Annotated in this window: 37 protein-coding genes and 2 pseudogenes; 15 read left to right on the forward strand and 24 right to left on the reverse strand. The window is 58.2% G+C overall.

Translation table 11 applies throughout. From position 1 onward, the window contains the following. Nucleotides 1–25 precede the first annotated feature (25 nt). On the reverse strand, nt 26–607 hold the full coding sequence (locus tag ACOYNV_RS08790; RefSeq protein WP_422899390.1) for a LysR family transcriptional regulator: 582 nt from the start codon (nt 605–607) through the stop codon (nt 26–28). 243 nt (nt 608–850) lie between these two features. Here ACOYNV_RS08790 and aceB point away from each other — a divergent pair, with 243 nt between their 5' ends. Beyond that, nucleotides 851–2,449, forward strand: a complete 1,599-nt coding sequence (gene aceB, locus ACOYNV_RS08795) for a malate synthase A (RefSeq protein WP_422899391.1) — start codon at nt 851–853, stop codon at nt 2,447–2,449. A 49-nt stretch (nt 2,450–2,498) separates the two neighbouring features. Here aceB and ACOYNV_RS08800 read toward each other — a convergent pair whose 3' ends face one another. From ACOYNV_RS08800 to ACOYNV_RS08820, 5 genes are all read right to left on the reverse strand, one after another. Further along, a complete protein-coding gene (locus tag ACOYNV_RS08800) occupies nt 2,499–4,382 on the reverse strand; it encodes a potassium transporter Kup (RefSeq protein ID WP_422899392.1) in 1,884 nt (627 codons plus the stop codon). A 164-nt stretch (nt 4,383–4,546) separates the two neighbouring features. After that, on the reverse strand, nt 4,547–6,517 hold the full coding sequence (locus ACOYNV_RS08805) for a pyruvate carboxylase subunit B (RefSeq protein ID WP_422899393.1): 1,971 nt from the start codon (nt 6,515–6,517) through the stop codon (nt 4,547–4,549). Nucleotides 6,518–6,559: 42 nt separating this feature from the next. Continuing rightward, complete coding sequence (locus ACOYNV_RS08810; protein ID WP_422899394.1) at nt 6,560–6,772, reverse strand: hypothetical protein; 213 nt, start codon at nt 6,770–6,772, stop codon at nt 6,560–6,562. 148 nt (nt 6,773–6,920) lie between these two features. After that, complete coding sequence (locus ACOYNV_RS08815) at nt 6,921–8,471, reverse strand: acyl-CoA carboxylase subunit beta (protein ID WP_422899395.1); 1,551 nt, start codon at nt 8,469–8,471, stop codon at nt 6,921–6,923. Between the two features lie 237 nt (nt 8,472–8,708). Continuing rightward, nucleotides 8,709–10,418, reverse strand: a complete 1,710-nt coding sequence (locus ACOYNV_RS08820; protein WP_422899396.1) for an ATP-binding protein — start codon at nt 10,416–10,418, stop codon at nt 8,709–8,711. Between the two features lie 414 nt (nt 10,419–10,832). Here ACOYNV_RS08820 and ACOYNV_RS08825 point away from each other — a divergent pair, with 414 nt between their 5' ends. The 3 genes from ACOYNV_RS08825 to ACOYNV_RS08835 all read left to right on the forward strand — a co-directional run bounded on the left by ACOYNV_RS08825 (nt 10,833) and on the right by ACOYNV_RS08835 (nt 13,724). After that, on the forward strand, nt 10,833–11,291 hold the full coding sequence (locus tag ACOYNV_RS08825) for a hypothetical protein (RefSeq protein WP_422899397.1): 459 nt from the start codon (nt 10,833–10,835) through the stop codon (nt 11,289–11,291). Further along, nucleotides 11,288–12,271 carry a CapA family protein gene (locus ACOYNV_RS08830; RefSeq protein WP_422899398.1) on the forward strand — a complete coding sequence of 328 codons (984 nt, stop codon included), beginning with the start codon at nt 11,288–11,290 and terminating at the stop codon, nt 12,269–12,271. The genes ACOYNV_RS08825 and ACOYNV_RS08830 overlap by 4 nt, the downstream gene beginning before the upstream one ends. A gap of 307 nt (nt 12,272–12,578) precedes the next feature. Then, nucleotides 12,579–13,724 (forward strand): glycerate kinase, encoded by a 1,146-nt coding sequence (locus ACOYNV_RS08835; RefSeq protein ID WP_422899399.1) that lies wholly within the window; start codon nt 12,579–12,581, stop codon nt 13,722–13,724. A gap of 171 nt (nt 13,725–13,895) precedes the next feature. Here the strand turns inward: ACOYNV_RS08835 and ACOYNV_RS08840 are convergent, their stop codons facing one another. The 5 genes from ACOYNV_RS08840 to ACOYNV_RS08860 all read right to left on the reverse strand — a co-directional run bounded on the left by ACOYNV_RS08840 (nt 13,896) and on the right by ACOYNV_RS08860 (nt 21,022). Beyond that, nucleotides 13,896–16,688: an Hsp70 family protein gene (locus tag ACOYNV_RS08840; protein ID WP_422899400.1), complete on the reverse strand. Its 2,793-nt coding sequence runs from the start codon at nt 16,686–16,688 to the stop codon at nt 13,896–13,898. Nucleotides 16,689–16,846: 158 nt separating this feature from the next. Further along, nucleotides 16,847–18,724, reverse strand: coding sequence for an Hsp70 family protein (locus ACOYNV_RS08845; RefSeq protein ID WP_422899401.1), 1,878 nt, complete (start codon nt 18,722–18,724; stop codon nt 16,847–16,849). Further along, a complete protein-coding gene (locus ACOYNV_RS08850) occupies nt 18,721–19,302 on the reverse strand; it encodes a DUF2760 domain-containing protein (protein ID WP_422899402.1) in 582 nt (193 codons plus the stop codon). Before ACOYNV_RS08850 ends, ACOYNV_RS08845 begins: the two co-directional genes overlap by 4 nt. A 1,062-nt stretch (nt 19,303–20,364) precedes the next feature. Next, the gene (locus tag ACOYNV_RS08855) at nt 20,365–20,739 is read right to left on the reverse strand and encodes a winged helix DNA-binding protein (RefSeq protein ID WP_422899403.1); all 375 of its coding nucleotides are present in this window, start codon (nt 20,737–20,739) and stop codon (nt 20,365–20,367) included. After that, entirely contained in the window at nt 20,729–21,022 is a 294-nt protein-coding gene (locus tag ACOYNV_RS08860; RefSeq protein WP_422899404.1) for a toxin-antitoxin system TumE family protein, read from the reverse strand. Before ACOYNV_RS08860 ends, ACOYNV_RS08855 begins: the two co-directional genes overlap by 11 nt. A gap of 672 nt (nt 21,023–21,694) precedes the next feature. Between ACOYNV_RS08860 and ACOYNV_RS08865 the strand changes: the two genes are divergently transcribed. From ACOYNV_RS08865 to ACOYNV_RS08885, 5 genes are all read left to right on the forward strand, one after another. Next, complete coding sequence (locus tag ACOYNV_RS08865) at nt 21,695–23,077, forward strand: circularly permuted type 2 ATP-grasp protein (protein WP_422899425.1); 1,383 nt, start codon at nt 21,695–21,697, stop codon at nt 23,075–23,077. Further along, complete coding sequence (locus ACOYNV_RS08870; protein ID WP_422899405.1) at nt 23,071–24,213, forward strand: alpha-E domain-containing protein; 1,143 nt, start codon at nt 23,071–23,073, stop codon at nt 24,211–24,213. Before ACOYNV_RS08865 ends, ACOYNV_RS08870 begins: the two co-directional genes overlap by 7 nt. A gap of 320 nt (nt 24,214–24,533) precedes the next feature. Further along, nucleotides 24,534–27,878 (forward strand): DUF2126 domain-containing protein, encoded by a 3,345-nt coding sequence (locus tag ACOYNV_RS08875; RefSeq protein ID WP_422899406.1) that lies wholly within the window; start codon nt 24,534–24,536, stop codon nt 27,876–27,878. A 406-nt stretch (nt 27,879–28,284) separates the two neighbouring features. Beyond that, nucleotides 28,285–29,172, forward strand: a complete 888-nt coding sequence (locus ACOYNV_RS08880; RefSeq protein ID WP_422899407.1) for a transglutaminase-like domain-containing protein — start codon at nt 28,285–28,287, stop codon at nt 29,170–29,172. Nucleotides 29,173–29,363: 191 nt separating this feature from the next. Further along, on the forward strand, nt 29,364–30,287 hold the full coding sequence (locus ACOYNV_RS08885) for an SHOCT domain-containing protein (protein WP_422899408.1): 924 nt from the start codon (nt 29,364–29,366) through the stop codon (nt 30,285–30,287). Between the two features lie 342 nt (nt 30,288–30,629). On the opposite strand, the gene ACOYNV_RS08890 is transcribed toward ACOYNV_RS08885, so the two are convergent. From ACOYNV_RS08890 to ACOYNV_RS08900, 3 genes are read right to left on the reverse strand one after another with little or no spacing between them, the layout of a single operon-like run. Continuing rightward, nucleotides 30,630–31,706 (reverse strand): lipocalin-like domain-containing protein, encoded by a 1,077-nt coding sequence (locus tag ACOYNV_RS08890; RefSeq protein ID WP_422899409.1) that lies wholly within the window; start codon nt 31,704–31,706, stop codon nt 30,630–30,632. Continuing rightward, nucleotides 31,706–34,204: an FtsX-like permease family protein gene (locus ACOYNV_RS08895; protein ID WP_422899410.1), complete on the reverse strand. Its 2,499-nt coding sequence runs from the start codon at nt 34,202–34,204 to the stop codon at nt 31,706–31,708. Before ACOYNV_RS08895 ends, ACOYNV_RS08890 begins: the two co-directional genes overlap by 1 nt. Further along, complete coding sequence (locus ACOYNV_RS08900) at nt 34,201–34,854, reverse strand: ABC transporter ATP-binding protein (RefSeq protein WP_422899426.1); 654 nt, start codon at nt 34,852–34,854, stop codon at nt 34,201–34,203. The genes ACOYNV_RS08895 and ACOYNV_RS08900 overlap by 4 nt, the downstream gene beginning before the upstream one ends. 91 nt (nt 34,855–34,945) lie before the next feature. On the opposite strand from ACOYNV_RS08900, the gene ACOYNV_RS08905 reads away from it, so the two are divergent. From ACOYNV_RS08905 to ACOYNV_RS08915, 3 genes are all read left to right on the forward strand, one after another. Further along, nucleotides 34,946–36,208, forward strand: a complete 1,263-nt coding sequence (locus ACOYNV_RS08905) for an HD-GYP domain-containing protein (protein WP_422899411.1) — start codon at nt 34,946–34,948, stop codon at nt 36,206–36,208. Between the two features lie 231 nt (nt 36,209–36,439). Continuing rightward, nucleotides 36,440–37,600, forward strand: a complete 1,161-nt coding sequence (locus ACOYNV_RS08910) for a UbiH/UbiF family hydroxylase (RefSeq protein WP_422899412.1) — start codon at nt 36,440–36,442, stop codon at nt 37,598–37,600. A gap of 18 nt (nt 37,601–37,618) precedes the next feature. Then, nucleotides 37,619–38,326 carry a DsbC family protein gene (locus ACOYNV_RS08915; protein WP_422899413.1) on the forward strand — a complete coding sequence of 236 codons (708 nt, stop codon included), beginning with the start codon at nt 37,619–37,621 and terminating at the stop codon, nt 38,324–38,326. 333 nt (nt 38,327–38,659) lie between these two features. On the opposite strand, the gene ACOYNV_RS08920 is transcribed toward ACOYNV_RS08915, so the two are convergent. Further along, nucleotides 38,660–38,944, reverse strand: coding sequence for a peptidylprolyl isomerase (locus ACOYNV_RS08920; RefSeq protein ID WP_422899414.1), 285 nt, complete (start codon nt 38,942–38,944; stop codon nt 38,660–38,662). Here ACOYNV_RS08920 and ACOYNV_RS08925 point away from each other — a divergent pair. Next, nucleotides 38,918–39,349, forward strand: coding sequence for a hypothetical protein (locus ACOYNV_RS08925; RefSeq protein ID WP_422899415.1), 432 nt, complete (start codon nt 38,918–38,920; stop codon nt 39,347–39,349). The two genes, ACOYNV_RS08920 and ACOYNV_RS08925, sit on opposite strands and share 27 nt — an antisense overlap. A 197-nt stretch (nt 39,350–39,546) precedes the next feature. Here the strand turns inward: ACOYNV_RS08925 and ACOYNV_RS08930 are convergent, their stop codons facing one another. The 7 genes and pseudogenes from ACOYNV_RS08930 to ACOYNV_RS08960 all read right to left on the reverse strand — a co-directional run bounded on the left by ACOYNV_RS08930 (nt 39,547) and on the right by ACOYNV_RS08960 (nt 42,744). Further along, nucleotides 39,547–40,083 carry a flavin reductase family protein gene (locus tag ACOYNV_RS08930; RefSeq protein ID WP_422899416.1) on the reverse strand — a complete coding sequence of 179 codons (537 nt, stop codon included), beginning with the start codon at nt 40,081–40,083 and terminating at the stop codon, nt 39,547–39,549. 130 nt (nt 40,084–40,213) lie between these two features. Further along, on the reverse strand, nt 40,214–40,600 hold the full coding sequence (locus ACOYNV_RS08935; RefSeq protein WP_422899417.1) for a type II toxin-antitoxin system VapC family toxin: 387 nt from the start codon (nt 40,598–40,600) through the stop codon (nt 40,214–40,216). Continuing rightward, nucleotides 40,597–40,830 carry a type II toxin-antitoxin system Phd/YefM family antitoxin gene (locus tag ACOYNV_RS08940; protein WP_422899418.1) on the reverse strand — a complete coding sequence of 78 codons (234 nt, stop codon included), beginning with the start codon at nt 40,828–40,830 and terminating at the stop codon, nt 40,597–40,599. The genes ACOYNV_RS08935 and ACOYNV_RS08940 overlap by 4 nt, the downstream gene beginning before the upstream one ends. Before the next feature lie 369 nt (nt 40,831–41,199). After that, nucleotides 41,200–41,487, reverse strand: a complete 288-nt coding sequence (locus tag ACOYNV_RS08945) for a helix-turn-helix domain-containing protein (protein WP_422899419.1) — start codon at nt 41,485–41,487, stop codon at nt 41,200–41,202. After that, nucleotides 41,471–41,806, reverse strand: a complete 336-nt coding sequence (locus ACOYNV_RS08950; protein WP_422899420.1) for a type II toxin-antitoxin system RelE/ParE family toxin — start codon at nt 41,804–41,806, stop codon at nt 41,471–41,473. Before ACOYNV_RS08950 ends, ACOYNV_RS08945 begins: the two co-directional genes overlap by 17 nt. A 373-nt stretch (nt 41,807–42,179) precedes the next feature. Then, nucleotides 42,180–42,455: pseudogene (locus ACOYNV_RS08955) on the reverse strand (hypothetical protein); the annotation flags it as partial. Between the two features lie 64 nt (nt 42,456–42,519). Continuing rightward, nucleotides 42,520–42,744: a hypothetical protein gene (locus ACOYNV_RS08960; RefSeq protein ID WP_422899421.1), complete on the reverse strand. Its 225-nt coding sequence runs from the start codon at nt 42,742–42,744 to the stop codon at nt 42,520–42,522. Nucleotides 42,745–43,669: 925 nt separating this feature from the next. Here ACOYNV_RS08960 and ACOYNV_RS08965 point away from each other — a divergent pair. Both ACOYNV_RS08965 and ACOYNV_RS08970 read left to right on the forward strand, forming a co-directional pair. Next, nucleotides 43,670–44,176, forward strand: a complete 507-nt coding sequence (locus tag ACOYNV_RS08965) for a hypothetical protein (protein WP_422899422.1) — start codon at nt 43,670–43,672, stop codon at nt 44,174–44,176. A gap of 298 nt (nt 44,177–44,474) precedes the next feature. After that, nucleotides 44,475–44,786: pseudogene (locus tag ACOYNV_RS08970) on the forward strand (IS110 family transposase); the annotation flags it as partial. A gap of 31 nt (nt 44,787–44,817) precedes the next feature. Here ACOYNV_RS08970 and ACOYNV_RS08975 read toward each other — a convergent pair. Then, nucleotides 44,818–45,204 carry a type II toxin-antitoxin system VapC family toxin gene (locus ACOYNV_RS08975; RefSeq protein ID WP_422899423.1) on the reverse strand — a complete coding sequence of 129 codons (387 nt, stop codon included), beginning with the start codon at nt 45,202–45,204 and terminating at the stop codon, nt 44,818–44,820. Then, nucleotides 45,201–45,434, reverse strand: coding sequence for a type II toxin-antitoxin system Phd/YefM family antitoxin (locus ACOYNV_RS08980; RefSeq protein WP_422899424.1), 234 nt, complete (start codon nt 45,432–45,434; stop codon nt 45,201–45,203). Before ACOYNV_RS08980 ends, ACOYNV_RS08975 begins: the two co-directional genes overlap by 4 nt. Nucleotides 45,435–45,648 lie beyond the last annotated feature (214 nt).

Below are 45,648 nucleotides of genomic sequence, written 5' to 3' on the forward strand. Positions count from 1 at the left end.
CACTGGCACTTTCAAGTTGCCGAATTCATGGTAGTTTCACGGCGCCGCGCACAGCCAGATCAGCCGGCACCAGCGGAATACCGTGCGCCACCAGATATGCCGGCGCTGCGACCACCATGCGCCGCATTTCACCAAGGCGAACGCCAATCAGGCTCGAATCGCTGAGCTCACCAATGCGCACGGAAAAATCGATGCCTTCATTAAGGAGATCGACAAGCCGGTCGGAGAGATCGAGGTCGACGCTCACCTCGCGGTTGGCGGCCATGAAAACGCTGACCAGAGGAGCTACGTGCCTGCGCCCGAAGCCGGCCGGCGCTGACAACCTCAAATGCCCGCTGGCCTTTACCCCGCCCAGGCTGACCGACGCTTCAGCGTTGGCCAGTTCGTTGAGGATGCGCTGGCAGTCTTCAAGAAAGGCCTGGCCTTCAAAGGTCAACGACAACTTGCGCGTCGTACGCGTCACCAGTCGTACGCCCAAACGTTCTTCCAGGGCATCGAGACGACGCCCTATAATCGCCGGTGTCACGCCTTCCAGGCGGGCAGCGGCCGAGAGACTGCCGCGCATCGCCGCTGAGACAAAGGATTCGATCTGCTTAAAAGCATTCATATTTCAATATTATACTTTTAGTAAAAGATCATTTGTATTTTGTACGCCTTCCATTACGATCTTTGGTGTAATACACTTCAGTCTTCTATAAGACATGGTCTAACACCTCCTATGGAAACCGTTTCAATTGCCAGTAATGCTCTTCTTGCCAGCAGCACGATCTGCTGGTTAAAGTAGGCGCCAGCCTGACTCTCGTTCATTTCGTCGAAACTGATTTATTAACCATCATCACAAGGAGTTGCCATGAGTCTCAATCTGCCTTCCGGCGTGCAAATCAATGCGCCAATTCAGCCCGGTTTCGAAACCATCCTCACCGCCGACGCGCTGACGCTGGTTGCCAAGTTGCACCGTGCCTTCAATAGCCGCCGCCTGGAATTGCTGCAGGCTCGTGTTGCTCGCCAAGCCCGCATCGATGCCGGAGAAATGCCCGACTTTCTGCCCGAGACGGCGCACATCCGCGCCGGTGACTGGAAGATCGCACCGCTACCAAAGGCACTGGAGCGCCGCCGTACCGAAATCACCGGCCCGGTCGAAGCCAAGATGATCATCAACGCCTACAACTCCGGCGCTGATTCGTACATGAGCGACTTTGAGGATTCGAACAGCCCGAAGTGGGAAAACCAGATCCAGGGTCAGGTTAATCTTTACAAGGCCATCCGCCGCGAACTCTCGTTCAAGAACGAAGTCGGCAAGGAATACACGCTCAACGAGAAGATCGCCACCCTGCAGATTCGTCCGCGTGGCTGGCACCTCGACGAAAAACACGTGACTGTCGATGGTCAACGCGTTTCCGGCGGCATCTTCGATTTCGCCCTGGTCCTCTTTCATAACGCCAAGGAACAGGTTGCACGCGGCGCCGGACCTTTCTTCTACCTGCCGAAGATGGAATCGCACCTCGAAGCCCGCCTGTGGAATGACATTTTTGTCATGGCCCAGGATCATATCGGCCTGCCGCAAGGCACCATCAAGGCTACCGTGCTGGTTGAAACCATTCTCGCTACCTTCGAGATGGAAGAAATCCTGTACGAATTACGCGAGCATTCGTCCGGTCTCAATGCCGGGCGCTGGGACTACATTTTTTCCTGCATCAAGAAGTTCAAGAAGAACAAGGATTTCTGCCTGGCCAATCGCGGTGCGATCACCATGGAAGTGCCGTTCATGCGCTCCTACGCGCTGCATCTGGTCAAGATCTGCCACAAGCGCGGTGCGCCGGCAATGGGCGGCATGAGCGCGCTGATCCCGATCAAGAACGATCCGGAAGCCAACGAAAAGGCGCTGGCCGGGATTCGTCACGACAAGACGCGCGACGCCAACGATGGTTTTGACGGCGGCTGGGTCGCTCACCCAGGCCTGGTGTCGATCGCTGCGGAAGAGTTTCAGAAGGTGCTCGGTGAGCGTCCGAATCAGTGGGAAAAGCAGCGCACTGAAACCTTCACCGCCAAGGACTTCCTCAACTTCCAGCCCGAGCAGCCAATCACCGAAATCGGCGTTCGCAACAACATCAACGTCGGCATTCACTATCTGGGAAGCTGGCTGGCCGGCAATGGTTGCGTGCCGATCCACAATTTGATGGAAGATGCCGCCACCGCTGAAATCGCCCGCTCGCAGGTTTGGCAGTGGGTGGTTTCGCCGAAGGGCAAGCTCGATGACGGGCGCAAGGTTACGGCTGAAATGGTGCGGGCAATGATTGCCGAAGAACTGCCGAAGGTCAAAGCGACCGTTACCGCCCAGGGCGAAGACACCGCTACCTACGACCAGGCCGCAGTCATCTTCGACAAGATGAGCCTGTCGCCGGAATATCCCGAGTTCCTGACGCTGCCGCTGTACGAAGCTATGGAGTAAGTTTTACGCAAGAATTGGAGAGTGGGGAAAAGCCTGCTCTCCACTCACTCTAAAGCACCACCTGCGTCCCCAGTTCCACCACCCGATTACTCGGGATCTTGTAGAAGCTCGTTGCACTGCTTGAGTTGCGGTACATGAACACGAAGAGTTTCTCGCGCCATAAAGCCATTCCTGACCCCACCTTCGGGATCAGGGTCGCGCGGCCAAGGAAAAATGAAGTCTCCATCATGTCAATAGCCAGATCTTTGGCGGCACACAGCATTAGCGCTTGTGGAATGTCGGGCTCATCCTTGAAACCGTAATGCACCGTCACCCGGTAAAAATCACCCTTCAATTCGCTGATCTCGACGCGCTCAAGCTCCGGAATATAGGGCACATCAGACACCTGTACCGAGACAATCAGCACCCTTTCGTGCAATACCTTGTTGTGCATCAGATTGTGCAGCATGGCATTCGGAACATGGTCGTTGCTTGAGGTCATGAATACCGAGGTGCCGGGAACGCGCGCTGGCATGGCCACAAGAAGGGCATCGATAAAGCTCTCCAGCTTGATCGCCTCACCACTTGTCCGCTCGGTCAATAACTGCCCGCCACGCTTCCAGGTACTCATCAGCAAGAAGACCAGAGAACCGGCAGCCAGCGGGAACCAGCCACCATCGGGAATCTTCAGGACATTGGCAAACAGGAAGGTCAACTCGACCGCCAGGAAAGCCGAAAAAAGAGCAACCGAGCGCCCCCAGCCCCAGCCCCAGCTCTTGCAAGCAACAAAGGTCGCCAGAACCGAAGTGATGACCATGTCGCCGGTCACCGCGATACCGTAGGCGGCGGCAAGGTTGTTGGTAGATCTGAAGCCGAGCACAAGAATCACCACGGCGAGAAACAAACCCCAATTTACACCAGGCAGATAGACCTGCCCCTGCGCTTTCTCGGAAGTGAATTGCACCTCGATACGTGGCAGAAAACCAAGCTGCATGGCCTGCCGGGAAACCGAGAAAGCGCCCGAGATCACGGCCTGAGAAGCAATCACCGTGGCCAGCGTGGCCAGGCCGACCAGCGGGTAAAGCAGCCATTCCGGTGCCAGGTGATAGAAGGGATTGACCGCCGCCGATGGATCGACCAACAGCAGGGCGCCCTGCCCGAAATAGTTGAGGATCAGCGACGGAAGCACGAAGCAGAACCAGGCCTGACGGATCGGCTTGCTTCCGAAATGCCCCATATCTGCATACAGCGCCTCTGCTCCGGTAACCGAAAGCACCACAGCCCCCATCGCCACGACGGCAATGGCTCGGTTTTCAAACAGGAACCAGAGGCCGTAAGTGGGGTTGATCGCCCTCAACACACCAGGGCTTGCCGCAATATTGTATAGGCCAAGCACCGCCAGCGTCGCAAACCAGATCATCATCACCGGACCGAACAGGGCGCCAACCGAAGCCGTGCCCCGGCGCTGGAAAAAGAAAAGGACAAAGAGCACCACCAGCGTCGCCGGAATGATGAAGGCGTGGAAGGCGGGGGTCGCCACCTCGAGCCCTTCCAGTGCCGAGAGTACGGAAATGGCCGGAGTGACCATCCCATCGCCATAGAACATCCCGGCCCCCAGTAGCCCGGCCAGCATGATCGCTCGCTGGCGCCTGGGCTTGCCTTTGGCGTCTTGCAGCGCCAGAGCGATGAGCGCCATGATGCCACCCTCGCCCCGGTTGTCGGCACGCATGATGAACACTACATACTTGATCGAGACGATGATGATCAACGACCAGAGGATGAGCGAAAGGATGCCAAGCACGTTTTCGGGAGTCAACGGAATCGGATGGTTTCCGGCGAATACCTCTTTCATGGTGTACAGCGGACTGGTGCCGATGTCGCCATAAACCACGCCGAGTGCTGCCAGTGCAAGAATTGCCTGCTGCGGCTTGCTCTGAATTGTTGCCTGAGGCATTTAAAGCGTCACTTTCAAACAAGGAGCCTTACCCATGCCTGGCTTCCCGGGTCTTCGATAGCTGCAAAAGGGTGACTAGAAAATGGTAAGTGGGGAGTGAGGAGCATACAGCGCCTCACTCCCCACTCCCCATTTCATTTACGCGTATCAAATGCGCGTGACGCTTACTCTATGAAGCAGAGCACCGCCCCCTTGGCCACGGTGTCGCCGCTCTTTAACTTGATCCCCTTGACGATCCCGTCACAGGGCGCAACAAGCGCGTTTTCCATCTTCATGGCTTCGAGAACCACAATAGCCTCGCCCTTGGTGACGACATCGCCAACGTTCTTCAGGTACTTGATGATCATTCCCGGCATCGGCGCCAGCATGCGCGTGCCATGTGCTTCAGCGGCTGGACTGGTGTTTGGAGCCGCAGCAACGGTTACCACAGCTTTGGGCGCCGCGACCGGAGCGGCCGCAGAAACTGGAGCCACCGCCGCCCGCGGCGCGGCCATCACCGGAACATCGCCGGTCGGGTCCACTTCGACATTGAAGTATTCGTTGTCGAGGAAAACGTTGAAGGTGCGTACCCTTTCCGACTTGGCCGGGGTATCGGTCTTGCGTTCAACCAGTTCGCCGGCCTTGGCCTTCTTGACCAGTTCATCCAGTTTCTTGACGGATTCCATGGTGATCGGCTTGACGCTGGCCGGAACTTCGGCCCTGCCGTATTTCCACTCAAGGAATTTCCTGCCGGTCACCGGGAACTGGGCGTAGATGAGCAGGTCGTCCATGTCGACGGCCAGATCGCCGATTTCCGCCTTGGCCTTTTCCAACTCGGGCTCAAGCACTTCGGCCGGACGGCAGGTAATTGGCTCTTCGCCGCGCGGATAGCCTTTCAATGCTTTCTTCTGCACTTCAGCATCGATCGGAACGGCCGTCTTGCCGTACAAGCCGTAACACAGATCCTTCACCTGACCGGTGATCATCTTGTAACGCTCTTCAGGCGTGTCATGCAGCACGTTGTTGACCGTCTGCACGCCAACAATCTGGCTGGTCGGCGTCACCAGGGGAATCTGGCCGAGATCCTTGCGAACCCGTGGCAGTTCCTTGTAAACCTCGTCGATCTTGTCCAGTGCATCCATTTCGCGCAACTGATTGACCAGGTTGGAGAGCATTCCGCCCGGCGTCTGGTGCAACAGCACGTTGATGTCGATGATCGAAATCTTGGAGTCGTCCAGCAGGTGCTTGTATTTGGGAAGAATCTGCTTCTCGAGGACTTCGTTGATCGCCGCCAGCTTGCGGATATCGAAACCGGTATCGCGGTTGGTTCCCAGCAGGGTCATCACCAGCGGCTCGATGGCCGGATGTGACGTGCGATAGGCATAAGGCGTCATGCAGGTGTCGATAATGTCGATACCCGCTTCAATCGCCTTGAGCTGACTCATCGACGCCATGCCGGAAGTGAAATGGCTGTGCAGATGGATAGGAACCGTCACGACAGCCTTCAGCGCCTTGACCATCTCATACACATCGTACGGCGCAATCATGCCGGCCATATCCTTGATGCAGATGGAGTCGGACCCCATATCCACCAGCTCTTTGGCTTTGCCCACGTAGTAGTCGAGGTTGTAAACATCGCCGCCGAGGCGCGGCTCGGTCAGGGTGTAGCAGATGCAGCCTTGAAAATGCTTGCCGCTCTTCTTGATCTGCCTGACGACCGTCTCGAAGTTCCGGTAGTCGTTCAGCGCATCGAAAGTGCGGAAAATATCCATGCCGTTTTCCGCCGAACGGTCGACGAATGCCGTCGCCACGTCATCGGCGTAGTTGCGATAGCCAACCAGGTTCTGGGCACGCAACAGCATGCTGAACGGTGTTTTCTTGGCGTAGCGCTTGAGCGTACGCAGGCGCTCCCACGGATCCTCGTTCAGGAAACGGTGCATGGTGTCGAAAGTCGCTCCGCCCCATGTCTCGAGGGCCCAGAAGCCGACTTCATCCAGCATTTCGGCAACCGGAATCATGTCTTCGGTACGCCCACGCGTAGCAAACAGGGACTGATGCCCGTCGCGCAGGCTAAGATCCATGATCTTCACCGGATTACTTGCTGGCGGACGATCACTGGCGTAATTCATTGCGGTCATTACTAGGTTGTCGCTCATCTGTCTGCTCCCACAAGGACTTTGAAATTGGATACTGAAACGCTATCTAGCGTTGGAAAATGCCCGCAACTGAACCATCCGGCGCCCGCTCATCATTTCCATGCGCCCAGATTGCGCCCACTGACCTGGATCGGTCGGAATATTACTACCCGAAGATAGCGGTTCAGCCTGATAACTGGCCGCTTCTTCTTCCTGCTGCAAGTAGAGTTGTACTGCCGCCAGTGCCGCCGCTACTTTTTTTCCTGCTTTCTGCATTATTTCACCCCTTAAACTTGACCACCAAACGGGCATGACTTTGTAAGGCACCCCAAATCATGAAAGTCCTGCCCGTTTCCCTCACCCCGACCCCTCTCCCAGAGGGCGAGGGGAGGTTCGAGAGTCGCCAGCGCGACTTTCACGGTAATCACATCGGAATGTTTCCGTGCTTCTTCATGGGATTGGTGTCACGCTTGTTCTGCAATATCCCCAGCGCCTTGATGATCCGGGCGCGCGTCCTGGAGGGGATAATGATGTCATCGATGTAACCCCGTTGTGCAGCGATATAGGGGTTGGCAACGGTTTCGTGGTACTCCTCTTCCTTTTCCGCCAGGTAGGCGGCGGGGTCCCCGGATTCTCTGGCCTGGCGACCATAAAGAACTTCGGCTGCGCCTTTTGAGCCCATGACGGCGATTTCGGCACTCGGCCAGGCGTAGTTGATGTCCCCGCGCAAGTGCTTGGACGACATGACGCAATAGGCGCCACCGTAGGCCTTTCGCGTAATGATCGTCACCTTTGGCACGGTCGCCTCGGCATAGGCATAGAGCATCTTTGCACCATTACGGATCACGCCGCCGTATTCCTGCGCCGTACCCGGAAGGAATCCGGGCACATCGACGAAAGTGACGACTGGAATGTTGAAACAGTCGCAGAACCGCACAAAGCGCGCTCCCTTGATCGACGAATCGATGTCGAGCACCCCGGAAAGATAAGCCGGCTGGTTGGCGACGATGCCGACGCTTACCCCGTTGTAGCGGGCAAAGCCGACCAGCAGGTTGGGCGCAAATTGCTCCTTGATCTCAAAGAAATCGCCGTTATCGACCGTCTCACGGATGACATCCTTCATGTCATACGCGGCGTTCGGATTGTCCGGGATGATCGTGTGCAGGACTTCTGACCGCCGATCCGCCGGATCGGAACACGGCAAGATGGGCGCCGTTTCAAAATTATTCTGCGGCAGGAAGGACAGCAGCCGCTTGATGTAAATGATGGCATCTTCGGTCGAGTCAGCAGCGTAGTCTGAAATCCCGCTCTGCGAGGAGTGCATGTCAGCACCGCCCAGTTCTTCCACGGTCACGTCTTCATGGGTCACCGACTTCACCACCTTGGGGCCGGTCAGGAACATGTACGAGTTGAGCCGCTCCATGACGACGAAGTCAGTCAGCGCCGGCGAGTACACGGCGCCACCGGCGCAGGGCCCGAGGATGGCGGAAATCTGCGGAATGACGCCAGAGGCCATCACATTGCGCAGGAAAATTTCCGTATACCCGGCCAGGCTTTCGATACCCTCCTGAATTCGCGCGCCGCCCGAATCGTTCAGGCCGATAACCGGAGCACCGTTCTTCATGGCCAGATCCAGAATCTTGCAGATCTTCTCGGCAAAGGTCTCAGATAGCGAACCGCCAAGGACAGTGAAATCCTGTGCGAAAACGTAAACAATCCGACCGTTGATAGTGCCGTGACCGGTGACCACACCGTCACCCGGAATGACCGTCTCCTCCATGCCGAAATCCCGGCAGCGGTGGATTTTGAACATGTCGAACTCTTCGAATGAGTCCTGATCGAGAAGCAGATCTATCCGTTCCCGGGCAGTCAAACGCCCCATTGCGTGATGCTTGTCAATTCTTTCCTGCCCCCCGCCCAGACAGGCTTCTGCCCGGAGTTGCAGGAGGTGATCCAGTTGCTTGTTCGTATCCATTCTATGTCCCTGAGAAGGAGAAATCTGTGTTCAGTGTTGAACCCAGCGGGGTTTTCAGATACCCGAGGTTCCGCATCAAGCGGGTTCCGTCGCTAATCGACGTCACAGCCATTTTCAGGAGTGCGATTCTAGCCGTTTTCGACGAAAGAGAGGAACTGTTCTTTTGAATGATTGTCATTGGCAAAGTTCCCCGAAGTCTTGATCGCCGTGATCAATTTCCAGCCTGGCAGTTAATTTTCAGCGTTCGCAGGGTTCGCAGCGTTCATGATCCTGCGCCGCCAAGGCCGACAACAATTTTGGCAGATCGACGGGTTTGAACAGCACGGTCCAGCGGGAAGACTGTGTCAACTGGATACGGTCAGGTGATCCATCCCCGGTCAACAAAACAGCCTTGATCGGCTTCGACGAACGCTGCTGAATGGCATCAAGCAATTGCATCCCATTCATTCCGGGAAGACGAAAGTCGGAAATATAGAAATCAGCAAGCGCGATTTCAGAACTTGACAAAGCGGCTTCGGCATGGCCAAAGGTCATGACGCTCATGCCGAGCGATGCCAGCGCAAACTCGAGGGCCTGTGCAACAATGAAATCATCTTCGATGACCACCACACTTCGCCCGGCGAAACCGTGCGAAACCTCGTCGTTTTCAGATGTCGGCAGTATCCGGTAGCGCTCGTGATTTGCCAGCGCTTCAACCTCTTCAACCAATGGCAGACTGATCTCGAATACAGTACCTCGGCCCAAGCGGGAGCGGCAACTCACCTGGGCATTGAGTAATTTTGCCAGGCGTCTGACGATGGAGAGGCCGAGTCCCAAGCCTTGCACTCGATCCCGCGCCGGATTGCCGACCTGGAAATACTCCTCGAAAATATCCGCAAGGTGCTCGGGGGCGATGCCGATCCCGGTATCCCATACCTGGATCAGCGCTCGCTTGCCGCGTCGGCGGATGCCCACCAGAATGCCGCCCTGTTCGGTATATTTAATGGCGTTGTCGATCAGGTTACGGAGCAAATTCTGGAGCAAAACGGGGTCAGTCAACAGCCTCATCCCTCTAGCCGGGTAATAGAGCATCAAGCGCAAGCCTTTTTTCGTCACCAAGGCTGAAAATTCGGCTTCGATCCTGGCAAAAATGGCTTCGGACAGTATTTCCTCAGGAAAAGGCTGGACCATGCCGGCATCGAGTTTTGAAATATCGAGTAATACATTCAGAAGATCCCCCAAGGTACGAACCGACAGGGAGAGGTAATCGCTGATCTTTTTCTGATCTTCACTGAGCTTGGTTCTGCCCAAAGCATCGTTGAACAGGTTGATGGCTTGTATCGGTTGCCGCAGATCGTGGCTGGCTGAGGCAAGAAAGCGCGATTTGGCCAGGCTGGCATTTTCTGCGGCCTGTTTTGCGGCGATCAGTTCCGCCTCGGCCAGCTTGCGGGCGGTGATATCGCTCAGGGCAATGCGTACCCCGGGCGCATTGCCTGAGGTGCGTTGCCAGTCCAGTTGTGCATGAAAGACCGAACCATCGCCACGTTGCAACGCCAGTTCCGTTTTACCTTGCGCTTCGTTCAGGAAATGCCGGGTCCAGCGATCCTGATCTTCATGAACGACTAAAGAGGTGAAGCTTATGTGCAGCAGCTTCTTTCGCTCTCTCCCGAGCAGCGTGGCACCGTTAAGGTTGATCTCCGAGATCCGGCCGCTGAGCGTGAGGGTGAGATAGCCGACCGGGGCAAACTCATAAAGATCGACATAGCGGTCGCGCGATTCTTCCAGGGCAATCTGGGATTGCCGCAACGATTCGTTCTGCATCTCCAGTTCGATCTGGTGCACATGCAACTCATGCAGCAAATCGCTGGCCGGGGGCGCCAGGCTCTCGGCCAGCGGAGCATTTGCAGACTGCGCCTCGGCCGCCGTACGCAGTTGGGCATCGTTATTAAGTTGGCCGGACGGGTTCATGAGCCTCTCTTCTCGATAAGTGCGCTACGGGTCTGCAGCGAATCAATCGCCTCCATTGTCATAATGGGTCGCGAAAATGCACGCCTGCCAATTTATTTGCAGGGTGGCTCTGCATTTCCTTCGGTCAGATAAGCGGACCAAGGGTTTTCAGCGAATCAATGGTTACCATTGCCAGAAGCATAGCCTGCCCTTGCCGATCCCGCTAGCAATTCCGAGGCAATTTTTCAGTGCCGGCCTCAGTTTGGCCCTATCGACTGGCGTGCGTTTTATGCCGGAAGCTTTGACCGACTGATCAATCATGCAGCAAAGCTTGTTGCTCGTTCATTGGCCTGCGCTTGACAGAATTTGCCAGTCTCGCGGCTCGGCGACATACTGGCGAACCGTGCAATTGTTGCTGTTTTTCTGGAGATTGTGGTGCGTTTCATCCGAAAAAAATTATTGCGGCATGCCGGCCCCGTGCTGGGTGCTGTTCTGGCGCTGATGGCGACCTCGGCCGCCGCTACCACCCATTCCGCGCAGATCATCTGCCATTACACCTACGGCGGTGAAACGAAACAGCTGGTGGCGCTACCGGTGTCATCGCCCTATGCCGCCAAGGGCATAGCGGTGGGATCGTTTTTCCACTTTCGCCTCGTGTTTCAGGAAGAGCCGGCTGATCTGGCGTCAATCAAGGTCTATACCTACGCCCAGCGTGAAGATGGTCCGCTGCTGATTCATCAGGCGACTTACCCTTATCCGCCAATTGACCACGCTGCTGCACCCTACGGCTTTAGCGGTTTGCAGTTTGTCTATGAGCCGATGCGTGACGGCGAACTGCAGTACTGGTGTGAACTTTCAACGGCAGAAAAATCGGCCGGGAGTGCCGCGCAATGAAACATCTGCTGGTTTTTCTTATGGCCCTGATCACCCTTTCTGCCGCGCAGGCTGATCCGGTGCGCCTGGTCTTCGTCGGCGATATCTTGCTCGACGACGGTCCGGGGCAGGTGATTGCCTCGGGACGCGACCCCTTCGCGCCGTTCGCTGCGCAGTTGCGCGATGCCGATTTCACCATCGGCAATCTGGAGTGCCCGATCGCCACGCTCGGCAAGGCGCTCGAAAGCAAGATTTTTTCCTTCCGCGCCGACCCGCGTGTGGTGCCGCTGCTCAAGGGGCGCTTCGATGCGCTGGCGGTGGCCAACAATCATTCGGGCGATTACGGCAAGGCGGCTTTCCTCGAAACGCTGAGTCATCTCGATCACGCTGGCATCCCGTACTTTGGCGGCGGGCGCGACCTGGCCAGCGCGCATGCGCCGCTGTGGATCGAGCGCCAGGGTTTGCGCATTGCCGTACTGAGTTACAACGAGTACAAGCCACGCTCGTTCGAGGCCGGCCCGGATTGGCCGGGCATCGCCTGGAGCGAAGACAGTCAGGTGGTCAGCGACATCCGCGCGGCGCGGGCGGCCGGGGCCGATCTGGTCATCCCCTTCATGCACTGGGGCTGGGAACTTGAGCCCAACCCGAGCGAACGGCAGCGGCAACTGGCGCGCACGATGATCGATGCCGGCGCTGACGTAGTAGTTGGCGGCCATCCGCATGCCACGCAAGGCGCCGAGTATTACCGTGGCAAGTTGATTGTTTATAGCCTGGGTAATTTCGTTTTCGACGGCTTTGAGTCGCCGGAGGCGAAGCGCGGCTGGTTGCTGCGCCTGACGCTGGACCGCCAAGGGCTGCTCGCCTGGGAAACCGTGGCGGCGCAGATGGACGCGGAAGGCACGCCGTACCCGGTACCGGGTGAGTTGATGCCCTGTGGCACAGGCGGCCTGGAAGGGGCGTCAATAGGCGTTCTGCAATGCGTGACGCCGGGGAGCCTTTAAACACGGCACTGTTCAGGCACCTGTGCTGTAGATCGCCTGTCCATAAGGGCTACAGCCAGGTTATTTCCCGAAAAGACGCGAAGAGGTTTTCAGGATTATTCTGTGCGTGTTGGTAATTAATCCTAAAAAGGGCAGTTGACCACAGCGAACACGGCGAACACAACGGAAAAACAAGAGCTTGCAATGTTTTCATGATTCACCCTTTGGGTAAGCCATGAAATCCTGAAAACCTGAGGCTTTTCGCCGTGCCCGCCGTGTTCGCCGTGGTTAAACTGAGGTTTTAAGGTTAATTTCAAAAGGAGTGATCGTGTTGCGTATCGTCGTGGCGCCGGATTCTTACAAGGGCAGCGTGTCGGCAGTGGGCGTCGCCGAAGCCATGGAACGTGGAATCCTGCAGGTGTTCCCAAACGCGGAGGTGCGCAAGATCCCTATCGCCGACGGCGGAGAAGGAACCGTGGAAGCGCTGGTTAGCGCGACCGGCGGACAGTTGCAGCAGGCACAGGTCAGTGGTCCACTCGGTGAAAAAATCACCGCTCAGTGGGGTGTGCTGGGCGATGGCCAGACCGCCGTCATCGAGATGGCCGCCGCCTCGGGGCTGACTCTGGTGCCAACGGACAAGAGAAATCCCGGGATCGCCACGACTTACGGCACCGGGGAACTGATTCGAGCCGCACTCGATGCCGGCCTACGCAAGATCATCATCGGCATGGGCGGCAGTGCGACCAACGACGGCGGCAGCGGGATGGCTCGCGCTCTGGGCGTCCGCTTTACCCGCGACGACGGACAGGAACTGCTTGAAGGCGGTGCGGCGCTGGCGGGACTGCAGCAAATCCATTTGGCGGGGCTTGATCCCCGGCTTCTGGAAACTGAAATCACGGTCGCCTGCGACGTGGATAACCCGCTTTGTGGGCCGCGCGGAGCGTCCGCTGTTTTTGGTCCGCAAAAGGGCGCGACGCCGGAAATGGTGGCAGAACTGGACGCGGCGCTGGCTCATTTCGCCGCTTGTGCGCGGGAAGCGACCGGCCGGGATGTGGCCGAGATGTCAGGCGCGGGAGCGGCCGGCGGACTGGGCGCCGGAATGATGTTCTTCACGCCGGCGAAGCTCAGGCCCGGGGTAGAGATCGTGCTGGCCGCCGTCGGTTTTGCCGAACTGGTCAAAAAGGCTGCGTTCGTTATCACCGGGGAGGGCCGCACCGACTTCCAGACGGCTTTCGGCAAGGCGCCGGTCGGTGTGGCGAAGGTCGCGAAAAAATTCAACGTTCCGGTGTTTTGTTTATCCGGAGGTTTGGGCGAAGGCTCTGACGATGTGTTGGCACGGGGCATCGACGCCACGATGAGTGTCTGCGACAAGCCGATGACGCTGGAAGAATGCATGAGCGCGGGGGGCGCGCTGATCGAATCGGCTTCGGCACGGTTGTGCCGGATCATCAAGGCGGCGCGTTTGATCCGGTAAGCGTGTCGTCAAGACGATCATGAAAGGCTTCGCCAACAGCGCAGAAAAAAACAGCTATCGTCATCATCGCCGGCACAGCCAATGAATACGCCACTGTTCAGGCATGCACTCTGCAGATCGCCGATCCATGCGGCCTGCAGACTCGTATCCTGCAGGGTGGGTGCGCTACGCTTATCCACCCTGCAAATTCCGGACCAGCCGCAATCCGGCCGGCAGGGATTCGCCGAAAGCGCGGCGTTCGTCGGCCTTGTCGAGTTCGACGACGGTTTTGATCTGCTTGATCCAGGTGGCGCTGGCGTTGATTGCTGTCAGGCGAGCCAGCACACGGTCGCGCAGTTCATCCGGCAGGTCACGCGAACGGTCACCGGTCAGGCGAGCAAGCTGCGTGGCGGCAAAGGCGGCTGGCTCGACCTTCTTCCAGTCGACGGCCAGCACCGCTTCCAGCCAGCGGCCGGCGACTTCGGGCGGTACCACCTGGTGCGCGCTGCCATACAGCGACTGGCGCGCGCCGATGCGGCCGAGTACCCACCAGCCGAGCGCCTTCTCGGAGGCTTTGCGCAGCCGTTCGAGCAACCAGTCGCCGACTTCGACCTTGTGCTCGATGGGCAGCCTTTCGAGCGAGGCGGCAAGGCGCAGCATATCGTCGTGACTGCCGGAGATGGCCGTCGCCAGGCGACCGCGCGTCTTCGCGGTCAACTCCTTTTCCAGTTCGGTTCCGAGTTCAACCAGCAGCTTTTCCTGGATTGCTGACGGCAAGCCGCCTGCGGCACGGCGCCACAGCGTCCACCACTCCGACCAGTTCTGGCTCTCGCCGACGTACTCGATGCCTTGCTCATGCAGGGTGCACAGTTGCTCGATGCGCCACTCGTCGAGCGGATAGCCAAGCCCCGGGCGCAGGCAGAATCCGGCGAGGTTTAGCCACAGGCGTTCGTGTTCGGCCGAGCGCCGCCGACGCCGTGCGCGTTGCATCAATGCGTCGAAAATCGCGCGCAGCAGCGGCGTTTCCCAGCTTTCACGCTTGCCCAGATGGTGCTCAAGCTGGCTGCGCAGGCGCCGCACTTCCTTGCGCATTTCCGTACTTTCCTGCACCTGCGAGCGCGCGCCGAAAATATTCTCGATACATTGCACGGCGTCGGCAAAGCGCGGTGGCAGGGCTTCTGCTGCAACCACGGGCTCGCCGTCACCACCACGCAACTGGAATTCGAGCAGCCAGCGACGCTTGGCTTCTTCCGTGCTGACGCAGTGCAGTTCCAGGGTGCCGATTTCGGTCATCGAGGTAATCAGTTGCACCCGCACTTCCCGCTGCGTGCTGCCGGCATGCGGCTGCACGACAGTGGCAATCGGCGGCAAGCGGACGAAATCCTCGTCATTCAGTTCCGCGATTTCGCCGGGCTGATAGACGGTGTCGGCCACCGAAGAGGCGAGGTGAAAGCGCACCGGTTGACCAAGGCGCAAGCTGAAGGTGCGCTCCGATAACTGGATTTCGTGCCCTTCTTCGCTGCCGCGCGGCAGGATGCACAGGCCGCGCCGCACCTCGCCCTCGTCTTCGAGAACCAGGAAGTAGCTGCGCGCCGATCCGCCTCCGATCCGCCGCCCATCTCCCTTTTTCAGCAGGGCGTAAGCAACGGCGCCGCGCGCTACGGCGATGTCGGGATTGTCGTTGTGCAGGACGCGCAGCGCGCCACCGCGCCAGTCGCCAAGGGTACTTTGCAGGCGCTCGGCAAGCGCCTCGGCACGAAAAACGCCGCCGTTGAAGAGCAGCGTATCGGGCACCGGCAGTTGCTCTTCGCTGCTCTCGTCGGTCAAAGCCTGACGTGCCGCCTGCGCATGCCGTTTGAGAAAGGCGGCGACATGGCGGGTGATCGCCGGGTCGGCGGGATAGGGCAGGCCGAACTCGACGAGCGCGGCGCGCCGTTGATGGAGCGGCTCATCCGGCGACACGTGCGGAAAGAAGCCATCGACGATCAGTTGCAGGACTTCGTCGCGTTTCAAATCGATGGTCCGGGCGCCGCCGATCAGCTTCGATCCGCCACCTAGCAGCGTCACCTGCACGGCCTCCGGCGCCCCGGCTGAGAGCAGTTGTTCCTTGGCCGCACGGCAGCGCGCCGTAAGTTGCGAGAAGCGCGCCGCGCTCAGTTTTGCCTCGCTGCCCGGCAGGCGCGATTCGACCAGATGGGCGAGCGCCAGATCCATGTTGTCGCCACCGAGCATCAGATGGTTGCCCACGCCGATCCGCGTCAGTTCCGGCTCGCCATCGTGCATCGCTACCTGGATCAAGGTCAGGTCGGTGGTGCCGCCGCCGACATCGCAAACCATCAGTAGTTTCGTTTCGGCCAGTTCCTCGGCGAGGCGCTGCTGATGGCGAAACAGCCAGTCGTAAAACGCCGCCTGCGGCTCCTCAAGCAGCCGCAGATGAGGCAAGCCAGCCTGCCGCGCCGCTTCCAGCGTCAGCGCCCGTGCACCCTCGTCGAAGGAGGCGGGAACGGTCAGGATGACCTGCTGCTGTTCCAGCGGTGATTTTGGAAAGCGGTGCAGCCAGGCAGCACGGACATGCGCCAGATAGCTGGCGCTGGCGGCCACCGGAGAGACCTTGGCGACATCGTCGTCGGCACCCCACGGCAGGATCGGCGCCATGCGGTCGACCAGCGCGTGCGACAGCCAGCTCTTGGCACTGGACACCAGCCGCCCGGGAACCTGGGCGCCGAGATCGAGCGCCAGTCGGCCGGTGAGCACCGGATCATTGTCGTTAGTCGTTGTCCATGGCAGTTGCAGATCGCCGGGGCTGATTTCACCTGCTACCGGATGGAAACGGACCGAAGGCAGCAACGGTCGCGCCGCCACCTGGCCGGGGCCAACCAGTTGCTCGATCTCGAACAACTCGACCTGCTGCGTGCCGGGTGTTGCGTAAGCGACGACGGTATTGCTGGTGCCGAGATCGATACCGACGATGTATTGCTGTTTCATGGCAATCGGACGCTGTGAAGAAATTCAGAAAACCCTACCGCAGAGGCGCGGAGGCGCAGAGGTTTCGCAGAGAAAACCTTAGAGAACACTGGATTTCCTCTGCGTTTTCTCTGCGCCTCTGCGCCTCTGCGGTAGATTCTAACTATTTTCACAGACTCTCAGTCCGCAGCCCCGCCGCGCACGTCGAACTCGACTTTCCAGTGTGCCGTTGCATCGTGCGGCAGGGCTTCGAGTTCGAGCGTTCCGGCCTCGGTCACCCGCGCCCGCAGTTTGACGCGCACCACTTCACCGGCGGCCCGGCCTGCGCTCGGCAGCGTGGTCTGGATCTCGTCGAGTTCCTGGAGTTCTTCGGGTTCCCATTCTTCAAGCAACGTACCGACCTGGTCCTGGCGACGAACCGACGAGCCGAAGAAGCGGAACCGCACCTGCTCGCCGACAACCAGGCCGAATTCCTGGGCCGACAAGGCCGCCTCGCTGCCCTCCTCCATACCGAACGGCGCCAGGCACAGCGCCTGTAGCGGCGGTTCCATGCCGGGCACGGCAGGCATCACCGATTCGACGGCGACGTAGTAGGAACGCGCCGTGCCGCCACGGATGCGCACACCTTGGCCGCGCCGAACATAGCCGTAATAGGCGGCACCGCGGGCGACGGCCAGATCGAGGTCGGCGCCTTCGAGCGGGCGGGCGGCGGGGGCTCCTTCGGCGGTCAGCCAGGAATTGATCGTCGCCAGCGTGCGCTTGGCGAGCAGGTCGGATTTGAAGACGCCGCCATTGAACAGCACGGCGGTCGGATGAAGAAAAGTTGCGCCGGTCGGCAACTGGCCGGTGAAACCTTCGAGATCGTCCGTTGCCGCCACTTGCCGGGCCAGGAAGGCCGCCAGATGGCGGGTAACCGCTGCGTCCTGCGCGTAAGGCAGACCGAGCTGGGTTAGGCCGGCGCGACCGCGTCCCTGCGGACGATCGGCGATGGCCGCCGCCGGGAAGAAACCTTCGAGCAGCGTTGCCGTCAGTTCAGCCCGCGTCAGTTCGCTGCGGATCGAGCCGCCGATCAGCTTGGCGCCACGACTGGCGATGACCAGCGGCACGGTTTCGACATCCGCATCGCTGAGCAGCGTTTCCTTCGCCGAACGGCAGGCGTGGGTCAGGCCGCGCAGTTGCCAGGCGTCGAGCTTGGTGCCTTGCGCCGACAGTTTGCCGGCGACGGCATAGGCCAGCGCCAGATCCATGTTGTCGCCGCCGAGCAGGATGTGTTCGCCGACCGCCACCCGGTGCAATTCGAGGACGCCTTCGCGTTCGAGCACGGCGATCAGCGAAAAGTCGCTGGTGCCTCCACCGACGTCGACGACCAGGATGATTTCACCCGGCCGCACCTGTTTGCGCCAGCCGCCGGCGCTCTTCTGAATCCAGCTATAGAGCGCTGCCTGCGGCTCTTCGAGCAGGATCATGTGCGCACAGCCAGCCGCCTTGGCCGCTTCGGCCGTCAGTTCGCGGGCGGCCGGATCGAAGGAGGCGGGAATGGTGACGACGATTTCCTGATCGACGAAGGGTGCATCGGGTTGCGCCTGATCCCACGCGGCGCGCAGGTGGGCCAGATAACGCTGCGAGGCTTCGAACGGCGACAGACGTTCAACTTCCGGCGGCGCGTCGTTGGGCAGGATGGCGGCGCGACGATCGACACCGGCGTGGCAGAGCCAGCTCTTGGCGCTCAAGACCAGACGGATCGGCGTTGCCGCCCCGCGACTGCGCGCCATTTCACCGACGGCAAAGTCCTGATCGGAGGTCCACGGCAGGCTCAGGTCGCCTTCCGCCAGTTCGCTCGGGTGCGGCAGGTAGATGAACGATGGCAGCAGGCCGAGCGACTCGACCGAACCGGGCGCGGTCAACTGCGGAATCGGCATGATCTCCTGAACGACCTGCTCGCCATCACAACGTTCGATATCGACGTAGGAAAGGGCGCAATGGGTGGTGCCCAGATCGATGCCGATGGAAAATCTGGCGTCGTTCATTTTTGCTTCGCTCATTTTAGCTTCGCTCATAATTCCACCTCCGCCGGCGCGACAATGCGCAGTTCGTGACCGCTGGCCAGCTTGGGCAGACGCGTTTCGTCCACCCGCCAGCCACGGTGCGTGATACTGCCCTTGAACGGCGGCTGGCCGACGACGTTGCCGGTGATGCGGATCGCGGCGGCATCGAAGCCTGCGGCCAGAGAGATACGGCTGCCTTCGGCTTCGTCGCGTACCGGGTTGATGGTGAAGTTGTCGCGCAGCACCTTGCGACAGCCTTCATGCACCACGCGCGCGGCGGCGCCGACATCGGCGTCGGCATAGGCGGCGACGTCTTCCTGGATGAAGTCGATGAAGCGCGCCTCGCGCTGCAGCAGGCCGAGCAGTTGCCAGGCGCCTTCCGGCGCGGCTTCGCGCAGCGGAACAACAACGGTCTTTGGCGCGACAGGCGCAGGCGTGGTCGCAACAACGGGTGCCGACGGTTCGCTACGCTGTACGCCGTCGCGCAAGTCCTGGACGCGGGCGGCAAATTCGCTATCGGCAATGATCGTGAAAAAGCTGCTGATGGCGAGGGAGATTCTGCTTAACAAGGAGGGATTGGCTTGTTTCATGGAATGGTCCTGATGTTTAAGTTTGCCGCTGTCGCGGCTCGGAAAAATTCACTGGAATCGTGCTTTGAAATTCGGCCACGGCAGTACCGGGCATCTCAGGCGAGTGTCGCGCCGGGTCTTCTTTGAAGAGGGGACAATCGTTCTGGTTTGCGCATGGTAGCTAACGCAAGGCGGATACGCAACGCCAGTCGGGGAACATCGCAGGGCTTGACGGCTACCCGACGATGCGCTCCAAGCGTCATTGCTGCAGTGCAATATAAACCATTTTATCGTTTTCGGGCACGAGAGCACGACAATAACGCATCGTTACGTTGAAGCTGACCTTGCGATGAAGGAAAAAGCTCTAGCGCGACTGGATGCGCCGGACACTACATTGCGTCGATTCAGTGCTCCGGATTCGCTCATGAAGTTCCTCCAAACGCTGTAACCATGCATAGGGGTCGGATGGAGCCAGCTACCTCAAAACTGAGCGCCCACTTACTTGCAGAACCTGCCATTCAAGAAATAAATGCTCGGCACCGCAGTCGGGGTCGGCTTCAGACTGTAAGCGGCCTGATGACTTTTCCATACCCAACTGCCGCTGTACTCTGTTTCCTGCCTTTCGACTCCATCAGCGCTTGATGACAGCCACCGACCCATTGCCGGCAGTCGGGGTTTTTGAAAAGCAGCAATTCGCCGCGCATGCCGAAAAATGAGAAGCAGCCGTTCGAAATCCATAAAGCTGCTTTGCCCAGGAAACTTACGGTCTCCGATTACTCGGACACCGCTTCCCTGCGCTAGAAAGTCGTACTGACAACTCATTTCACGGGACTGTAACCCGCTGGATATATCTCCGATCACGGCGAACAAGTTGATTCGGCACTGATCGATGTGCTGCGGCTGCTCCAACAAGAGTGCGAAGCTGGCCCTTTAGTTGTGAAGGCGTTACCAATCGCAGAAGTGATGAAAACCATATAACGCATTCGATGGAGTCTTACCCCATCGATTCTACGCAAGAATTAAAGCGCCCCTGGCTCCTCTGATTCCCTTTGATTCAATGCACTTTGATTTGCGAAAACGAATTCAGACAAGCGTGAACGAGACACTAACGGAATCGACCATCACTTCGGGTCGCAGGGGTTTCCGTCCCTTGGGCGTTTCGCCTTCCACCAGACGCACCACGCCATATTGCTCAAGCTTTCTGAGTGTTCGGGAAAGGTTTGACGCCTTTCGTTGCGTCAGTTTTTCAAGCTCTGCAATGGATTGGGGATGCTCCTCGGCAATCACCTTCAACAGATGGCGATTTTCCTCCGTGAATACATTGGCCGCCGCCTTCAGCGACGTAAACCAGAGCTTGGGCGCATCCGATTCCACCTTGATTTTTCCGCTTGCCACGGCCAGCGTCCAGCGCTTCATTTCCTCGTAGGGAGCAATCCCGATATTCAGCTTAGTCATCATTTGACTCCTTCAAAACCCGATCGACTTCCCGCCAAAAATCCGCCAGCAACATTTCTGGAGACTCGAATCCATATTGCCGACCAAGGTCGCCCCGTGTGCGATGCCAGTGGTCGAACGGCTCTTGTTTGCCAACCCGGTGTGCATTGTCGAAACCAAGCATCCGGCTCCCGCGTCGATCATGCATGGTGAGCGAGTAGTTCACCCCGTGCGGGATGGCTTCACTACTCGGCACCTCTCGGACGACGAACTTAACCCAGAAGCCAAGCCGCTCGTCGACGACCATGGTCACGCCCATCGAGGCTCAGCAAATATTCCCATCTCGTTGCAGTAGTCATGACATATCACCTGAGTGATAAGTATAGAGGCACGAATGATCCCCTGGCAAGAAATATGGGGTCATAAGAAGACAGCGCCGGGTTCCGCAAACGACAAAACCGAGCCACCTTTTGATTGACGGGGGTTTCGGGTTGTTGCGACCTCGGTGGGTTGAAAATCAGGGGAATGTGCCGGTTAATCGACCCTGGCCCCTTTGATTTTTTGCTTTGATTTTTACTTTTTTTACTAGTTTACTAGTAACTTAAATACATATTAGTGGGTATTTTAAGTACCTAAAAGTATGAATATAGTTGCTCATGAATTAACGTGGATTTACTACATGGAATTCATCGGTCGAGCAAACTTGGCCTTCCCTATTCTATTCAACGGCATTGCCGGCAAGAACGAGGCCGGAAGAATGCTCCGAATAATTAGTTGTCGTTCAAATCGTAACTGACATCGCCTCCACAAAATGCTCAAGCCCCTGAGCTTCAGGATTATGCGGGACGCCTTAATCGAACATCAGCGTGGATTGCCATGAAATTCGAACGATCAGCCGCCATTGGATTCAGAATTGCTAGCCACAAAATAGGAAAACCCGATGTCACACATTTATGATGAAATGTATTTCGGCACATCAATGGTACGGCCACAGTATCGTGAGTTTGATAAGTGGCTGGCGTGTCAGCCGCCACATCTGATTGAACAGAAAAGGGCCGAAGCTGAACTCATTTTCCACCGTGTGGGCATCACGTTTGCCGTGTATGGCGACAATGCAGGCAAGGAAAGGTTGATTCCGTTCGACATTATCCCACGCATCATCAGTACAACTGAGTGGGCGCAGTTGCAAGCGGGGCTGGTGCAGCGTGTCACCGCCTTGAATCTGTTTTTGCACGATATCTATCACGACCAGAACATCCTGAAGGCTGGACTCATTCCGCCTGAACAGATACTGCAAAATGCACAGTACCGGCCCGCCATGCACGGCATTGACATCGCCTCCAATATCTATGCCCATATCGCCGGGGTCGATATTGTGCGCGCCGGCGAGGGGGAATTTTACGTACTGGAAGACAATCTGCGTGTACCCTCCGGCGTGTCATACATGCTGGAAAACCGCAGGATGATGATGCGCTTGTTTCCCGAACTGTTTGCGCGCAACCGGATTGCGCCGGTCGAGCATTATCCCGACTTGCTGCTCGACAACCTACGTACGGTGGCGCCGCAAGGCATCTCCGATCCGACCGTCGTCGTAATGACGCCCGGGATGCACAACTCGGCTTACTTTGAACACGCGTTTCTGGCCCAAAAAATGGGCGTGGCCCTGGTGCAGGGCCACGACATGTTCGTTTCCGATAACACTGTCTTCATGCGCACCACGCGCGGCCCGAAACAGGTCGATGTGATTTATCGTCGCATCGACGATGACTACCTTGATCCTCGTGCCTTTCGTGCCGATTCCACCCTAGGCGTGCCGGGACTGCTTTCGGTCGTTCGTACCGGTCGCGTCTGCCTGGCCAATGCCATTGGCACCGGGGTGGCTGACGACAAATCGATTTACCCTTTTGTGCCCGACATGATTCGCTTCTACCTGGCCGAGAAACCCATCCTCAACAACGTCCCGACCTACCAGTGCAGAAAGAATGCGGATCTTGCTTACACACTGGCGAATCTTCCAGAACTTGTGGTCAAGGAAGTCCACGGCGCCGGCGGCTACGGCATGCTGGTCGGGCCAGCCTCCAGCAAGGCCGAAATCGAGGACTTCCGCAAGCGCATTCTGGCCAAGCCGGAAGGCTACATCTCACAGCCTACCCTGGCTCTTTCCGCGTGCCCGACTTACGTCGATTCCGGCGTGGCGCCGCGTCATATCGATTTGCGCCCTTTTGTGTTGTCGGGCAAAACCGTCTCGTTGGTCCCCGGCGGACTGAGCCGGGTGGCATTGAAGGAAGGCTCGCTGGTGGTCAATTCGTCACAGGGCGGCGGCACAAAAGATACCTGGATACTGGAGAGCCAAGCATGTTAAGCAGCACCGCAGATCATTTGTTCTGGATGGCCCGCTACACCGAGCGTGCAGAAAATACAGCGCGCATGCTGGATGTGCGTATCCAGTATGCGCTGATGCCACAAACAGCATTAGGGGCGGAACAGGGGTGGCGTGCCCTGCTCCGAATTTCCGAACTAGAAGCTGCGTTCAATGCCAAACACGCCGCGGTGACACAAAAAGACGTGATCGATTTCATGGTGCGTGACCCGGACAATCCTTCTTCGATCGCCAACTGCCTGACAGAAGCGAGGGAAAATGCCCGGGCCGTGCGGTGCACGCTGACCACCGAAGTATGGGAAACTTTAAACACCACCTGGATAGAACTGGGGCAGCACCTCACGGCTGACTTGCATGAGCGTAATCCCGGCATGTTCTTCGAATGGGTCAAGCACCGTTCGCACCAATCGCGCGGCGCCACGCTCGGCACCATGCTGCAAGATAACGCTTTCAACTTCATCCGCCTCGGCACGTTTCTGGAGCGCGCCGACAATACGGCGCGCATCCTCGATGTTAAGTTCCTGGTCGCAAATACGTTCGAATCGGGCGCCCTGCCGGAGTTTTACTATCTAGCCTCCTTGTTGAGTTCCGTCTCGGCGCTCGAGGTCTATCGCAAGGTCTATCACGATGTCATTACTCCGGCACGCGTTGCCGAACTGCTAATGGTACAAGCCAACATGCCACGTTCTCTGGTGGCTTGCATGGCAGCCGTGGTCACCAACCTGAGTGAGATCCGCAACGACGTATCACAAGACACCGAGCGCTTGGCAGGAAAATTGCACGCCGAACTACAGTTCTCCCGCATCGATGAAATCCTTAAGCAAGGATTGCATGGCTACTTGACTCACTTCCTGGCGTGTGTGGACGAATTAGGGAACCGCATCAGCTGCGATTTCCTGGTGCCCGCGGAATCGGCGGAATTGGGTATCCCCTACACGCACGTGGCAGCAAAATTCCCTGAATATCTGCAGGAAACTCCTGGAAATGAAGGAAAAACTGACCCAATCCATCAATCATCGAGTTTTTGCCTGCCACTGATGGCCGCAAAAATCCACCGGAACCTTGCATCAGAAAATACGTGCGTCAAAGGGATACCCATTTCGGCGGAATACGCCTGACGATTCGCCATAAAACACTGTCCCGGTCGGGCATGGCACTGTCCTGTTCGACTCTCCATTTGCTGTGCCCTCAGCGGAACGGGGAACACAAAAAATAACGTGTCGAAATCTGGTTTGCGAAGATCAGCAACATCCTTTCGTGATTGCCAACGGCAATCACGGTCCCGTTCTATATGAAACTGAGCACATCGCAGTGGACCTGGTTGGGTATGGCATTGGCACAGAGAACGGCGATTCCAAATCTAAAATCATACGCATCCCAGATCGGGCAGAAAATTTTTCGCCTGCTTCCCGCTACATTTATTGAAAGGCAATATCCGATGGCAATCCGCGTCGCGCTGCACCATAAAACCAGCTATCACTATGACCGGCCGGTCAATCTGTCGCCGCATGAAGTGCGCTTGCGCCCGGCCCACCATGCGCGAACGCCGATCCTGTCGTATTCCTTGACGGTCACGCCAGAAACACATTTCATTAATTGGCAGCAAGACCCGTACGGCAATTACATCGGGCGTTTCGTCTTCCCGGAAAAGTCCGATGTGCTGGAATTTACCGTTGATTTAGTCGCCGACATGACGACCGTCAACCCGTTCGATTTCTTTGTCGAGAAGTATGCCGAGCATTTCCCTTTCAATTACACGCCGCAGCTGATTACCGAGCTCGGCGCCTATTTGAAGGTCGATAAGCCAGGGCCGCTGCAATCCAGATGGATCGTTGACGCCCGGCGCGACTTGTTGAAAAAAGAGACGCCTACCAATGACTTTCTGGTCGCGCTCAATCAGCGCCTGCAGAAAGATATCGGCTATCTGGTGCGCATGGAGCCCGGGGTCCAGAAACCCGAAGAGACGCTGAAAACCCGCACCGGCTCCTGCCGCGATACTGGCTGGTTGCTGGTGCACATCCTGCGCAATATGGGCTTGGCGGCGCGCTTTGTTTCCGGCTATTTGATCCAGCTGAAATCCGATCAGCTTTCGCTCGATGGCCCCAGCGGCCCGGAAGCGGATTTTACTGATTTGCATGCCTGGGCCGAAGTGTATATCCCCGGCGCTGGCTGGATCGGACTGGATCCTACATCGGGCATGCTGGCGTCAGAAGGCCATATCCCGCTGGCCTGCACCGCCATGCCCACGTCGGCCGCGCCGGTGACCGGCTTTACCGACAAAGCCGAAGTTACCTTCGTCCACGAAATGACTGTAACGCGCATCTATGAAGACCCGCGCGTGACCAAGCCGTATAGCGAAGAAGACTGGAACAGCATCAATAAGCTGGGCTTGCAAGTCGATGCGGATCTGAAAATACAGGATGTGCGCCTGACCCAGGGCGGCGAGCCGACCTTTGTCTCGATCGACGATATGGATGGGGCGCAGTGGAATACCCTGGCGCACGGCGATGAAAAACGCGAACTGGCGGGGCAACTGATGCAGCGCCTGAAAAATCATTTCGCGCCCGGCGGCATGATCCATTACGGACAAGGAAAATGGTATCCGGGCGAGCCTTTGCCGCGCTGGGCCTTGAACATCTTCTGGCGGATCGACGGTCAGCCGATGTGGCGCGACGCCACTTTGTTCTCGGACGAAAACAAGGACGATGGCTATGGCAGCAAGGAGGCAGCGCGCTTCGCCAGCGAACTGGTCGCGGCCTTGTGCTTGCCGGCAGACAGCATGATCGCGGCCTATGAAGACGTGGTTTTGCAGGCGCAACTGGAACAACGCCTGCCGGAGAACCTTGATCCGCTCAAGGCCGATCTGAAGGATACGGAAGAACGTCGCCGCATCGCCCGTTTGCTGCAGCAGGATCTGGGCTCGGTAATCGGTTACGTGTTGCCGATCAAAGCGCAGGATATCGATCCCGCAATCGCTCTGGGCACCGTATGGAGTACCAGCAAATGGCCGTTGAAGCGCGAACATTTGTATTTGACCGAGGGCGATTCGCCGATGGGCTTGCGCCTGCCGCTCAAAGCGCTGCCGTGGGTGCTGCCAAAGGACATGGAACCCGAGTTTGATGTCGACCCTTTCGCGGCCAAGCCCGCACTGTCGGACCTGGCAACAACAGACAAGCCGGCCGGCGCCAGCGCCACTGCGGCCAAAAGCGCCAAGGTCTCAGAGGATAGCGCGCACGCCAAACCCGCAGCGCGCGACGTCATCCATACCGCCTTGTGCGTCCAGGTGCGTGACGGACGCTTGCATATCTTCATGCCGCCGATCAAGCGTATCGAGGACTATCTGGCGCTGGTGTCGACAGTCGAAAGTACGGCCGCCAAGCTCAAATTGAAACTTTGGATCGAAGGCTATCCACCGCCGCGCGATCCGCGCATCAAGCTGCTCAGCGTTACGCCGGATCCTGGCGTAATCGAGGTCAATATTCATCCAGCCGCCACCTGGAATGAGCTGGTTTATAACATCACCACGCTGTATGAAGAAGCGCGCCTGACCAGGCTCGGCACCGAAAAATTCATGGTCGATGGCCGCCACACCGGCACCGGCGGCGGCAACCACGCCACGCTCGGTGGCGCCACCCCGGCCGATAGCCCGATGCTGCGCCGGCCCGACGTATTGAAAAGCCTGATTACCTATTGGCAGAATCATCCGGCACTGTCGTACCTGTTTTCGGGCACGTTCATTGGGCCGACCAGCCAGGCGCCGCGGGTGGATGAAGCGCGCGACGACAATCTGTACGAATTGACGCTGGCTTTTCAGCAAATGGACAAGGTGTTGCCGGGCATGCAGGAAAGCGAGCGGCCGTGGATGGTGGACCGCTTGTTGCGCAATCTGCTGGTCGACTTGACCGGAAACACGCACCGCTCCGAATTTTCGATCGATAAACTGTATTCACCGGACGGCCCCACCGGACGCCTGGGTCTGGTTGAATTTCGTGCCTTCGAAATGCCGCCGCACGAGCGCATGAGTTTGCTGCAGATGTTGCTGCTACGCGCACTGGTGGCCAGTTTCTGGCGCAAGCCCTACCCGTGCAAACTGGTCCATTGGGGCACCGCGCTACATGACCGCTGGATGCTGCCGCATTTTGTGACAGAGGATATCCGCGATGTGGTCAAGGATTTACGAGCCGCCGGCTATGCTTTTGAAGAGCGATGGTTCGATCCCTTCATTGAATTCCGCTTCCCGCGTTATGGCACCGTGGTCTACGAAGGTGTCGAGATGGAATTGCGGCAAGCCATCGAGCCCTGGAACGTGCTGGGCGAGGAAGTCAGCGCCGGCGGCACCGCGCGCTACGTTGATTCGTCGGTCGAGCGCATGCAGCTGCGGGTGCGCGGACTGACCAACAGCCGCCATATCGTCACCTGCAACGGACGCCAATTGCCTTTGCATCCGACTGGCGTACAGGGTGAATATGTGGCCGCGGTGCGCTTCAAGGCCTGGAGTCCTTGGTCAGCACTGCATCCGACCATCAATACCCACGTCCCCCTGACATTTGATCTGGTCGATACCTGGAACGGGCGCGCCATCGGCGGCTGTACCTACCACGTGTCGCACCCGGGCGGACGCAGTGAAGCCAACTCGCCAGTCAATGCCAGCGCGGCCGAAGCACGCCGCTTTGCTCGCTTCTGGGAACATGGGCACACGCCAGGGCCGATGACGATCGTGTACAAGGAAGACGTTAACCCCAGTTTTCCGATGACGCTTGATTTGCGTTGGCAGCCGGGTTGATCAGGCCCCGTCCATGGGTACATGGCGATCCCATGTCAAAGCACCTGCTTGCCCGCTACCATGCCACGCCAGGGCGCTACAGGTCGTTGTCAAAACACCCGTATTTACTCTGGGGGATGGACTGCAACTGATCCGCAACGGCCGCGATCTGATATTCCATATCCTGTGCGCGGACACCACTGCCCAGGAGCACGCGCAAAACCTATCGGGGAACCGGTCAGGCGCCGTTGATTCCGGCTTCACCGCCGGTCTGAACTTGACTGAAACCCGAAGCATCAATTTGGGAGGACGATTTGGCACGCACCAAAAACTCGGAACTTTCAGGCAGACAACAGCTCTTATGCATGCCTTGGCGTCAACAGTTGCCTACCAGTAGCTCCAATAAAACCATAAAAAGCCCCCCGCAATGATACGCATCGAGTTGCAAGTCGAGTTGAACTATGAAATCGACGATTACGGTGCCGACTTCGTGTTTAACATCCACGCCGCGCACACGCCAAGGCAAAGTATCGTTGCCGAACAATGCATTCTGAGTCAGTCGATTTCTCAGCAGATGCATACTGATCCAGTAACCGGCAATCGCTACCTGCGGGTGCGGGCCATGCCCGGCGAACTGAAGCTGTCGTATGCCGTCACGGTGGATCTCATGCACCACATGGCAGAACCCGAGCAACTTGACGAGGTGCCTGTGCGCTACCTGCCCCCCGAGGTAATCGGTTACATCTATCCGAGCCGATATTGCCAATCAGACCGTTTGGTCAAGCTGGCGATTAATGAGTTTGGCTGCCTAAGGCAGGGGCACAGCCGCGTGCAGGCTATCCACGAATGGGTTAGAAATCGCGTCACTTACACAGCGAACAGTTCGAACTCAAATACGTCAGCCGTTGACACGCTCATTGAGCAAGTTGGTGTCTGTCGTGACTTCGCTCACCTGATGATTGCCCTGTGCCGCGCCGTCAACATCCCTGCGCGCTTCGCTACGGGCACCGACTACGGCGCCTTCCCGGCCCACACCCCCCCGGACTTTCACGCCTACGTGGAGGTTTTCCTCGGTTCCCGCTGGTATATTTTCGACCCGTCCGGTACGGCCATCCCGATGGGTTTTGTGCGCTTCGGTACCGGACGTGACGCGGCCGATGTGGCCTTCGCCACCATTTTTGGTGGCGTCAGATCGCAAGCGCCGGTGATCTTCGCCTCGGCTATCGAAGACGCGGCGCTCGGTATCGTGCTCCCGCATCACTGCAGGAATGCGCTGTCAACAGACAGTGGTGCGGAGCTCAATTCGTTTAGTTGATCCACGAAAGAATCACCTTGCAAGAATCACCTTGTCGCGAGATTGCGCAAGTCGCGACGAATGAACCAAGCTTTATTTCCGCCGTCCCAACGGCATCACCATTTCCGGCACGTTCGCCTTTGTGGTCGCCTGCACCTCGCGCGCACCCAGAATCGATTTCACACGTGGCGGTTGCACTTTAAAGGATCACCATGCGACAGCTTTCCCTCAATGGCCAACAAGCCATCAACGAACTTGCACAGCGCCATGGTTTCAGTTCCAATGCCGTGTCGAGCATGCTCGAATCGGTCATCAACGGCAACGGCAGCATGGCGCAGTTTTCTCATCCCGAATTCTCCGGTTCCGGTCAGTGGATGCGTGGCGGCATGATCATGGTTTCGGACATGTTCAACAACTTTCTCAAGGGACGCATCGACGGGTTGTGCAACGACCTGTCGAACCTGATCGCCAACCAGCCTGATCTTATCCGCAGTGGCAGCTTCCAGTCGCAAAGCCAGGGTGGGCAGGGTCAAGGTGGCTACAACAATGGTCAACAGCAGAGCAATTATGGCGGCGGGCAGCAGCAACAGGGCGCTTCCGGACCCATGGGGCCAGTCAGCCTGTTCGTTCCTCCCGCACCCGGCACCTCAGGCGACTGGTGGCCCGCTGATCTGCGCTGGCCGAACAGCACCGGTGCACAGAACGGCGTGCGCTATGCCTACTTCGGACAAGCGCGACGACTGGCGATAGAAGTCAACGGACACGTCACGGTCTATGACACGCTTGATCACCAGATCGGTGGCTTCTCGCAGCAGCAATCGGTGGGCGGATCCTTGTCCTTCAGCAGTCAATATGGACTAATCGATGTGGCGAGCCTGCCGATCGTGTCCATCGATGGGGTGGCGCCAGCGTCGCCGGAGCAAGTTTCGCCAGAGCCATCATCGCCGACAGCAGCGTCTATTCCGTGGGTACCTGCGCAACAAGCCGACTTGAAAGCGTCGTCGGCCTCGCCGGGGCTCGTACAAAGCAGCGATGTATTCGCGACGATCGAGAAACTGGCGGATCTGCACGCCAAGGGCGTGCTGAGCGATGAAGAGTTCGCGAGCAAGAAGGCGGACTTGCTGGGCCGACTCTGAACTGCGGCGGCGGCAACTGAGCCGCCCAGCGCCCATCAAGATGCTCACGCCAGAATTCAACTGTTTCGCTTCGCCAAAGCCTGCCCGAGTGATTCAGTTGATCGTGGTCGGCGCCCGCGAACTGCATTTCATGGCGATGACATGAACCTAAAAACCGCAGTTCAAACCACGGCGACACGGCGGGCACAGCGAAAATCCTCAGCATTTCAGGATTTCATGGCTCACCCAAAGGGTGATTCATGAAAACATTGCAAGTCATTGTTTTTCCGCTGTGTTCGCTGTGTTCGCTGTGTTCGCCGTGGTCAACTGCTTTTTCCAGGATGAACAGACAAGCGGAAAATTTCACCCGACCCTGATCCTCTCCCCATACCCGGTCATCTCCAGATAGCCCCGCCCGATCTCCCGGCCATCTTCCAGCACGCGCACTGCGCCTTCCCAGTACACCGCACCGGTCGAACGCCGGCTGTCCAGTTCCTGATCGTCGATCAGCGGTTGCAGATGCAGGAGCCGCGTGCCGATGCGCATCCGCCATTCGACAGGGTAATTGATGCCGGTACGTGCCGAGCGCCATTGGCGCAAAGGTGCAAAAGCGACAGCCTCCGGCGCCAGCACCAGCGCATTGCCGCCAAGCGACCGGAAAGTGGCGGCGGACCACAGCGCCGTACCGTCCTGGCGGCGCAGACGAAAGGCCATCAGCGCGCTGCCATCGTCGAGGTTCAGACCGATCCAGTCCCAGCCTTGCGCTTCATCGGGCAGCATTTCGCTTGACCATTCGTGGTCCAGCCAGGCCTGACCGGTCACCGCTTGCATGCGGCCATCGAGCGATACCGTACCGCTGGCCTTGAGTTGCGGGCGGCTGTAGTAGTAGCTGGCGTGGCGCGGGTCTGGAGCCTTGGTGCTGAACCCGGCAGCACCGTTGAGCAGGGGAGGGCCATCCGGGGCAAGCGTCAGCGAGTAGGAAAAATCAGCGGCATTCACCTCGGCCTGATAGCGTTCATCGTGCTGCTCTAAACGCCAGTCGCCGACCCGTACGCCGGTCCGCCCGGTTGCGAAACCCGCGCGGCCGAAGCCGACGCGGGCGGCGCGCTGGTCGTGACGCAAACGGCCAAGACGCGGGTCGGCGATCGCCGCGTGCGCGAGGATCAACTGGCGCGGCGCGAAGGCGCTCGGGTTGTGCTCGCCGACACCGGTGCGCACACGGAAGAAAGTGCTCTGGAATCCGAGCGGGCTGCCGTCAGGCAAGCTCAGCCAGCCGGTGGCGTACCACCATTCGGTGCGGAAATCCGGGTGGGCGCCGTGATCGAAGGGGAAAACCAGCTTGCGCCCAGGAAGCACCGGGGCGAACTCAACGGCTTCTGCCGCATTGAGGCGCCAGGCTGGCAGGCTGGCCAGCGCCATAAGGAATGCGCGTCGGTGCATCACCAGTCTTCCCTCACCGCCAGCACCGCGTCCTGGCGCATGGCTTGCCGCCCGGCGAGTACCGCTGCCAGTGCCGCCAGGGCGATCAAGCCAAGCGCGAACAGGGCCAGCGAAGCCCATGGCACATGCAGGTCCATGCTCCAGTGAAAGCTCTGCCGATTGACCACCTCGATCAGCACCAGCCCGATGGCGCCGCCGGCCAGCAGCCCGCCGAAGACGCCGACGCCCGCCGCCAGCGCGCCTTCCTGGGCGAGCATCCAGCCGATCTGGCGGCGCGTCAGGCCGAGATGGCGGAGCATCCCGAACTCGCGCCGCCGCGCCGCCGCCAGTGCCGCAAAGCTGGCCGCCACGCCGGCCAGCCCGATGATCACGGCGACCGCTTCCAGCAGATAGGTGACGGCAAAGGTACGGTCGAAGATGCGCAGGCTGATGGCGCGAATCTCGCCGGGATGGGCAATCTGCAGCACTCCCGGGCCGCCGGTAGCGATCAGCGCGTCGGCCACCTGATTGGCCGCCGCACCCGGCGCCAGCTTGATCGCCGCATCGTTGACCAGATGGTCACCGGTCAGCCGGCGGTAGTCGGCGAGGTTGATCATCACCGCGCCGGTCTGCCGCGAATAGTCGCGCCAGACGCCGGCCACCTGCAGGCGCACCGGTCGACCCGCCATTGGAAGTTCCACTTGCTGGCCGGGTCGCCAGCGATACAGATCCTGCATGGCTTCGGAAATCCAGATCGTCGGCTCGCCGTTGCCGCCAGTGGATTGCGCGACGCCAACCAGCGGCAATTCGCTGCCAGCGGCCGAGATTGGGCGGGCGATCAAGGCCACGGGTGCCTGCCCGGCAGCCAGGCGCAGGCTTTCATGGCGCGTAAACTTTACTTGGCCGACGCCGGGTACCGCAGCAATCCGTGCCTGCATGCCTTCGTCCAGAAAGCCGCTGGTCTGCGCCGTGCCGGCGCGCATGTAGAGGTCGGCGGGCAGGATCTGGTTCAGCCACTCGTCGACCGAATCGCGGAACGAAGCGACCATGATCGCCATCGCCGCCGCCAGCGCAACGCTGGTCAGCACGCCGGCTGCAGCCACCACGACATGCCCCGGCGCCGCGCCCAGCCGCGCTATGGCCAGACGCGATGACACCGGCCCGCGCTGCGGCAGCCGCCGGGCGATGATGGCCGCCACCATCGGCAACAACATGACGCTACCGGCCAGCAGGCAGGCGATGGCCAGATAGCCCCCGACCGGAAGCCCGTTCACTGGTGGAATCCAGCACGCGGCGAGGCTGGCCAGCAGCAGTGCGATGCCCAGTTTCGGATGGCCGTGCCCGCCGAGCAGCGCTGCCTCGTCGCCGGCCTTCAGGGCCTGGGCGGGCGATACCGTGGCGGCCTCGCGCGCCGGCAGCCAGGCACCGGCAATGCCGGCCAGCATACCCAGCGCCACGTAAATTGCGCTTACCTGCGGCTGGAACTGGAGCTGCGGTTTCAACCCCGAAAAATACCCGGCACCGAGATCGCCGCCGAGCACGGCCAGCATTGCCCAGGCCAAGCCATGGCCGAGCGCCACGCCAAGCAGACCACCGGCCAGTCCGACCAGCGCACCTTCGGCCACCAGCCAGGTAAACAGGCTGCGGCGGGACAGCCCGATGGCGCGCAGAAAGGCGAACTCGGTGCGCCGGCGCACTACAGATAATGCCTGCGCCGAGAACACCAGAAAGCCGCCGGTGAGCAGCGCCATCGCCGCCAGCATGGTCAGATTCACCCGGTAGGCGCGCGACAGGTTGGCCGCCTGGTTCTCGGCCGCCTGCGGCGCCTCGATCAGCACCCCGGCGGGCAACATGGCCTGCAAATCCGCACGCACCGTTTCGGGCCTCACCCCTTCCTGCAGGCGCAGGTCGATGCGCGTCAGTCGACCGAGTTTTGAGAAACGGTTTTGCACGGTAGCGATGTCCATCACCGCCAGACGGCGATTTTCTGCCGCACCGGGCAGATCGCCGACGACCCGCAGGCTGAATTCCTGGGTACCGGCTTGCAAACGGAGGCTGTCGCCGGGTTTCACCCCAAGTGCGCTTTGCGCTGCCGCACTGAGAAACAGCCCGTCGTCGGCCAGCGTGGCGAAGCGATCCATGCCTTCTGCCGGTCGCGGAAACAGCGCCGGCGTCACGCGCGCCAGCGCGAAGACATCCACCCCCAGCAATTGCAGCGTTTCTTCCCCGCCGACAAGTTTCGCTTCGACCTCGACGACGGGGCTGGCCTCGGTCACCTCGGGGCGGACAGCGAGCAAGGCGTAGAGGTTTTCGTCGAAGCCGCCGCGCGGCCCCACCACCTGCAAGTCGGCCTCGCCAGCCATCGAGCGCAGGCCACGGCCAAACTCGGACAGCGCCGCCTCATGCACCGCCTGCACCGCCATGCCAAGCGCCACGCCGAGGACAATCGCGGCCAGCGAAAACAGCGTCGCCACCCGCCGCCGCGCCAGCGAGCCGAGAAAGACCGGTGCCAGCCTCATGCGTGCAGCCCTTCGGCGCCAAGGTGCAGAACGCGATCGGCGGTGGCTGCCGCTTCCCGAGAATGGGTGACCAGAATGCCGATGGCTCCCGCCTGGCGAATGCGCTCGGCAAGCAGCGCCAGCACCTTGGCACCGTTGGCCGGGTCGAGGTTGCCGGTCGGCTCATCGGCCAGCACCAGGCGCGGGCGATGCACCAGGGCGCGGGCAATCGCCACGCGCTGCATCTCGCCACCGGAAAGCTCGCGCGGCCAACTGGCCGCCCGATCGCCGAGCCCCACGGCCTCGAGCAGAAGCTGCGCCGGCTCATCAGCCGCCGCGCCATCCGCACCTTGCAACCACAGCGGCAGTGCCACGTTCTGGCGCACGGTGAGATGCGGCAACACATGGAAGGCCTGGAAGACGAAACCCAGCTTGTCGCGGCGCAAGCGGGTCAGCGCATCCTCGTCGAGCCTGGCGTAGTCATTGCCATCGAGCGCCAGCCGCCCGCCATCGGGCCGGTCCAGCCCGGCGATCAGGTTGAGCAGGGTGGACTTGCCGACGCCGGATTCGCCGACGATGGCCACGTATTCGCCCGGCTGCAGACGCAGCGAAACGTCCCGCAGGACGATGCGGCCATTGAACTGGCGGGAAAGGTGTTCGATTTCGAGCATGGGAGGTAAGAGGTATCTGTTTCCGGTCGGTTCCATTGAGCCAGAGGATATACTCTGTTTTTAACAAGCAAGGCTAATCAAGGAGATTTCGGTGAACGCCTTCCAGAAACGCACGGCGATTCGAATTGCCTCTGTCAGCATTCTGCTGGCGTGCATCGCCAGTCCTGTAGCCTGGTTTGTGGCTCGCGAAAACGCCGAGGAAAGCATCGTGTCCCTGGCCAACGAGCAATCCGGCCGCTTGCTTCACCACCACCGCGCCCTTGATCTGAGCGATCCCGATGCCGTCGAACATGCCACGCAAGCGGCCAAGAGCATTTCCGGCGGTTTGTTCGACATCGCCGAAATATACGGAAGCGACGGGCGCAAGCTTGCCGAATCGCTGACCAGCGAGGGCGACGCGGTCGAGTCGGCGCTACCCAATCATGGGTCGCCGAAATACAGCAAAGCGTCTTACGAGAGCATGGAACTTCCTGACGGGCATTGGGTACTGCGGATTTTTGTTCCTCTGCGCAATTCGGAAACGGACGTGAACGGCCCGATTACCGGCTATTTCGAGGGCGTACGCGTTGTGCCGGAGTGGCAGCGCGAGCAAATCTTCACCAGTTCCCTGGCCGTGGCCTTGATGGTAGGCCTGGCCTCCTTGCTGTGCGGAGCGGTGCTCTATCCGGTGGTGGTGCATCTGTCGGCCGACAACGAGCGCAAGGCGCGCGAGGTGCTCGATTCACATCTATCGATGATGGAAGCGCTTGGCCGCGCCATTGCCAAGCGCGATTCCGATACCGGCGCACACAATTACCGTGTGGCCTGGATCGCCGCGTGCATCGCCGAGTCCATGGGACAGACCGGAAGCGCGATGCAGGCGCTGATCGCTGGCAGCTTTCTGCACGATGTGGGAAAAATCGGGATTCCCGACGCAATTTTGCTCAAACCCGGCAAGCTCGACGCGGCTGAATGGGTCATCATGCGCACCCACGTCGAGCAGGGCGAGGAAATTGTCACAGGAATGGGCTGGCTTGATGGCGCCAATGCAGTCGTTGCCGGGCATCACGAAAAATGGAACGGATCCGGGTATCCGCGCCAACTTGTCGGCGAGGCGATACCGCTCTCAGCGCGTATTTTTGCCGTGGCCGATGTGTTCGACGCCCTCTGTTCGAAACGCCCATACAAGGAGCCGATGGGGTTTGACGCCGCGATGGCGATTCTTGAGAAAGACACCGGAAGCCATTTCGATCCGGAGGTCATGGCAGTGTTTCGCACGCTGGCAGACGAAATTTTCAATTGCCTGGCAAACCGCGCCGAAAGCGATGCCCGTCAGCTTCTGGAGGAACGCGTGCGGCACCACTTCGAGCTGTGAACCGCTCAGAGGCTGTGAAAAAATACCTAGCCCCCACCGCAGAGGCGCAAAGGAGCAAAGGTTTCGCAAAGAAAACCTTTGCAAACAAGGGGGGGGGTCCTTCGCGTTTTCTTTGCCCCTTTGCGGCTTTGCGTTGGATTTTAGATTTTTTCACAGGCGCTCACGCCAGGCTTGTAAAACGTCAGCCCTACAAGGCACAATCGGCACAATTGCGGCTTATCGGAGTTTTCTATGCAGTTCGATGTAGTCATCGTGGGTGGCGGCCTGGCAGGGCTCTCGCTGGCCTGCGCCTTGCGCGATACGCGCCTGAAAATCGCCCTGGTCGAAAGCCGCGCGCCGACGCCGGCCATCGGTTGGGATGCGCGCGTTTATGCGATCAGTCCGGTCAACGCCGACTTCCTGCAGAAAATCGGCGCATGGAAGCATCTCGACGCTGAACGCATTACTCCTATTTACGCCATGAAAATACTTGGCGATGGCGGCGCGCAACTCGATTTTTCCGCCTATGAAACGGGCGTTTCGGAACTCGGCTGGATTCTCGAATCGTCGCTGATGGCCTGCGAACTGTGGGAAAACGTCAAGCGGCAAAGCAACCTCACCCTGCTTTGTCCCGCCGCGCCGCGCACCGTTGACATGGGCGAGAACGCCGCCGTGCTGACGCTGGCTGATGGCCAGAGGCTATCGACAAGGTTGCTGGTCGGCGCCGATGGCCGTGATTCATGGGTTCGCCAGGCAACCGGCCTGCCGGCGATCAATACGCCCTACGGCGAAATGGGGCTGGTGGCCAATTTCGAATGCGAGCACCCGCATCGCGGCATGGCTCGCCAGTGGTTCCGCGACGACGGCGTCCTGGCCTGGCTGCCACTTTCCGGCAAGCGCATTTCGATTGTCTGGTCGACGCCCGATGCCCACGCCACAGAGTTGCTGGCGCTGGCACCCGAAGAACTGTGCACCCGCGTTGCAATGGCCGGCGACCAGGCCTTGGGCGAACTGAAGCTGATCACCCCGGCGACCGCCTTTCCGCTACGCCTGATGCACGTTCCACGCATCGTTGCGCCACGACTGGCGCTGGTCGGCGATGCGGCACACGGGATTCACCCATTGTCCGGCCACGGCATCAATCTCGGTTATCAGGACGCCAAGGCGCTGGCCGAGTTGTTGGCGGCGACAGCCGAATGGCAGGACATCGGCAGCGAACGCTTGCTGCGTCGCTACCAGAGCGCCCGACGTGAAGAAACAGTCCTGATGCAATACACAACCCATACACTTCGCCGGCTTTTTCGTGAGAAACTACCGGGTCTCAAATCCTTGCGCAACATTGGAATGAATCTGACCAATGCCTTGCCGGTCGTAAAAAACCTGCTCGTACGTTATGCGCTCGGCGCCTTTTAATCCCTACGGAGAAACTCCATGCTGAAAAAACTTCTGCCGCTGGCGCTGGCCGCCACCCTTTGCCTGCCGGCCATGGCCGATGAGGCCAGTGTCAAGAAGGCGGTCGAAGCCAAACTCGGCAGCAAGGTAAGCAGCGTCACCAAGACCTCCTACCTGGGCCTTTACGAGGTTTACACCGATGGCCAGATCCTCTACACGGATGAGAAACTCACCGCACTATTCGCCGGCACGCTGATCGACGGCAAGACGATGAAGAACATCACCAGTGAGCGCATGCAAAAACTCACCGCCATCAAGTTCTCCGACCTGCCGCTTGAGTTGGCGGTAAAGCAGGTGCGCGGCGACGGCAAGCGGATGCTTGCCACCTTTGAAGACCCGAACTGCGGCTATTGCAAGAAACTGGCGAAGGACCTGGTCAAGCTCGACAACGTGACTATCTACACCTTCCTCTACCCGATTCTCTCGCCGGACTCGCTGGAAAAATCGAAGCAGATCTGGTGCGCCAACGACAAGGCCAAGGCCTGGAACGACTGGATGATTAACGGTACGGCGCCAAGCGGCAAGGGCGACTGCGACACCTCGGCCGTGCAAAAAACCGTTGAGGCTGGCCGAAAACTGGCTATAACCGGTACCCCGACCATCTTCTTCGCCGATGGCGAACGCGTTCCAGGTGCGGTGCCGATTGCGCAGATTGAAAAGAAACTGGAGCAGGCGCCGAGCAAGTAGTCGGCCTGCAAGCCAAGCAGGACGGCACTCTTGACAGCCTATGCCGTGGGATTCAACCTAAAAACCTCAGTTCAAACCACGGCGACACGGCGGGCACAGCGAAAAGCCTCAGTTTTTCAGGATTTCATGGCTAACCCAAAGGGTGAGCCATGGAAACATTGCAAGTCATTGTTTTTACGCTGTGTTCGCCGTGTTCGCTGTGGTCAACTGCTTTTTATAGGTTCAATGTTTACGCGCTACCCACGGCATCCAGCTTGTAGATCGCCTATTCACGGGCATTGCAGAGTAACTCTGTAGCGGCAATTGTGCCCGGCTCGTTTTCATGCTCCCGCTTCAATCCGCCAGGCAGGCCACTATCCAGTCGCGCTGTGCCTTGCGTTGGCGCTTGTCGAACTGGCGTTCGATGATTTGCTCCCTGACCTCGTCAAACGCCAGCAGGCCGCTTGGGAAAATCTCGTCGCAGCGAATAATGTGAAGGCCGATGGGCGATTCCAGAACGCTGCTGATTTGCCCTTTGGGCAGCGCAAAAGCAGCCCGCTCGCTGCCCGCGCCTTCTTTCGCGAAAACCGGATACAGGCCAGTCGCCGGCAGGTGGGTAAATTCATCCTGTGGGAACATGGCCGCATCAGTATTCTTTGTGGCGATTTCTTCCAGCTCAGTGCCGCCGACCTTGGCGACGTCGCCGCCGTCTTTGATCGCGCATCGCTCACCGCACTACCCGAGGAAATTCGCGGAGATTACCTCGAACATCTCCGTAAAATCCTGCCCGCTGCCTGCAAGATATTTCTGCTCACCACGGAAGAACCGGACGATGACGAAACACAGGAGCAGCCATTCGCGGTAGCCGATGAAATCACCGGCCTCTACGCCCACGCTTTCGACATAAAGCTCAGTTACGTTGAAAGCCTTTTCGAGCCGGACCCTGACCCTGACCCTGACCCTGACCTTGACACTTATCCCGCTGTGGAACGTCTCGTTCGTATCGAACAGAAAGTGTATTTGCTGACGCCGAAAGCCGATTGAATTGGATGCCACCAAAGCCGCCACCCAGCAAGCCCCATGGGTAATCGATCTACCAGCAACCCGCCTGAAGAGTGGCGTATTCATTGGCACTGCAGCATGCAGGATGGCAGAACGCCAATTGGCGGGGCTTTCAGTCTGCTACGGAAATCAAGGTTAAATGTCATGGATGTCATTTGCAACCTCAGGCAGATCACTGCCTATTTCATCTTCGACGGCAACTTGATCGTCTCACCGGAAACCATGAAAACGCCCCGGCCACGGTGATGAAGCGTGCGCGGATCTTTGCACGCCGGGTCGATCCAAGCCTTTATGACTTCGAGCACGAAGAAGTTGTAGTGCTCAACCAGTTGCGAATCGACCACCCGGCATTCCAGGTTGGCGTAACACTCGGCAATCAGCGGTGCGTCGACCAGCGTCGCTGGCAAAGGCGTCAGGCCGAAGGCATTGAACTTGTCTACCCGTGAGCCGGAGGTGTTGCCGCAAGCCACCACCTTCTCCGCCAGATCAAGCGTCGGAATGCAGAGCACGCATTGCTGCGTGGCCTGGAGCGCCGTGAAGCTGAAGTCGCGGCCGCTGACGACGCAGCCGATCAGTGGCGGCTCGAATTCCATCATTGTGTGCCACGACATGGGCATTACGTTTATCTTGCCATGATGTGCCGTGGTCAGCAACACCACCGGTCCAGGCTCAATAAGGCCATAGACCTTGCTTAGTGGGAGAGCGCGCTTGGCCATGCCGATACCTCCGTTCTTTGCGTTGCACCATATCAACTTCCAGGAAATCTACCCGTCAGGAAATCCATAAATGCATATTGGAAGTCTAGAAGATCAAAGTAGAAGATCAAGGGTGCAGACACCATTGATCCTACCAGAGCACCTTTGTACCAAAAGCCTCGAACGCCGGGTCGCACGAAATCAGTGTCGCGGATTCCAGCGCACTTTGTGCCGCCAGCATTCGGTCAAAGGGATCGCGATGGTCATGCTCATAGCCAGCGGCTTTCAAGGCGTGCAAATAAGTAACTGGCAAATGCTCAAAGCCGTCTGCTTCAATCAACTCGTTGAAGCGTGAGACAGCCTCTGCGGCAATATCAAGTTTGCCGAGACGGTATTTCGTGGCAATTTCCCAAGCACTTGCCGCACTGATCAATATCGCGTTGGCTTCGTCGGAAATCACATCTTTGGCACGAGGCGACAGCTTGGGGTCATCAGTCAGCCACCATAGCAGGGCATGGGTATCGAGCAAGAACCTCATTTACCTTCCCACGCATCCAGTTCCTCAGCCGGCAAAGGTTCGAAGAAGGCTTCAGTCACCCGTCCGGCCAGGCGTCCTGGTTGACGTTTGACGCCTGTCGGTGCCAGCGGCATCAGGCGGGCATAAGGCTTCCCGGCTTTTGCCAGTACGATTTCCTGGCCGGCATGTGCCTGCTCCAGCAACCGCGAGAAATGCGTCTTTGCATCGTGAACATTAACCGTTAGTGGCATGCTGGTCTCCGGTTGGTTGAGTGATGGACTAAGCTTATCATTGTTCATAAGCTTGCAGGGTGTGCAAATCCCGTTTGCGCACGCGGGTAGAAGGTGGTCATGCCTTCGGTTACCTGAACCATAGATCGGCGTTCGCGAACTTTCGTTTTGCAAACCCTACGGGCTGACTGAATCGTAGCAGATCGCCTATTCACAGGGCTCGCAGCGATGCTGACTTTAACTGCACTCATCAAAAAAACGGGCTCGCCGTTAACCGGGGAGCCCGTTGCCAGGAACGAACAAACAACTTACATGCTGCGCCGGTACCAATCAAAGGGGTCAGCATCGCATTTGATTCCGCGAAAATGAATGCGATGCTGGCCACTTTAGTTAAACGAACCGTAACTCCAGCCGCTTACCCATCGCTGCCGCGTACTTGCGTAGCGTGGCAATGGACGGCGAATGCTTTCCTGAAACCAGTGCGCTTTCCAGCCGCGCCACGGCGGGGGCTTTGGTGCCCATGCGCTCGGCCACCTCGGCTTGTGTCATCCCCGCCTCGTGCCGCGCCTGCAGGATAGCGTCGAGCATCGGCATTTCATCGCGCTCGATGCGCTCGTATTCAGATCGAACAGCCGGGTTTTCCAGCATCTTGGCTTTTAATTCAGCGTGCGTCAGCATGTTTAATCTCCTTCATTCGAGTTTCAGCAATCCGCCGCTCGCGCGGCGGGGTCTTCTGCGACTTCTTGACAAAGCTATGCAGCATCACGATTTGGCGACCGACCAAAGTACAGTAGAAAACGCGGGCAATACCCTCCGCCCCCTTCAGTCGCAACTCAAACAGCCCGCCGCCGAACGCTTCGGTATGCGGCTCGCCCAAAATGGGCCCACTCACTTCCATTCGGTCAGTCAAATTCAAGAAGCGCGCCGCCAGAGTCACCGGAAGCGCCGCTATATCGGCCTGAACGCTGTCGCTGTAGTACGTGATGGTGTAATTCATAGCTTAAATAATAACATATTTGTTAATCTGACAACCCGTACATCGAGCTGCTCTTCGAAGAATCAAAGCCATGTAGGGTGTGCAAATCCCATTTGCGCACGTGGGCAAAGGTGGCAATGTCTTCGGTTATCTGAAGCATTGATCCGCGTTCGAAAACTTTTATTTTGCAAACCATACGGGCTGCAACCCTTATGGATAGGCAGTCTTCAAGCACTACATCTGGGGAGAAGCGTATTCATTGACTCTCCGGCTTGCATCGTTACAAAACGCCTATTCACGTGGCTCGCAGCGATGATGGCTTTATCTGCTCTCACCAGAAAAAACGGGCTCGCCGTTAACCGGAGAGCCCGTTGCAAGGAACGAAACTGAAAACCTACATGCTGCGCCGGTACTGCCCGCCTACGTCGTAGAGTGCCGTGGTAATCTGCCCAAGCGAGCAGACACGCACCGCATCGATCAGCACGGCGAAAACGTTGCCGTTGTCGATGACCGTCTGTTTGAGGCGTTCGACCATGGCGCCGGAGGCGGCTTCATTGCGCTTCTGGAAACCGCGCAGGCGGGTGATCTGCGACTGTTTTTCCTCCTCGGTCGAGCGGGCCATTTCGATCTCGATCTGCGCGTCGCCCTTCGGGTTGCGGAAGGTGTTGACTGAGTCGCCAGTTTTGGATGGTCATCCAGATACCAAAGAACGATATGCGTATCAAGCAGCACTTTCATGACTCGTAATCGCTCATGTCGGCTAGGGGTTGATTGAAATCAGGACTAACCTGAACCCGTCCCTTCAATGCACCGGCCTTGCGAATCGACGAAGTCATCTGAGGTTCCGGGACCGTTTCATTGATACGAATCTCAACCCATTTATCATGATAAAGCGCTTGAATCGAGCGAAGCAGATTGATGTCGATCTCGTTGGCGTTTAAACGGTAAGCGGTTTGCACGATCTATGCTCCTTTGCATCCAAGGCGAGATGAGTATGCTCCTCTCGCTACTCCAAAAAGATTCATAAAGATTAAAGGGATGAGACACCTTTGATCCTAATCTGTGGACGAAAACCGTGGTCTGTCCCCTGTTTTACGCTTTGCGCAGTTCAAACCCGTCAGCCAGTGGCCAGGCCTCGCGATAGGCGGCATAAAAACTTTCGCAACCGGGTAACAACCGGGGACAGACCCCGGTTTCCCCGGTTTTCAGAGCAAAAAACCGTGGTCTGACCCCGGATTTTACACGCGAAGGATTCCGCGTGCGCAAAGAAAAGAATTTGCGCACCCTTCCGGGCTGGGGGCTCTCAGGCCAGCGCTTTATGGATAAAATTAAAATAAAAACGTGGTCTGACCCCTATTGTTACTATTGTTATGAACCCCTATTGTTATGATCAAGGATTTAAGGACTATCGAATAGGCAATCAGGAAATCGTGTTGACACTCATCACAGCAGTCTCGGGCAAATCAAGAATCAGATCAAAGGGGTCAGACTCCTTTGATCCTACCAATGCACCTTTGTACCAAAAACCTCAAACGCCGGGTCGCACGAAATCAGCGTAACAACCGGGGACAGACCCCGGTTTCCCCGGTTTTCAGAGCAAAAAACCGTGGTCTGACCCCGGATTTTCAGATTGTTCGCTTCATTAAAACAATAGTGACCACATCAAAACAAGAAACCTCAGGGTCTGGCCCCGGTTTTTGCCATGATGACCATTTCGATGTGTCTGCCTGAAGATGTGATCAAGGATTTAAGGACTATCGAATAGGCAATCAGGAAATCGTGTTGACACTCATCACAGCAGTCTCGGGCAAATCAAGAATCTCGTCCATCAGGTGGAGATGTGAAATACTAATCAAATTCCATCCCATTAACGGAGGCTATCTCGTGACATCCAGCAAAAAACAATGGAACTCGCCCAGTCCCGCACGGCCGTCAGCGGCCACCAAGAGCGTCACTGAAAATCTCGAAAAATTGAAAACCATGATGGCCAACGCCACAGATTTTTCGGAACCAATGTATTTTTTTATGGATCACTTGGTGACCGACAACCGATTTATGGGCGCAGGAGAAATCTCGCACGACGCGAAAGTAGCCGCCATGTTTGGCGCAGTCAGCGAAGCACTGTACCGGCAGGTCGATCCCAATCACAAAGAAACCGCCCGAAAGTTGCTAATATGCAAATTGGCCGCATTTAACTTCTACCACGGCGCCTACCAGATCGGCAAACAAATGGCGACGCTGATCTATTATCCGGATGTCGATCAAGGCATGGTTGCCATGGCCTCGCTGACAGGTTCCGGCCTTACCGTCTATTCGCGCTTCTCAGAACACCAATTTTCCTCAAAAGACTACGTTAATTTTGTGCCTGGTAATAGACAGCAAACACATTAGGTGATCTCCAGAAAAAGCCAAACCTCCCGGACATGTACCCCAAACTAACCAAAACCGGGGACAGACCACGATTTACTGTTCTAAACCTCCCCATGGCTAAGGACGGGATTCTCTCAGTGTTCCGTTGAGAACCGAAGAGACAGAAAACCGGAGGAATAATAAGGGACAGACCACGGTTTTCGTTCTTATAACCGGGGAAACCGTGGTCTGAAAATCATCTAGCCGGCCTCCCACCGCCGAGGAGGCGGTGGAGTTAAAGTGAGTTTTGCGAACTTGCACTAACCCAACGGAGGCCGAGATGAACTATAGCGGAATTGACCTGCATTCAAACAACAGTGTGGTGAGCGTGACGGACGAAGAAGACCGGGTGGTCGCCGAGAAGCGACTCCCCAACGATTTGTCGAAGATACTGGGATTTCTCATGCCGTGGCAAGAGGAACTGGCAGGGGTCGTAGTCGAATCGACATTTAACTGGTACTGGCTGGTCGATGGGCTACAAGCGGCGGGCTTCAAGGTCCATCTGGCCAACACAACGGCCATCAAGAAATACGAAGGGCTCAAGCACAGCGGCGATGAATCGGACGCCCGCTACCTTGCGCACTTACTGCGGCTAAGATCAAAGGGGTCAGACTCCTTTGATCCTACCAATGCACCTTTGTACCAAAAACCTCAAACGCCGGGTCGCACGAAATCAGCGTCGCGGATTCCAGCGAACTTTGTGCCGCCAGCATTCGGTCAAAGGGATCGCGATGATCAAGTCCATAGCCAGCGGCTTTCAAGGCGTGCAAATAAGTCACTGGCAAATGCTCAAAGCCGTCAGCTTCAATCAACTCGTTGAAGCGTGGGACAACTTCTGCGGCAATATCGAGTTTGCCGAGACGGTATTTCGTGGCAATTTCCCAGGCACTCGCCGCACTGATCATGATCGTGTTGGCTTCATCGGCAATCGCTTCTTTGGCACGAGGCGACAGCTTGGGGTCGTCAGTCAGCCACCATAGCAGGGCATGGGTATCGAGCAAGAACCTCATTTACCTTCCCACGCATCCAGCTCCTCAGTCGGCAAAGGTTCGAAGAAGTTTTCAGTGACTCGTCCGGTCAGGCGTCCTGGTTGTCGTTTGACGCCTGTTGGCGCCAGCGGCATCAGTCGGGCATAAGGTTTACCGGCCTTTGCCAGTACGATTTCCTGGCCGGCATGTGCCTGCTCCAGCAAACGCGAGAAATGTGTCTTTGCTTCGTGAACATTAACCGTCAGCGGCATGCTGGCCTCCCGTTGGTTGAGTGATGGACTAAGCTTATCATTGTTCATAATCTTGTGGATAAGCGGAGCGCATCCACCGATGGTATCTCCGAGACTGCAACCATTATGGATAGGCCACCTTCGAGCACAGCATCTGGAGAATAGCGTATTCATTGACTATCCAGCTTCAGATTTCTTCTGTTAGGACCCAATTGGTTTGGCACTTTTCACACCA

Source organism: Propionivibrio sp. (assembly GCF_049316945.1).
Taxonomy (GTDB): Bacteria; Pseudomonadota; Gammaproteobacteria; order Burkholderiales; family Rhodocyclaceae; genus Propionivibrio.

What these genes read in the sequence shown, in the direction of transcription:
- ACOYNV_RS08870 (WP_422899405.1), top strand. Translation starts at nt 23,071, where the DNA reads ATGTTAAGCAGCACCGCAGATCATTTGTTCTGGATGGCCCGCTACACC.
- ACOYNV_RS08930 (WP_422899416.1), bottom strand. Translation starts at nt 40,083, where the DNA reads ATGGCCAAGCGCGCTCTCCCACTAAGCAAGGTCTATGGCCTTATTGAG.
- ACOYNV_RS08890 (WP_422899409.1), bottom strand. Translation starts at nt 31,706, where the DNA reads ATGCACCGACGCGCATTCCTTATGGCGCTGGCCAGCCTGCCAGCCTGG.
- ACOYNV_RS08830 (WP_422899398.1), top strand. Translation starts at nt 11,288, where the DNA reads ATGAAACATCTGCTGGTTTTTCTTATGGCCCTGATCACCCTTTCTGCC.
- ACOYNV_RS08880 (WP_422899407.1), top strand. Translation starts at nt 28,285, where the DNA reads ATGATACGCATCGAGTTGCAAGTCGAGTTGAACTATGAAATCGACGAT.
- ACOYNV_RS08805 (WP_422899393.1), bottom strand. Translation starts at nt 6,517, where the DNA reads ATGAGCGACAACCTAGTAATGACCGCAATGAATTACGCCAGTGATCGT.
- ACOYNV_RS08845 (WP_422899401.1), bottom strand. Translation starts at nt 18,724, where the DNA reads ATGAGCGAAGCTAAAATGAGCGAAGCAAAAATGAACGACGCCAGATTT.
- ACOYNV_RS08855 (WP_422899403.1), bottom strand. Translation starts at nt 20,739, where the DNA reads ATGATGACTAAGCTGAATATCGGGATTGCTCCCTACGAGGAAATGAAG.
- ACOYNV_RS08820 (WP_422899396.1), bottom strand. Translation starts at nt 10,418, where the DNA reads ATGAACCCGTCCGGCCAACTTAATAACGATGCCCAACTGCGTACGGCG.
- aceB (WP_422899391.1), top strand. Translation starts at nt 851, where the DNA reads ATGAGTCTCAATCTGCCTTCCGGCGTGCAAATCAATGCGCCAATTCAG.
- ACOYNV_RS08895 (WP_422899410.1), bottom strand. Translation starts at nt 34,204, where the DNA reads ATGAGGCTGGCACCGGTCTTTCTCGGCTCGCTGGCGCGGCGGCGGGTG.
- ACOYNV_RS08810 (WP_422899394.1), bottom strand. Translation starts at nt 6,772, where the DNA reads ATGCAGAAAGCAGGAAAAAAAGTAGCGGCGGCACTGGCGGCAGTACAA.
- ACOYNV_RS08860 (WP_422899404.1), bottom strand. Translation starts at nt 21,022, where the DNA reads ATGGTCGTCGACGAGCGGCTTGGCTTCTGGGTTAAGTTCGTCGTCCGA.
- ACOYNV_RS08885 (WP_422899408.1), top strand. Translation starts at nt 29,364, where the DNA reads ATGCGACAGCTTTCCCTCAATGGCCAACAAGCCATCAACGAACTTGCA.
- ACOYNV_RS08940 (WP_422899418.1), bottom strand. Translation starts at nt 40,830, where the DNA reads ATGCCACTAACGGTTAATGTTCACGATGCAAAGACGCATTTCTCGCGG.
- ACOYNV_RS08915 (WP_422899413.1), top strand. Translation starts at nt 37,619, where the DNA reads ATGCTGAAAAAACTTCTGCCGCTGGCGCTGGCCGCCACCCTTTGCCTG.
- ACOYNV_RS08800 (WP_422899392.1), bottom strand. Translation starts at nt 4,382, where the DNA reads ATGCCTCAGGCAACAATTCAGAGCAAGCCGCAGCAGGCAATTCTTGCA.
- ACOYNV_RS08945 (WP_422899419.1), bottom strand. Translation starts at nt 41,487, where the DNA reads ATGCTGACGCACGCTGAATTAAAAGCCAAGATGCTGGAAAACCCGGCT.
- ACOYNV_RS08850 (WP_422899402.1), bottom strand. Translation starts at nt 19,302, where the DNA reads ATGAAACAAGCCAATCCCTCCTTGTTAAGCAGAATCTCCCTCGCCATC.
- ACOYNV_RS08900 (WP_422899426.1), bottom strand. Translation starts at nt 34,854, where the DNA reads ATGCTCGAAATCGAACACCTTTCCCGCCAGTTCAATGGCCGCATCGTC.
- ACOYNV_RS08875 (WP_422899406.1), top strand. Translation starts at nt 24,534, where the DNA reads ATGGCAATCCGCGTCGCGCTGCACCATAAAACCAGCTATCACTATGAC.
- ACOYNV_RS08950 (WP_422899420.1), bottom strand. Translation starts at nt 41,806, where the DNA reads ATGAATTACACCATCACGTACTACAGCGACAGCGTTCAGGCCGATATA.
- ACOYNV_RS08910 (WP_422899412.1), top strand. Translation starts at nt 36,440, where the DNA reads ATGCAGTTCGATGTAGTCATCGTGGGTGGCGGCCTGGCAGGGCTCTCG.
- ACOYNV_RS08840 (WP_422899400.1), bottom strand. Translation starts at nt 16,688, where the DNA reads ATGAAACAGCAATACATCGTCGGTATCGATCTCGGCACCAGCAATACC.
- ACOYNV_RS08980 (WP_422899424.1), bottom strand. Translation starts at nt 45,434, where the DNA reads ATGCCGCTGACGGTTAATGTTCACGAAGCAAAGACACATTTCTCGCGT.
- ACOYNV_RS08975 (WP_422899423.1), bottom strand. Translation starts at nt 45,204, where the DNA reads ATGAGGTTCTTGCTCGATACCCATGCCCTGCTATGGTGGCTGACTGAC.
- ACOYNV_RS08865 (WP_422899425.1), top strand. Translation starts at nt 21,695, where the DNA reads ATGGTACGGCCACAGTATCGTGAGTTTGATAAGTGGCTGGCGTGTCAG.
- ACOYNV_RS08935 (WP_422899417.1), bottom strand. Translation starts at nt 40,600, where the DNA reads ATGAGGTTCTTGCTCGATACCCATGCCCTGCTATGGTGGCTGACTGAT.
- ACOYNV_RS08790 (WP_422899390.1), bottom strand. Translation starts at nt 607, where the DNA reads ATGAATGCTTTTAAGCAGATCGAATCCTTTGTCTCAGCGGCGATGCGC.
- ACOYNV_RS08815 (WP_422899395.1), bottom strand. Translation starts at nt 8,471, where the DNA reads ATGGATACGAACAAGCAACTGGATCACCTCCTGCAACTCCGGGCAGAA.
- ACOYNV_RS08920 (WP_422899414.1), bottom strand. Translation starts at nt 38,944, where the DNA reads ATGTTCCCACAGGATGAATTTACCCACCTGCCGGCGACTGGCCTGTAT.